Origin of the sequence: Hamadaea sp. NPDC050747 (assembly GCF_040654195.1) — a bacterium.
Classification (GTDB): Bacteria; Actinomycetota; Actinomycetes; order Mycobacteriales; family Micromonosporaceae; genus Hamadaea.
The window spans coordinates 52227-106485 of the sequence record NZ_JBFAHM010000017.1; the positions used below are offsets into that span (position 1 = coordinate 52227).

Below are 54259 nucleotides of genomic sequence, written 5' to 3' on the forward strand. Positions count from 1 at the left end.
TCCGCCCAGATCCGTCGATTCTCGAGGGTCCCGTCCGCCCCGATGTCGAAGCCCAGAAGACAGTTGCGGAACGAGTCGGCGACGATGAGCGTCGAGTTGTCCGCCGTTACCGCCATTCCGTTGGGAAACAGGACGTCGTCGGCGACCTCGCGTAGGCCGCCGTCCGGGGTCACCAGCGACACCCCGCCCGGCCGGACCTCCTCGCCGGCCATCGGATCGAAGCCCGCCCGGTTCACGTAGACGTTGCCCCGCCCATCGGCGACCACGTCGTTCCAGCCCGGACGGCCGAGGTCGGCGTACCTCGTCAGGCCCCCGTCCCCGGCCTGGACGAGCAGCCGCCCCTCGGCCGACGAGACGATCACCATCCGGCCGTCGGGCAGCCACGCTGTGCACAGGGGCAGCGACGGCACGCGCGCGACCACCTCGCTCTGGCCCGCCAGGTCAGTCGCGAGGATCTCACCGGCGGACCAGTCCGAGAAGTACAGCCGGCCGCCGTGCCATCGCGGGGACTCCACCAGCCCCCGGCCACCCAGCACCACCCGAGCCTCACTCATCGCCGACCACCTCACTCATCCGTCTCACCTGCTTATACGAACGAGCCCCCGCCGAATCGACAACCGCCCCCACAGATACGGTCGCGATCATGGAAAACACCCCTCGGGCCGCCCCCTGGCCGCTGGCCAGCCTTCTGCTGGTCGCCGCCGGGACCTTCCTCTCGGTCACCACCGAGATGCTGCCCATGGGCCTGCTCAGTTCCATCAGCCACGACCTGCGCGTGAGCGAGCCGTCGGTCGGGCTGCTCGTCACCGGGTACGCCCTCATGGTGGCCCTGTTCGCGGCCCCGCTCGGCCGGGCGACCGCCCGCCTCCCGCGGCGTGCGCTGTTCGTCGGCACCCTCGTCGCGTACGCCGGAAGCAGCGTCTTGATGGCGGTGAGCACGGCCTACCCGATCGCGGCCGTCGCACGCCTGCTCGGCGGGCTGACCCACGGGGTGTTCTGGGCGATGGTCGCCGGATACGTGGCGCGCCTGGTTCCGCCGGAGCGGCTCGGCCGGGCGGTGACCATCGTGTTCAGCGGCGGAACCGTGGCCGTCCTGGTCGGAGTCCCGCTGGGGACCGGGCTCGGAGTGGCGATCGGCTGGCGGGCGTCGTTCCTGGCGCTCTCCGGGGCGACCGCGCTCGTCGCACTGGTCGCGTCGCGTCTGCTGCCGCCGATGCCGGGCGAGACCTCCGCAACCGAGACCAGTCTGGTACGCGTACTGCGAACGCCGTCCGTGACCGTCGTCGCGGTCACCACGGCGCTGACCATGCTCGGCTACTTCGCCTTCTACACCTACATCTCGCCGTTCCTGCAGGCATCTGGGGTCGCCGAGAAGACGCTCGGCCCGGCGTTGTTCGGCTACGGCGTCGCCGGGGCGGTCGGCTTGTTCCTGGCCGGGATGCTGGTCGATCGGCGACCGCGGCTGGCGATGCTGTCCGGCGGCGGCATCCTCACCGCGGCGCTCGTCTTCCTCGCCGGCGCCCCTGACGGGCCCGTGCTCGCCGTCGCCGGGGTCATGGTGGCCGGGCTCGCCCTGAACGGGCTGGCCGTACTGGTGCAGGCCGCCATCCTGCGCGCAGCCCCGCCGCAGGCGGGGGACACCGCGTCGGCGCTCAACGCCTCGGCGTTCAACCTCGGCATCGGCGGTGGGGCGCTGCTCGGCGGGCAGGTCCTGGCCGGCTGGGGAACCGGTGCGCTGCCGGCGGTCGCAGCCGTGCTGACGGGGGCCGGACTGCTTGGCGTCCTTTATGGACGGCGCGACGGCTTCCCGGCCGTCATCGAGACGGTACGCCCGCCGGCCCCACGGTCGCCGGAGGATCGTCCCGCCGAGTACGGCGCTGGGCGTACCGGTTGATCTGACGCGGAGCGGCCGTCAGTGCCCGTTGTGAGCGCGCATCGCGGACGCCGCGGCGGTCTGGCCCTGGTCCGTCAGTCCGTCGATGACGCCGCCGACGTCGGCGGCCGAGCGGTTCTGGCTGAGCTTGGCCTTGGCCTCGACCCGTTGGATCACCAGCTCGACCCCGACGATGGCGCGTGCCTGACCGGCGACGAAGGCCGCCGGAGCGTCGTCCACCGACCACGGGTGCGCCCGGCCGGCCTCATGGTGGTCGGTCAGCCGCCGGACGAGCCCGGTCACCCACTCGGCATCATCGTGGACGATCAACTCGCCGTAGACGTGGGCGGTCACGTAGTTCCACGTCGGCACGACCCGGCCGTGCTCGGCCTTGGTGGCATACCAGGAAGGGGAGACGTACGCGTCCGGGCCGCGCACGATCACCAGCGCCTCCCCGAGGACGGGCCGCTTCCACTGGTCGTTCGTCCGCGCGACGTGGCCGAGCAGCGCGCCGTGCTCGCCGACGGCCGGGTCGAACAGGAACGGGAGCATCGTCGCTATGAGTCCGTCCGGCGTCGCCGTGATCAGATCGGCCGCGCCAGGGTGACGAAGCAGCTCGCCGACGGTTGCGTCGTCTGCGGCGAAATGGCTGGGAATGTACATGGATGTCGTCCTCGCTCGAACGCCTGCGGCCTCCACCAGCCTGTCATACGGTGAGGGCTGACCTGACACCCGACGAGGGAGTGCCTGATCATGGACTTGCACCACGACAACGGCACGATGGCGCAGGGCGTCTCGGCCGCACTGGAGTGTCACCGGATCTGCGAGGAGACCATCAACTACTGCCTCCAGCAGGGCGGGCGGCACGCGGAGGCGGCCCACATCCGGCTGCTGACCGACTGCGCCGACATCTGCCGCATGGCGGCCGACTTCATGGCCCGGTCGTCGGAGTTCCATCCGGCCATCTGCACCCTGTGCGCCGACGTCTGCCGCCAGTGCGCCGCCGCCTGCGAGGCGTTCGGCGACGACGTGCAGATGCAGCGCTGCGCCGACGCCTGCCGGGAGTGCGAGCGCTCCTGCCGCCAGATGGCGGCCGCGCACGCCTGAGGTGGCGGCCCGGGCCGGATCCGGGAATGCTTGCGGGCATGACCTTCGCCATCGGCGGCACGCTGCCGGTAGACCGGCTCGGCTTCGGCGCCATGCAGATCACAGGCCCGGGGATCTGGGGCCCGCCGCGCGACCACGACGAGGCGATCCGCGTCCTGCGCCGGGCGGTCGAGCTGGGCGTGACCTTCATCGACACCGCGGACTCCTACGGACCGGGCGTCTCCGAGGAACTGATCCGGGAGGCACTGCACCCGTACCCGGAGAATCTGGTGATCGCCACGAAGGCCGGGCTGGCGCGGACGGGACCGGACCAGTGGCATCCGCTCGGGCATCCGGCGTACCTGCGGCAGCAGGCCGAGCTGTCGCTGCGGCGGCTCGGACTGGAGCGGATCGACCTGTTCCAGCTGCACCGCATCGACCCGGCGGTGCCGCTCGCCGATCAGCTCGGCGCGCTGACCGAACTGCAGAAGGACGGCAAGATCGGCCATATCGGACTGTCGCAGGTCTCGGTCGCTGAGCTGCGGCAGGCCCGGGCGCATACCGACATCGCCACCGTCCAGAACCTCTACAACCTGGCCAACCGCCGGGCGGAGACGGTGCTCGACTACTGCGAAGCGGAAGGACTCGGGTTCATCCCGTGGTTTCCGATCGCCACCGGTGAGCTGGCCCGGCCGGGCGGTCCGCTGGACGCCCTCGCGTCGGCGGCCGGGATCACGCCGGTCCAGTTCGCACTGGCCTGGCTGCTGCGCCGGTCGCCGGTGATGCTGCCCATTCCGGGCACCTCCTCGGTCGCGCACCTGGAGGAGAACCTGGGCGCGCGAGCCGTCGAGTTGACCGACGAACAGTTCAGCGCGGCCCTCGAGCTGTCGTGAGGTACTCCACCCAGGTCTGGCGGCCGACCGCCTGATCCGGGGCCGTGATCGCACCGGCCGCGATGGCGTGCGCGGCCGCGCCCGGCAGCGGAATCGGCACCAGCGCCCGCCGCTTGCCCTTCACCTGGAGGTAGTCGCGCACGAAGACGGCCATGTCGGCGACGACCGGCCCGGCGACCTCGGGGACCAGCCCGGCCGGATCGCCGCGGATCAGCTCGGCCATGCGGTCGGCCACGGTCTGCACGTCGACCGGCTGGAACTTGAGCCCGCGGAAGGTGGGCACGACGGGAGACTTCGACAGGGCGCCCGCCACGGTCTCGATCAGCTCGAAGAACTGGCTGGCCCGCAGAACCGTCCACGGCAGACCGGACTGCCGGACCACGCGCTCGGTCGCGAGCTTCATGGCGAAGTAGCCGAACAGCGTCCGGTCGATCCGGCTGCGCATGGGCACACGATCGGCGCCCACGACGGAGACCGACACGATGTGCGGCGCACCGGCCTTCTTGGCCGCCGCGACCAGCGTACGGGTCAGCGCTTCGTCGTCCTTCGGGCCGCCGGCGCAGTGGGCGATCACGTCCACTCCGGTCACCGCTTCGGCGATGCCGCGCCCCGTGGCGAGGTCGCCGACGACACGCTGGACGCCGGGTTCCCCCGGCGCGCCGGGTTTGGCGGGATGGCGGGACAGGATCCGGACCTCGTCGCCACTGCGGCGTACGCGGTCGGCGACCTGCCGGCCCAAGGTGCCGGTGCCGCCCGTGATCAAGACGAGGGCCATGACGGCGAGCCTACTCGCGTACGCGGGCCGCGAAACGTCATTCGTCCAGCGACAGCATGACCTTGCGCAGCAGCGCGTTGAGCTGGACCAGCTCCTTTTCGGTCAGCGCGGACAGCAGCCGGTTCTCCCGTTCCAGGCCTTCGGTGAGGTGCCGCTGCCAGACCGTACGCCCCGCCGCCGTGGGCCGGATCAGCACGCGGCGGCGGTCGTTCGGCTCGCTCTCCCGGGTGATGAGCCCGGCGCTCGCCAGCCGGTCCAGCCGGCTCGTCATCGCGGCCCGGGTGACCGCGGTCGCCTCGGCCAGCTGGCCTGGCGTCGCCTCATTCGGGTACGGCTGCACCATCAGCGCGTGCAGCGTCTTGTAGTCCTCGATGGTGAACTCGGAGTCGGCGAACGCGGCCACGTCGTCGCGGCGCATCCGGCGCAGGATGTGTCCCATCCGGATCACCGCCGCCTCGACCTCGGGGGAGAAGGCCGGGTCGTCGCGGAGATAGTCGGCCCAGCGTGCGACGTGATGATCGGCGGCGTCCCGATCCGGTGTGCTCATCTCCCCATGATGTCAGCTTCCGACGACGTCTGATAATTAGTTGTCAAATAGTTCGACGCTGAACTACCGTGCGGGCATGAGACGAATGAGCCGCGACTTCCGCATGCTGGCCCTGGGACAGGGACTGTCCTGGCTGGGCAACGGTTTCCAGACCGTCGCCCTCGCGGTGGCGATCCTGCTCGCCGGCGGCGGAGCCGGCGACCTCGGCCTGGTCATGGCCGCGTCGGTCGTCGCGATGCTGGCCGGCACCCTCTTCGGCGGCGTCTGGGCCGACCGGATGCAGCCCCAGCGGGTCATGGTGCTCTCCGACATCGTCCGCGCCGCCGCCGCGACCGGCATCGCGCTCGTCTTCGGCACCGGCCACTATGCGCTGCCGCTGATCATGGTGCTCGCCGCGGCCTCCGCCGGAGCCGGGGCGTTCTTCGGCCCCGCATTCACCTCCCTCAAGCCGATGCTCGTCCCCGCCGACCAGCGGCAGGCCGCCAACGCGACCCTCAGCCTGCTCCAGACCTCGTGCGCGGTCCTCGGCCCGGCACTCGGCGGTCTCGTGGTCGCCCGGTTCGGCGCCACCACCGGCTTCACCGTCAACGCGATCAGCTTCGTCGTCTCCACAGTGACCGCGCTGCTCATCCGCGTCCGCGTCACCCGCCCGCCCCGCGAGGGGATGCTGCGCGAACTCGGCGCGGGCTGGCTGGAGATCCGGCGACGCGACTGGCTGCTGGTGGGAGTACTGGCGGCCACGGTCTATCACATCGCCAACGGCGTGGTCCTCGTCCTCGTGCAGGTCCTGGCGATCGAACGGCTCGGCGGCGCGAGCGCGGCCGGTCTCGTGGCGGCGGCCGAAGGACTCGGCGGCGTGGTCGGCGCGGCCGTCGGCATGCGCTTCAAACCCCGGCGGCTCCTGCGCGCGGGCTGGCTGACCCTGCTGCTGATGCCGGTCTGGGTCCTCGTCTACGTCTGGCCCGGCGTCCTCACCGCCGTCGCGGCCGGAGCCGTCGTCGGATACGCCGGACTGGCCTTCTTCTCCGTCGCCTGGGACACCGCGCTGCAGGATCACATCCCGCACGACCGGCTGGCCCGGGTCGCCTCGTGGGACATGCTGACCTCGTTCCTCGCCATGCCGATCGGCAACGCCCTCGCCGGACCGCTGGCCTCAACCTTCGGCTACGACCCCGTGCTGACGGTCTGCGCGCTCGTCCTGCTCGGAGCCGGGATCGCGCCCTTGGCGGTCGCCGGTACGCGCCGCCTCGTCCGCTCCACTGTGGAGATCGCGCCGACGCCCCGGCCGTCGCCCGAGTCCGCCGAGGCCGGTATTCCCTCGTGACCCTGCGATCCTGCTGATCTTGAACAGAAAGCGGTGCGGGGGCGACGTCTTCCGTTCAAGATCACCTGCGACGGCCGCCCCGCCCCGGCTACAGTCGGCTGATGGATCATGAAGACCCTCACGTGCACGGCTCGTCGTTCGGCGCGGCCGCGACCGCGTACGCCGAGCACCGCCCCGACTACGCGCAGACCGCCCTGCGCTGGGCGCTCGACCTCGCACCCGGTTCGCGCGTGCTCGACCTCGGCGCCGGCACCGGCAAGCTGACCGCCTCCCTGGTCGCGCTCGGCCTCGACGTCGTCGCGGTCGAACCTGATCCGGCCATGCTCGCCGAGCTGCGCCGCGGACTGCCCACTGTGCAGGCACTGTCCGGCAGCGCCGAGTCGATCCCGCTGCCGGACGCGTCCGTCGACGCGGTGGTGGCCGGCAACGCCATGCACTGGTTCGACATGGCCGTCGCCGGCCCCGAGATCGCCCGCGTCCTAACGCCCGGCGGCACCCTGGCCGGCCTCTGGAATGTGATCGACGACCGAGTGGACTGGGCCGCCGGGCTCGACCAGGTCAGCGGGCCGGCGGCGATGGGCCCCCGCGACACGTTCAGCCGCTGGCGGGCGGCGACGGCACACCTGTACCTGACCCGTGACGGCGCACCGGCCGGGTTCGGCTCCCCGGAACAGGCCGAGTTCCCGCACGGGCAGCGGCGTACGGCCGACTCCCTGGTCGCGACCCTCGGGACGCGAGCCGGCATGCTTGTCATGCCCGAGCCGGACCGGGCCGCCGCGCTGGACCGCATCCGTGCCTTCCTGGGGAGCCGGCCCGAGACCGCCGACGGCGAGTTCACCCTGCCGATGCTGACCGGCGTGCTCCGCGTACGCCGAACCTAGGCCGACACCAGGTCGGAGCGCTGCGGCTGGACCAGCTGGGTCGCCGCGATCAGCCCGACGATCGTGCCGCTGAGCAGCCGCAACAGGGAAACCAGCCCGAGCACGCCCATCGGCCCGCCGTCAGCGGCCAGCGGCGAGTCCACCACCAGGTTGAGCGTCAACCAGAGACCCCAGGCGAAGGCGGCGCCGGAACCGAGCCAGGTCAACGTGAGGGCGGTCCACGTCGGGCCGCCCTTCATCCGATGCAGTCCGACCGCGCCGGCCATCGACAGCAGCCCGAAGATCGCCATCAGGAACCGGCCGCTGAAGCTGGTCGATCCGGCGGGCAGTCCCGCGTTGCCGCCCAGTCCCCAGTAGAGGCAGATCAGCCCGAGAGCGGCCTGCAGGCCGATCATCGTCTTGGTGAGCAGCCCCAACTCGGCCGGCAGGGGTCCGCCCGGCAGTCGCGGCCAGCGTTCGCGGGCGTACAGGACGAAGGCGGTCAACAGGCCGACGCCCTGGCTGACGAACCCCACGTAGACGACGGCGTACACCCACGGTTCGACGATGCCGCCGCCCTCGGCGAACACGTTCAGCCCGCGTAACGCGCTGATCGCCGCAGCGGCTGGAAGCGCGAGGACGATGGCTCCGAGGAACCCGACGCCCACCCACATCGGGAACAGGACCAGGGGAGCCGGCAACCGGCGCCCCCAAGGGCGGGTGAACGCCAGCGCGAGCACGACCGCCGTCACGTCCATCAGCACGGTGAAGGCGTTCATCGCGAAGAAGGTCGCGTCGTCTGGAGTGGACTCGTTCGCGCCGACGGTGCCACCGGACAGCCATATCACCTTCAGGACCAGGTAGGGCAACGCGGCGGCGACGGCTGCGAATGCCGCGATGTTCTTGGCTCTTGTCATGCCCTCAGCGTCGTCTTGGGCCGTCCGCCAAGACTCCCCAGTACGCGGGAATCGCCTCCCCCGCCCGAGGGATCTTCAGGCTCCTGGGACGACCAGCCCGCTCTCGTACGCGGCGATGACGAGCTGCGCCCGATCCCGGGCGCCGAGTTTGGTGAGCAGATGCCCGACGTGTGTCTTCACGGTCGCCGCCCCGACGTGCAGCCGATCGGAGATCTCCGCATTGGACAGCCCGCGCGCGATCAGCTCCAGCACGTCGCGTTCCCGATCGGTGACGCCGGGCAGATCCGCACGGGGCACCGGTTCGGGGCGGCGGGCGAATTCGGCGATGAGCCGCCGGGTGACGCCCGGGGCGAGCAGTCCGTCTCCGGCGGCGACGACCCGGATCGCGGTCAGCAGGTCCGCCGGTGGCGTGTCTTTCAGCAGGAATCCGCTGGCGCCCGCGCGCAGCGCCGTGAACACGTACTGGTCGAGGTCGAACATCGTCAGCATCAGCACTCTGACGGTGCTGCCGGGGTCGGCGCAGATCTGGCGGGTGGCTTCAATGCCGTCCGTTCCCGGCATCCGCACGTCCATCAGGACGACGTCCGGGTGCTGGCTGCGGGCGAGGCGCACGGCCTGCTCGCCGGTGGCCGCCTCGCCGGTCGCCACCATGCCCGGCTCGGCGTCGATGAGCACCCGCAGGCTGCCGCGCAGCAGGGTCTGGTCGTCGGCGAGCAGCACCCGCAACGGCTCGGTCATTGGGCCGCCTCGTAGCGCAGGGTGGCGCGCACGGCGAACCCGCCATCGGGTTCGGGGCCGGCGACGAGGCTGCCGCCGTACATGCCGACCCGTTCACGCATGCCGATCAGGCCGTGGCCGCCGGCGTTCGGCGAGGCCGGGTTCGTGCCGTCGTCCACGACGCTCAGGCGTACCTCGCGGCCGTCGGCTTCGACCACGATCACGCAGCGGGCGCGCGGACCGGCGTGCTTGGCGACGTTCGTCAGCGCCTCCTGCACGATCCGGTGCACGGCCAGGCCCACCCCGTCCGGCAGGTCCGCGAGCCCGCTCGCGGTCAGCTCGGCTCCGGCTCGGCGTGCCAGCTCACCGAGCGCCGCCGGGCCGGGGGCGGGCGCGAGGTCCGCGGTCTGTTCGTCAGATCTGAGTACGCCGAGCATGCGACGCATGTCGTCCAAGGCGTTGCGGCTGGTCTGCTCGATGACGCGCAACGCCTCGTGGGCCTCCTCGGGGCGCGTACGCACGACGTGGTTGGCGACTGCGGCCTTCACCGCGATCAGGCCCATGCTGTGGGTCACGACGTCGTGCAGTTCCCGGGCGATGCGCAGCCGCTCCTCGTCGACCGCCTGCCGGGCGATCTGCTGCGCCGTGCGTACGGCGTCGGCGCGTCGCTGGTGGGCGGCCCGGCCGAGTTCGGCCGCGGCGAGCAGGGCCAGGAAGCCCAGTGTCAGCAGCCCGGCGTTGCCCCGCCACCAGTCGCCGCCGGATTCGCCGGTCGCGCCGACGGCGGCCGCGGCGAACAGCAGCCCGATCGACCATCCCGGGAGCCACCGTTCCCACCAGGTCCGGGGCGTACGCGCGGCGGTCACGGCGTACAACGCGTACGCGGCCGGCAGCAGCGGATCCCACAGGTGGTTTCGCACCACGGCGACGACGCTGACGGCCAGCGTCACCAGATACACCGGCAACGGCCACAACCGGCGTACGACGAGCGGGAGGAGAGCCGCCCCGGCCAGGGCGAACTGCTCCCACGCAGCGCCGGTCGCCGGGTGTGCCGCCGACGGGCCGACCGGTCCGGTCGCCAGCAGCACGGCCACATACGCCAGCACGGCGACGCCGTCTACGGCGATCAGCCGGGCGTGGCGGGCCTGCTGCCGGGGATGCACCGGTCGACAATAGCCACGTCCGGCGACGACGCGCCTCCACCCACGGGGGGAGCGGCGGCGGCCGCCGCTCCGACCCCGGTCCGATGCGGCCAAGCCGTCCGGCGGCCCACGATGGCAGCCATGATCGAGGTCTCTCACCTGACCAAACGCTATGGGCGCACGACCGCCGTCGACGATCTGACCTTCACGGTCCGGCCCGGTGTCGTGACCGGCTTCCTCGGCCCCAACGGCGCGGGGAAGTCGACGACGATGCGGCTCATGCTGGGCCTGGACCGGCCGACCGCGGGCGAGGTACGCGTCGCCGGGCAGCGGTACGAGCGCCTGAACCAGCCGCTGCGCACGGTCGGGTCGCTGCTCGACGGCCGGTCCGTCCATCCGGGACGATCCGCGCTCAGTCATCTGCGATATCTGGCTCGCAGCAACGGGATCGGGCGTTCTCGCGTACAAGAGGTGATCGACCTGACCGGACTGACCACGGCGGCCCGGCGGCGCGCGGGCAAGTTCTCCCTGGGCATGGGGCAGCGGCTCGGGCTCGCCGCGGCGCTGCTCGGCGACCCGGCGGTGCTGATCCTGGACGAGCCGGTCAACGGCCTCGACCCCGAGGGCGTGCGGTGGATCCGTGACCTGCTGCGCGGGCTGGCCGCGCAGGGCCGGACCGTGTTCGTCTCCAGCCACCTGATGAGCGAGGCCGCGCAGACCGCCGACCATCTCGTCGTCATCGGCCGCGGCCGGTTGCTGGCCGACGTCGCCACCGCCGACTTCGTGGCCGGGGCCGAGTCGCTGGAGGACGCGTTCCTGAAGCTCACCGCGGACGCGGTGGAGTACCGGGGGCAGCGATGAACCTGCTGGCCGCCGAATGGATCAAAGTACGCAGTGTCCGCTCCACAATGTGGGCGTTGCTGGCGACGGCCGGGCTCGCCGTCGGGCTGAGCGCGTTCATCGCCTCGAACTTCCGGGCGAACATCGAACGGGTGCAGAACTTCGACCCGATCGTGACCGCGCTCTACGGGCTCACGCTCGCGCAGTTGGCGCTGGTCGTCTTCGGGGTGCTCGCGGTCGGCTCGGAGTACTCGTCGGGCTCGATCCGGCCGAGTCTGGCGGCGGTGCCCCGGCGCGGCCGGTTCTACGCCGCCAAGGCGGCCGTCGTCGGACTGGTCGCGCTCGGAGTGTCGGCGCCGTCGGTGCCGGCCGCGTTCCTGGTGGGGCAGCGTGTGCTCGGCCCGTACGCCGTCGCCGACGGTGATCCCGACACCGTGCCGGCTCTGCTGGGCGCGGTGGCGTACCTGCCGTTGATCTGCCTGTTCGCCGCAGGAGTCGCGACGATGCTACGCAGTTCCGCGATCGCGCTGGGCGTGCTCATCCCGGTGCTCTTCCTCGGCTCCCAAGGCCTGGGCAACGTGCCGGGGCTGCGGCCGGTGCTGCAATACCTGCCCGATCAGGCCGGGATGGAGCTGATGCGGATCGCCGGGGGACCGGAGAGCGGCTTCGGCCCCGCCTACGGCCCTGGCGTCGCACTGCTCCTTCTGCTGGGCTGGACCGCGTCGGCGCTGCTCGGCGGCTATCTCGTCCTGCGCCGCCGGGACGCTTAGGGCGCTCGCGTTATCCGGGATAGCGTCCCCTTCCACCACCGGCGAGGGGACGTTATCCCGGATAACGCGCCGAGCGGCGAGCAGCGCGCCGAGGGGGAGGGGCAGGCGAGAGGTCAGCGGACGGAGTGGGCGGGGAGTGTCACGCACACCTGCAGCCCGCCACCCGGCCGGGGCGTCGCGCTCACGTCGCCCTTGTGCGCCTGGGCGACCGCGCGGACGATCGACAGCCCGAGACCGCTGCCTCGAGCCGAGCCGACCCGGTCGATGAGCCGCCGGAACGGCTCGAACAGCGTCGGCACTTCGTGCGGGGCGATGACCGGGCCGGTGTTGACCACCATCACCTGGACCTCGTGGACGAACGACCGGGTGCGGATCTCGACCTGGCCACCGGGCACGTTGTAGCGCACGGCGTTGTCCACGAGATTGCGGATGACTTGTTCCAGCAGGATGGGGTCGCCGATCGTCCGCGCCGGGCGCAGGTCGGACACGATGATCGCGTCCTGTGTGTCGGTGGCGGCGATGGCCGACTGCGCGAGATCGGCCAGGTCGGCCGGGCGCGGCTGGGTGATGGCGTGCCCGGCGCTGGCCAGTGTCAGCAACGACTCGATCAGCCGCTCGTGCCGCAGGTTGATCTCCAGCAGGTTCTCGCCCAGCCCGTGGATCTCCGGCGGGGCGGTCCGCTTGCGCATGGCGACCTCGACGAGCGTACGGCTCATCGCGATGGGGGTCTTCAGCTCGTGGGCGGCGTTGGCGATGAACCGCTCCTGGCCCGAGAACGCATCGTCGATCCGGTCGAGCATGCTGTCGAACGAGTCGGCCAGCGTCTTGACCTCACCGGGCGGATGCCGCAGGGCGATCCGGCGATGCAGCGTACGCCCCGCGATCCGTTGCGCGGCCGCCGTGATGGTGTTGAGCGGCCGCAGCACCCGGCCCGCGAGGAACCAGCCGGTCGCCGTCGCCACCAGCCAGACCCCGAGGACGGTCGCGCCGCCCTTCTTGATCAGGTTGGTCTGCATGCTGTCGATGATGATCCGCTTGGTGGCCTGGTCGGCCTCCAGCTGGTCGTAGAGGGCTTCCTTGTCGAGCTGGTCCTCGCCCATGCGCGGCGTGCGGAAGCTGCCGTCGTACTTGCTCTCGATCGCGCCGTTCAGCGCGTAGCTCATGCTGTTGCGGACCAGGATCACCGAGCCGAACAGCACCGCCGCCCCGCCGAACAGGAAGATCAAGCTGAAGGCGAGGGTCAGCCGCAGCCGCAGACTGCCCCGGGACAACGAGTTCATCGGACCCGGTACCCGACGCCGGTGACCGTCTCGATCAGCTGCGGCTCGCCGAGCTTGCGGCGCAGCGAACTCAGCGTGACCCGGACGATCGTGGTGAACGGGTCGGCGTTCTCGTCCCACACCTTCTCGAGGAGGGTCTCGGCCGAGACCGTCCCGCCGTCGGCCCGGAGCAGCTCCTCCAGCAGCGCGAACTCCTTGCGGGAGAGGCTGACGTAGCGGCCGTCGCGATACGTCTCCCGGTGGTGCGGGTCCAGCCGGATCCCGGACCGCTCCAGCACCGGCGGCAGCGCCGGCCGGGTGCGCCGCCCCAGCGCCCGGATCCGGGCGACCAGCTCGTCGAAGTCGAACGGCTTCGGCAGATAGTCGTCCGCGCCCAGGGACAGGCCGTTGATCCGCTCGGCGACCGTGCCCGAGGCGGTCAGCATCAGCACCCGGACCGCCCCGTCGCCCGCCGCCACCTGACGGCACACCTCGTCGCCGTGCACCACCGGCAGATCCCGATCGAGCAGCAGGACGTCATAGTCGTTGATCGAGAGCCGCTCCAGCGCCGCCGCGCCGTCATGCACGACATCGACCGCGAACGCCTCGTCCCGCAGCCCGTCGGCGATCGCCGCGGCCATCATCGGCTCGTCCTCGGCCACCAGTACTCGCACCCGCGCAAGTATGCCAGCGGCGTGTTAGCCCAGCGTGAGGACTTTTGCTCGCGGCCGATTCACACCCGGCCTGGTGAACTCACCCCATGATCGAACAGACGGCCCGGCTCGTGGTCGACCTCACGGCCGTGCGGGCCAACGTCCGCGCGGTCTCAGCTGGTACGCGAGCCGCGGTGATGGCGGTCGTGAAGGCGGACGGGTTCGGCCACGGCGCGGTTCCGGTGGCCCGGGCGGCGCTGGACGCCGGGGCGACCTGGCTCGGGGTGACCTCCGCCGCCGAGGCGTTGCGGCTGCGCCAGGCGGGGGTCGACGCCCCAGTCCTCAGTTGGCTGCACCCGATCGAGACCGATTTCGAGCCGTTGATCCGCCGGGAAGTGGATCTGGGCGTTTCCACGGTGGCCCATCTGCGCCGGATCGCCGTCGCCGCGGAGGCCGCGGGTCGGTCGGCGCGCGTACACCTGAAAGCCGACACGGGCCTGACACGCAACGGCGCGTCCGCGGACGACTGGCCGGACCTGGTGGCGTGGGCCGCGAAACTCGCGGCCGAGGGGTGGCTGACCGTGACCGGCGTGTGGTCGCACCTGGCCGCGGCCGACGTGCCCGGCGACCGGACGACCGACCTGCAGCTCGCGGCGTTCCGCGACGCCGTCGCCGCCGTGCACGCCGCGGGCCTGCGCCCGGAGCTGCGCCATGTGGCGAACTCGGCGGCCACCCTGACCCGCCCCGACACCCACTTCGATCTGTGCCGCGTCGGGCTGGCCCTCTACGGGATCGAGCCCGTCAGCGGCCGGCGGCACGGCCTGCGCCCGGCCATGACGCTCACCACGAGTGTGATCAACGTCAAACGGGCACCCGCCGGAACCGGCGTCTCCTACCGGCACGAATACACCGTCCGGCGGCCGAGCACGCTGGCGCTGCTGCCCGTCGGGTACGCCGACGGCCTGCCCCGCACGGCCGAGGGCCGGGCGCACGTGTGGCTGGCCGGGCAGCGCTGCCCGATCGTCGGCCGCATCACGATGGACCAATGCGTCGTCGACGCCGGGGGGCTGCCGGTGGCGATCGGCGATCCGGTGACCGTCTTCGGGCCCGGCGACGCCGGAGAGCCGACCGCCGCCGACTGGGCGACCTGGGCCGGAACGAATCCGCACGAGATCTTGACCGGCGCGGGCGCGCGGGCCGAACGTCAGTGGGTGATCGCATGAGCAGCCGCAGGCTGGTCATTGGTAGGCGCAGTTTCGCTCATGCGGTCGCCGGCCGCAGGACGGTGATCGCATGAGCAGCCTGAAGGTAGGGGTGTTGTCCGGTGGGCGCAGCGGCGAGCACGAGGTCTCCCGGAACTCCGCCCGCAGCATCATCGCCCACCTGGACCAGGAGCGATACACGGTGACCGATGTGGTCATCGGGCGCGACGGCGTCTGGTCCGTCGACGGGACGCCGACCTCGTTCGGTCAGGCGCTGGGCGTACTGGCGGAGCAGACGGTCGTGCTGCCCGCGATGCACGGCCCCTACGGCGAGGACGGGACCGTCCAGGCCATGCTGGAGCATCTCGGGGTCACGTACGTGGGCAACGGGGTGCTCGCCAGCGCGGCCGGGATGGACAAGGAGTTCACCAAGAAACTGCTCGCCGCGGACGGCTTGCGGGTCGCGCCCGGCGTCGTGCTGCGGCGTGGTTCGGTGCTGCCCGAGTTCCGGCTGCCGGTGTTCGTCAAACCCGCCCGCGCGGGCTCCAGCCTCGGCGTCTCCCGGGTCACCCGGGCCGAGGACCTGGCCGCCGCCGTCGACCTGGCCTTCGCCAGCGACGACAAGGTTCTCGTCGAACCCGAGATCGCCGGGCGGGAGATCGACGTCGCGGTGCTGGAGTTCCCCGACGGCCGGATCGAGGCGGGACCGCCGCTGGAGATCCGGGTGACCGGCGACGGGTTCTTCGACTACTCGGCCAAGTACGCCGCCGGCGCGACCTTCGACATCCCCGCCCGGCTCGACCCCGCGACCACGGCGCTGCTGCAGGACACGGCGATCCGGGCGTTCCGCGCGTTGGACTGCCGGGGTCTGCTGCGGGTCGACTTCTTCCTCCCGCCGTCCGGCGAGCCCGTCCTCAACGAGGTCAACACGTTCCCGGGCTTCACCGCCGCCTCCCAATTCCCGCAGATCTGGGCGGCCGCGGGCATCCCGTTTCCGCAGTTGCTCGACATCATCATCGGTACCGCATTGGGGGCGTCCCGTGATTCTCTTGTCTGACCGCCGGATCGCCGAGCTGCCCGTCGCCGACAACGGCGAACCGCTGGTCGACGTGCGTACGGTGGACGGTCTGCGGGTCGACGGCCGCCTGGCCGACGCCGATGGGGCCTACGCCCACCTGCGCGAAGGCGTCGTCGACCGCCTTCTCAGCGCGCAACGCCGGCTGCCGGACGGCCTGCGGTTGCTGATCGTCGAGGGCTACCGGCCGCTGTCGCTGCAGGCGTCCTACTTCGCCGAGTACCGTGACCGGCTGCGGTCGGCGTACCCGGCGTGGGACGGCGAGCGCCTGCACGTCGAGGCGAGCAAGTACATCTCGCCGCCCGAGGTCGCCCCGCACAGCACCGGCGGCACCGTCGACCTGACCCTGTGCACCGAGGACGGAGCCGAACTGGACCTCGGTACGCCGATCAACGCCACGCCGCTGGAGAGCGCCGACCGGTGCTTCACCGCCGCGCCCGACATCCCGGAGGCGGCCCGGCGAGCGCGATCGGCGCTCGGCGCGGCGTTGACCAGCGCCGGGATGATCAACTATCCGACCGAGTGGTGGCACTGGTCGTTCGGCGACCGGTATTGGGCGCTCCAGGCGGGCGCAAGCCGCACCTGTTACGGCCCGACCGAACTCTGATCGGGCCGCCGTCCGCCCGGCCGCCCTGGGGTCAGCCGTGTTCCAGCAGCGCGCCGAGTCGCTGGAACATGTCCGGGACCTGCTTGCCGAGCTGGGCCCGGACCAGGTGCTCGGCCAGCTTGGGCACCCCGTCGAGGTCCAGCCGGAACACCACCCGGCTGCCCTGCGTCCCGTCCGGGTGGACGGTGTACGCCTGGCTCACGGCCGGTTTGGCGCCGGGCTCGGTCCGCAGCGTGATCTGCTCGCCGGGCTCGTACTCGGTGACGGTCAGGGCGACCTCGGTGCGGCGGCCCATGACCTTGCGGGTCTGGACCAGCCGGGTGCCGACCGCGACGGGCGCGGTGTCCACCTGGGACACCTCGAGAACGTCGGGCTGCCAGGCCGGGTAGCCGGTGAGGTCGGTGAGGGCGGCGACCACCGCCGCCGGGGTGCTGGGGTAGGTGGTCTCGTGCTCGACGACGATCATGTGCAGGCTCCTACTTGGTCGCGTACAACATCTGAGCGGTGAGGGGATTGAGTTCGACGGCGCCGTCGTCGCCGATGACGACCGTGCCCCCGAGGTTCGCCAGCCGCCCGCCGACGACGGCGTTGGGCTCGAACGCGAAGGTCATGCCCGGGGCGAGCGGCAGCTCGCCGCCCATGGTGGGGACGTCGAAGAGCCGGCCGTAGGCGCGGGCCTCGGGCACGCGGCGCAGCCCCGAGCCGAATCCGCACACCGGGCCCATCGGGTTGAGCGAGTGGATCAGCGGGTGCACGTTCCAGGCGTCCGCCTCGCGCAGGGGGACCTGCATCGCCTCGACGACGTCGCCGAAGGTGTTGCCGGGCCGGGCGACCGCGAGGCCGGCCTCGTAGCTTGCCCGCGCGACCTCGGCGGCGGCCCGCACGTCCGGGTGCGGTTCGCCGATCGCGATCGCCACCTGGTGCTGGGTCTCCTTCATGCCGAACCGGCAGAACACCTCGGCCATGATCACGTCGCCGGCGGCGAGGACGCGGGGTGGCTGCGGCCGGTAGGACCAGACCGGCGGGCCCCAGGAGACGAAACCGGGACCGGTCGACAGCAGCATCCCCGGAGCGGCCACGCCCAGCCGGTACGCCGCGGCCATGCCCGCCGCGTAGACCTCGGCCTCGCTGACGCCGGGACCGGCCGCGGCCCGCATCGCCTCGGCCATCGCGTCGCCGGCCGCCGCGGAGTAGCGGATCACCGCGAGTTCTTCGTCGGACTGGCACACCGTGGCGAACAGATAGCCGAGGCCGACCGGCACGAACGTGGCCTCCGGCAGCTCGGACAGCACCTCCGTCCACATGCGGTACGGCAGGATCGGGTTGATGTGGAACGGGGGATAGGGGTCGAGCCCGAGGACACCGACGGTGCCCGACTCCAACCGGTGTTCGCGGAGCACCTCCACGATTCCGGCGGCGTTCTTCGCGACCCGGATGTCGCGCGGGGCGATCCAGAGGTCGTCGCCGCGCCGGGTGGCCTCGATGTGATCGGTGATCGGCAGGTTCGACCAGGTGAGCTGGATCGGGTCGGCGTCCCGGCAGAAGACGACGACGGAGCCGGGCCGGTCGTTGGTGAAGTACGCGTCCGGGGCGAACGGTGCGAGGTCGGCGCACTCGTGCTCGCCGTACGCCACGAGCGCGTCGAGACCTTCGGCGGCCATGATGTCGCGGGCCAGACTCCAGCGGCGATCCCGCTCGGCGAGACTGTAGCGCGGTACGTGCGGTGCGGAACTGATCATGCGCCCACGCTACGAAGACCAGCCTCACCAGGGCGTCTGTCGCCCTACCGGGTTCTGCGCGGCTATCGGCGAGCCCGCTTAGGTCATCGGCCCGGTCTGGTTCAGTACTCGGTCTGGTTCGGTACCCCGGTCGCGTTCAGTGTTCGGTCTCGTTCAGAACATTCGCAAGGTCGGCGCGCGAGGCGATACCCAGCTTCGGGTACGCCTTGTACAGGTGGTAGCCGACCGTACGCGGACTGAGGAAGAGCCGCGCGGCGATGTCGCGATTGGACAGCCCGGCCGCGGCCAGCCGGACGACCTGCCGTTCCTGCGGGGTCAACGTCGCCAGCGGCTCGGCCGCGGCCGGCGCATGTTCGGCGTACCCGGCGGCGCGCAGCTCGTCGTCCACCCGGCGCTGCCAGCCGGAGGCCGCCAGCCGCCCGAAAGCCTCCCGGGCGGCGGTCAGCTGCGCCGCCGCCTCGGCCCGTCGCTGCCGACGCCGCAGCCATTCGCCGAACAACAGCCGCGTACGCCCATGTTCGAAGGGATGATCTTCCGCCGCGTGCAGGGTCAACGCCTGGTGGTAGAGCGGTTCGGCGTCCTCGGCGAGCAGCGCCGAGCAGCGGGCGGCGACCGCGAGCGCCCAGGGTCGCCCGGTCGCCTCGGCCCAGGCGGTGAACCGGGCGGTCGCATCGGCGGCGTCGGCGTTCCGGCCGAGCCGGGTCGCCACTTCGACCCGGTCGGGCAGCGTATGCAGTTGAACGCTGACGCTGTGGCGGGCCGAGCCCGCGGCGGCGTCGTTCAGCCGATCCAGGGCGGTGTCGTACCGGCCGTCCTGTAGGTCGAGCAACGTCAAGGCGTGGGCGGCCCAGCCGATCCCGGCCGTCCAACCGCGCTGACCGGCGACGACCAGCGCCTGCCGGGCAGCCGCCTGCGCCGGTTCCTGCTCCCCGCGTACGGCGTGCGCCCAGGCGGTCAGGCCGGTCAGGTGACTCAACCGGTGCCGCTGTCCGGTGTCCGCCGCCGTGCGGACCGCCTCCTCCCGGGCGGCGAGCGCCTCTTCAGGCTCGCCCAGCAGCAGCTGGGTGACGGCGAGCAGACCCAGGGGCTGAGGGAGGAGGGTTGCGCGGCCCTCCTGATAGCAGTCGGCGATGATCCCGACGGCCAGATCCCGGACCCGTCGATGGTCACCGATCAGGAGGCCGGCGTGGGCTGCGGCCAGCCGCTGAGGCACCGGCAGCCGCGGATCCTCCGCCGCGTCGACGTACGCGGTCAGCTCGGCGACAGCCTCGGCCGGCCGCCCGGCGGCCGCCTTGGCGAGGCCGGCGACCAGTCCGGTCAGCGGCCCGGTCGCCGCGCCGAGAAGGCGATCGAGGACGTCGTGCTGTTCGGTGTCGTTCGCGCCGCTCCAGGCGTACACGGCGGCGCGGGCGACCACGGAGGCCCGGAATCCCGCCATTCCGGCGGCGGCCGGGACAGCCTCGTCGACCAGGATGCGTGCCGCCGCGACCGGGACGCCGCGTTCGAACTCCAGCAGTGCCCGGACTCCGGCGAGCCGCCGAGTCGACGCCGGGTCGTCCTCGCGGCGCCCGGCTCGCCGGGCCAGCTGCTCGGCTCGTTCGAGCTGGCCCGCTTCCAAGGCGGTGGTCGCGGCGAAAGCCAGACGGCGGTACCGATCGGCGGGCGAGCCGGACAGTGCGGCGGCCCGTTCCGCGGTGGACGAGGCGATCGACAGCGCGGCCCGCGCGTCGGCCCGCTCACCGACCTCGTCCAGCGCCTGGGCCAGCTCGTCGTCCACACCCGTGGTGGCTGCGGCCCGGTGCAGCAGACCCCGGTCGCCGCCGGCCGCCTCGGCGAGTGCCCGATGGGCGTCAACCCGCTCCTTGATGTCCGCGTCCACCTGCGCGGCGACCCGGATCAGGGGATGCCACAGGATGATCCACGAACCATCGGAGCGGAGCAGACGTGCCCGCTCCAGGATCGCGAAGTCGTCGAGAGTTCCGCCGGCGGACTCGGCGGCGGCCAGGATCGCGTCCCGGTCACCGTCTCCTGCCAGAGCCGTCACCAGCAGGCACCGTCGTGCCGTCGGCGGCAGGAGCGCGATCCGGTCCCGGAAGCCGCGCAACACCCGGCTCGGCAGCGTGCCCGGCTCCACGAACGCGGGGGTCAACGGGGCGAACCCGCCGGCACGCTGCTCCGGCGTCAACGACCGCGGCAACTCCAGCAGCGCCAGCGGGTTGCCCTCCGCCTCCCGCAGCATTTGATCTCGTACGCCCATCGCCAGGTCGGCGCTGTGCTCGGCGAGCAGCCGCTCGGCGGCGTCGGCCGGAAGTCCGGTGACGTGGAGTTCGGGCAACCCGGGTGTCTCGGCGAAACCTCCGTCGTCGCGGGCGGCGAACACCACCGCCACCGATTCCGCGTGTAGACGGCGTACGGCGAACAGCAGTGCGTCGGCCGACTCCCGGTCGAGCCACTGCGCGTCGTCCACGAGGCAGAGCAGCGGCCGGTCGCCGGACAGGTCGGCCAGCAGGGTCAGTACGCCGAGGCCGACCTGGAATCGGTTGACGTCGTCGCCGGAGAGCCCGAGCGCGCCGCGTACCGCCGCCCGTTGCGCCTCCGGAAGGGCGCCGACCCGGTCGACCACCGGACGCAGCAGCAGATGCAACGCGGCGTACGGCAGCTCCGCCTCGGTCTCGACGCCGGTGACCCGCAGAACGGCCGCTTCGTCGCCGGTGGACGCGCCGACGGGCGGCGAAAGGTGATCGGCCAGGTCGTCGAGCAATGCCGTCTTGCCGATGCCCGGCGCTCCGCGTATCACCAGGGCCGCCGCCCGACCCGCGCGAGCCTCTTCCAGCAGCGCGCGCAGTCGGGCACGCTCCTCTTCGCGTCCGTGCACCGGGCCAGCCTAGCCGTCGATGATCATCGCCGTTCCGGTCGTCACGGCGGTGGCCGCCGGGCGTCGGCTGCCGCCGCGATCGCCCACGCGTCGGCGACCGGGCCGAGGTGGCCGAGCTTGTCCGGGTTGATCACGGACCGGATCGTCTGGATACGCCCGTCGAGGATGTCGAGCGACAGGATGTTGAGCACCTTGCCGTCGCCGTCGCGCAGGATGGCGCCCGGCTGGCCGTTCACCTCGTGCGGCTCCACGCGGCCGCCGATCTCGGCGAACCTCGGCACGACGAAGGCCAGCAACGCGGCCACGTTGGCCGCGCCGAAGGCGCCGGTGCCGAACTGCGGCGCCTTGCCACCGCCGTCGCCGACCATGTGCACGTCGGCGGCGAGCAGCTCCATGAGCCCGGCCACGTCGCCTTCCCGGAAGGCGTCGAAGAACCGGCCGGCCAGCTCGTCGCGCTCCCGGCGATCGGTCGCGAACCGGGGCCGCCCGGCCTCCATGTGGCGGCGGGCGCGCACGGCGAGCTGGCGGCAGGCCGCCTCGGGCCGCCCGACCGCCGACGAGACCTCGGCGAAGCCGAACCCGAACACCTCCCGCAGGACGAACACCGCCCGTTCGAGCGGGCTCAGCCGCTCCAGGAGCAGCAACGCGGCCATCGACACCGAATCGGCCAGCTCCGCCGACCGCTCCGGATCCTCGTACGGGTCGTCGACCAGCGGCTCGGGGAACCACGGCCCGACATACTGCTCCCGGCGTACGCGGGCCGACCGCAGCACGTCGATGGAGACGCGGGTGACGACGGCCGACAGGAACGCCTTGGCCGACTTCGGCTGCGTAGCCGAGCCCTCGTAGCGCAGCCACGTCTCCTGCACGGCGTCCTCCGCCTCGCTGACGCTCCCGAGAATCCGGTACGCGATCGCGAACAGCAGCGGCCGCAGCTCCTCGAACTCGGCGGCCCGGCTCACCTCGGGGTTCATGCCAGCTCCGCCCGGAAGCCCTGCCGCCACGACGGATAGCGCAACGTCCAGCCCAGTTCGCGCTTGGCCTTGGCGTTGCTGAAGCCGCGCCCCTCGGTCATCATGATCACCGCCTGATCCCCGGCCAGCAGGCGCGCCAACCACCGCGGTACGCGCATCGGCCGCTTCGCCCCGGCGCACTCGGCCAGGAACGGCAGCCATTCGTTGGCGGGCGCGGGTTCGTCGTCGACGATGTTGAAGACACCGCGGGCCTTCTGTTCGACCGCCAGCACCGTGGCGCTCGCCGCGTCGTCGAGGTGCACCCAGGAGCTGTAGCCGTTGGCCGCGCCCACCAGCGGATACTGGCGTTTGCGGACCAGCTCGACCTGATCGTCGATCGCGCCCGGGCCGTAGAACGCGCCATAGCGCAGCACCGCGCCGCCCACTTGGACGACGGACTCCTCGACGTGCCGCATTGCGAGCAGGCCCGCGTGGGCCGCCGTACCGGGGAGCAGGTCCAGCGGATCCTCCTCGGTCTTCACCCAGCCGCCCTGCCGGATGCCGTTCCAGCTCGCGTACGCCTGTGCCACGAAGTGCGGCACCCCGGTCGTCTCCGCCGCCGCCAGCAGATGATCGGTTCCCTCGGTACGCAGCCGGTTCGTCTGCGCGAACCAGCGATCCGGGTGCTTGATGTCCGGCTTCCCGGCGTGCGTCATGGAGATCGCCGTCATCTGATGCACGATCACGTCCGGCCGGGCCGCCGCGACCGCGCCGCCGACCGCGGATGCGTCGAGCCCGTCCATCACGACGCCCTCCGCGCCGAGCTGGGTCAGCAGGCCCAGCTTCGCCGCCGTCGTCGTTGTGGCGGTCACCTGATGGCCTCGGGCGACCAGCTGCGGCACCAGCCGCCGGCCCAGCACCCCGCTGCCACCGGCCACGAACACTCGCATGTCACTTGCCTTTCGTCGAAGGGGCTTACCCCCACCAGACGACGCAGGCGGCAGTTCTGTGACGTGCTCGGAGGCCGGGTGTGAGATTCAGCTCCGCGCCTTGCCCGGCGGCGACTCGTGGATGTGCAGGCGGCTCGGCTTCTCCCCGCGGGCGGCCAGCCGGCCCGCGGCCACCGCGTCCGCCCGGGTCTCGTGCCGCGACACCATCTCGCCGTCCCGGCGGACCTGCCAGCATTCGCCGTCGGGGAGCACACGGTATTCGATATGGCTCATCGGCTGCCCATCCGTTCGCTGTCGTCTGTCCAGTGTGCTGCGACAGAGGTGTGCCCGAGGGGTGCCTGGCCGGGATTTCCCCATTTCGGGGTCGCCCAATCACGGGTCAGCTGGAAAGGGCGCGCAGGTAGGAGAACTGTGCGCCACAGGGCCGGTAGCCGAGCCACTCGTTGATCGCGAGCATCGGACCGTTCTCCTCGTCGTTGGTGGTGAACGCGTCGGTGATGCCGCGCTCGGCCGCCCGGCGCAGCGCCACCGACTTGGCGTACTTGGCCAGGCCGCGGCCGCGGAACGCCCGCCGTGTCCCGGTCCCGCCCGACCACATGCGCCGATCGAGGTCAGTCTCCACCAGCGTGTACGCGGCCGGCTGCCCGTCGGCGTACACCAGGACGCTCGCCGCCTTGTCGGTGTCGGGCGCGTCCCAGATCGTCGACCGCCACTCGGCGAAGTCCATCGCGTCGGCGGGCGTGTCGCCGGGCTCGTCCAGCACCGCCTCCGAGTCGACCGCGAAGACCTCCTCGGGCGTGGTCTCGGCGAACGACACGGCCCGCACGTGCTCCCCGGTGGCCGGTGTCGGTGGCAGCGGCCCTTCGAGGTTGAGGTGCGAGTAACGCAGTTCGTGCCGCTGTGCGAAGCCCCGCGTCCCGAGGAACCGAACAGTCGCCTCGTCGCCGTCGCCCCAGCCCTCGACGCGGGTGCCGCCGACCTCCCCGAGATGGGCCATGAGCCGGTCGAACAGCTCGCCGCCGAGGCCGCGTCCTCGGTAGTCCGGTCGCACGAGGAGGCCGAGCTGGCTCGCCCCCGGCAGCGAACTGGAGATCGACAACCCGGCCCGGCCGACCCCCGCGACGCGGCCGTCCTCCTCGGCGACCAGGCGCAGCGCGTGCGCCCGAGCCGGTTCCGTCGCCCAGTGATGGCGGAAGGCCGCTTCGTGGACGACGGCGTACGCGTACAGGTCACGCTGGATGGCGACGAAGGCCGGTTCGTCGCCCGGCCCGGCCGGTCGAATGGTGAATGCCATGCCCTTGGTGTATCAGCGGCCGCAACCGCATTTCGCGGCTACACTCGCCCGATGGCCGTCCTCGACTGGCTGCTCGACTCCGATCCCGCCCTGCGCTGGCAGGTCCAGCGCGACCTCACCGACGCGCCGCCGGAGATCCTCGCGGCCGAGCGCCGGCGGATCGCCGACGAGGGCTGGGGCGCACGGCTGCTCGCCCTGCAAGGCGACGACGGCAACTGGGACGGCGGCGCGTGCTTCCCGGCCGGGTGGTGGGCCGCCGACCATCGCGAGGACGAGGCACAACCCTGGACACCCACGCTGCCCACGCTGCAACTGCTGGTGTACTTCGGCATCGATCCGGCCGACGACCGCGTACGCCGGGCCGTCGAGCAGGTGCGCGAGAAGAGCCGCTGGGACTACGACGACCGGCCGTTCTTCGCCGGTGAGGTCGACTGCTGCATCAACGGCCGGACCGTCGCCATCGGCGTCTACTTCGGACAACCCGTCGACGGCATCGTGGATCGGCTGCTGGCGGACCAGCTCGACGACGGCGGCTGGAACTGTTACGCGGAGGAGACGGGCTCGGTCCGGTCCTCGTTCCCCTCGACGATCAACGTCCTCGAGGGCCTGCTGGCGTACGAGCGGGCGAACGGCGGTCCAGCCGAGGTCCGCGAAGCACGCCGCCGGGGCGAGGAGTATTTGCTGGAGCGCGCCCTGCTCAGGCGCAGGAGCACCGGCGAGATCGTCGAGCCGAGCTGGCTGCAGTTCTCCTTCCCGCTGCGCTGGCAGTACGACGCGCTGCGTGCCCTGGAGTACTTCAGCACCGTGGGCGGCCCGCCCGATCCCCGGCTGGCCGAGGCGATCCACCTCGTGCGGTCCAAGCAACAGCCGGACGGGACCTGGCTGCTGGAGCACACGCTGCCCGGCAAGGTCTTCTTCGACCTGGAGGACGGCGACGGCCGCCCGAGCCGATGGAACACGCTCCGGGCGACGCGGGTGCTCGCCTGGCACGACCAGGTGTGATGGGTGTCGTCGAACGATCCTTCCGGATCAGCGGAGCGACCGGGCCGGTTCCCGGCGTCGCGTGGCTGCCGCCCGACCCCGCCGGCCTCGTCCTGCTGGGCCACGGCGGCAGCGGCCACAAACGCAGCCCTCGCATCGTCGAGCTGGCGACCTGGTTCGCCGCCAACGGCCTCGCCGCGGCCGCGATCGACGGGCCGTATCACGGTGAACGGGTGCCCATGCCGGTCCCCGCGCCCGCGTACCAGGCCCGGATGGTCGCCGAGGGGATCGACGGCGTGCTTGACCGGATGACGGCGGACTGGCTGGCCGCAGCGCGGCTGGTCGGCCTCGACCGGATCGGCTACGTCGGCCTGTCCCTCGGCACGCGCTTCGGACTGCCGCTGGCAGCCGCCCTCGGCGACCGGCTCCGCTGCGCGGTCTTCGGGAAATTCGGGCTGCGGCACCATCCGGGCATGCCGGCCGGACTAGCGACGCCCGAGCGCACGATCCGGGAAGCGCGCTCGATCACCGCGCCCGTCCTCTTCCACTCCCAGAAGGACGACGAACTCTTCCCACGCGCCGGGCAACTGGCCCTGTTCGACGCGTTCGCCGCACCCGGCAAACAGCTCATCGCGTACGCCGGCGGGCACGGCGTGACCCCGCCCGGGGCGGTGGAGCACTGGCGGACCTTCGTCCACCGCCACCTGGGCGAGGGCGGGTAGTGCGCTACAGCACCGAGCGCAGCGTGGCGGCGAACCCGTCGGGGTCGCCCTTCATCCACGGGTTGTCGCCGAGGAAGCCACCGTGGTGGCTCGGGAAGGTGACCGGAGCGCTGCCGAGCCGTGCTGCGACCGCCTCGCCGCCCCGGTGGGCCATCTCGCCCACCGACTCCGCCCCGACGCCGACCACGATCCGGGTCGCCGACGCCTTCAACGTGTCGAAGTCGTGCTCGTAGTGCGTGCAGCTCAGCAGGTTCTGCCCGAGCAGCGCGTCGTCGCGGCGGCCGTCGTCCTCGGCCGGCAGCCCGAACGCGGCCGGGTCCGGGATCGGCATCGTGGCGAACTCCGCCGGGTACTCGCCACGGTGGCTGGTCAGCGTGATGAACATCGCCATCGCCGGGCCGAAGCCGCGCTCGGCGTACACCTCGTGCATCCGCTCGGCGGAGGCCAGGGCCACCTCCCGGTCGGGCAGGTTCTGCATCGTGGGCGGCTCGTGCGCGACGAGCGTGCGCACCAGGCCGGGGTGCTGCGCGACCAGGGCCAGGGCGTTGATCGCGCCGCCGCTGCTGGCGAAGATGTCGACCGGCGCGCCGACCGCCTCGATCACCCGGCGGATGTCGTCGGCGTGCTGGTCGGGCGTCGACGGCGACGCGGGCTCGGCCTTCGGGCTGCGCCCGGTGCCGCGCGGGTCGTAGGTGACGACCGTGCGGTCGGGGAACCGGGCCGCCAGCTCGGCGAACCCGCCCGCGTCCATCGGTGAGCCGATCATCAGCAGCGCGGGCTCGGTCGTGCCGTCGGCCGGGCGGACGTCGTAGGTGATGACTGCGCCGGGCGCGTCGACGGTGCTGGTCTGAGCGGTGCTGTTCGAGATGGCGGTCATCGGTGACTCCTTCGGGAAACTGAGGTCTACACCCCTATGACGACCCGGGCCGCCGGAACTCATCGCTCACCAGACGGAAATCTCGTCGAGCACGGAACCGGCGAAGCCGAACCGGTCGTTGCGTACGCACGCCAGCCGGGCGGTGATCGGCGGCGAGATCCGGGTGACCTGGACGTCGTCGCTCGCCGCCTCCCGGGCAGTATGCCCCACGCTGCGGAAACGCTTGCCGTCGGTGGACAGTTCGACGATCGTGCCGTCACTCAGGAACGGCGTGCGATAGACCACGAGCGATACGCTGCGCGCCGTCGCCAGGTCGACGCAGATCCGGTGCCGGGTCGGCTGCGGGCAGGCCGACGCTGCGTCCGGGCACGGAGTCCGGACTTCCGCGTTCGTGGTCAGATCGCCGTCGGTCAGCGCGCAGGGGCTGACCGCCCGCACCAGCGCCTTGCCGGCGTCGCCCACCAGGCAACCCGCTCCCCGTGACGGCGGCACACTCCCGGCCGGCAACGCGACGCTGCCCGCTCGGTAGAGGAAGTTCTTCGCCGAGGCGACGACGATCACGGCCGTCGGCTGATCCTCGTACGGCCGCAGGTCGAGCACCGCCCGAGTGCTGCGGGTCGTCACCCCGGTCGGCTGAGGCTGACCACGCTCGGCCAGCGTCCAGAGGGCGTACTCCGCGCCGCCGGGCAGCTCCGGCCAGGAGACCGTGACCCGGTCGCCCGAACCGTCGACCCGGACCGGCGGCTCCCAGTAGCGCAGATCGGGTACGCGTTGCTGCGTACCGGGGTCGTGCTCGAGCGAGACCGCGACCTCGGCTCCGGCGAGCTGCCCGTCCTCGGCGGCGTGCCGAGCCGTGACGGTGATGTGCTTGACCGGCTTGATCTTCTCGGCCGGAAAGGCGAACCGCCCGCCGTCGCCGACCTTCGCCGGCACCGGGCTGGGGCAGAAACCGGGCACGAGGCAGAACAAGCCGAGCGAGAACATCGCGAAGCCGGTCCGAACAGTGTCCTCATCAGACACCTGGTACGCCTGAACCGTCGAGCGCGTCGCCGCCCGCCCGTCCTGCCGCAGCACCCGCCCGTAGAGCACGCCCGACGGCACCGGTTCGGGAGCCGGTCCGGTCGGCTCCGGAGCCGACGGCATGTCCTGGTACGCACAACCGGCCAGCAGCAGCACGGTGAGGAAGACGAGCAGTCGCCGAGACATCCGTCGATTATGCGGTCCCCGGTACGCCCAGCCGCGCGCCCACTCCGCCGACGGGCAACGGGAGCAGCCCGTCCCCATTACACTCACGCGCCATGCGCTCAGTCCCAAGATCCGTCAACCGGCTCGCGATCCTGCTGACGATCGCCGGGCTGGTCGGCGCCGCCGAGGTGACCATCGGCCTGCTGCAGGTGTTCCGGCTTAACGCGAACGAGCTGGCCGCGTACGCCGCCGCGCCCGCCGCCAGCGACGCGGTCCACCAAGCGGTGGCCAATCTGGAGAGTTCGGCGATGATTTCGCTGTGGACCGGACTCGCCGCCGCGCTGTTCCTCGCCGGGGGAGCACTGGTGGGCAAGGCGCTGCCCTACACCCGGGTCGTCCTGTGGATTCTGTGGGTCGAGGCGTTGGTCGGGAACATGCTGCTGTTCGGCGACACCTCGGTCGGTCTGACCGCGTTCACCGACCCCGATCCGGCCCGTGCGGCGCTGGTCAACGATCTCCTGCTTGCTCCGGGCCGGTCGCTGGTGCTCTACAGCGCCGAGGTGATCATGCTCGGACTGCTGGTCGGGATCGCAATGTTGCTGCGGCGGGAGGAGACGGTGGAGTTCCTCAAGATCCGGACCGAGGCCGCCGCCGATCCCGCCTGGGACGCGATCATGGCGACCCGGCGTCAACGGGAGAACGCCGGTTGACCTGAGCACTCCCGAGATTCGTCACTTCAGCAGGCCCGGAAGTCTTCCCTTCCAGCCGTCCAGGACCGGATCCGGGTCCGCCCCGAGCACGTCGGTCAGCACGGCGGCGTACACGTCACGGAAGTCGGTGTGGAACTTCAGGTCCCCGTCGTCGAGGTCGGTCAGGCTCGGCTGGTCGCCGACGAGCCGCCCGCCCGCCACGGAGGCCCCGGCGATGAGGATGTTCGACGCCGTGCCGTGGTCGGTTCCGTCGGAGGCGTTCGCGCGTACCCGCCGGCCGAACTCGGAGTAGACCAGCACCACGACCTTGCGGCCCTTCTCGGTGCGCCCCATGCGTTCCAGGAACGTCGCGACGGCGGTGTCGACCGTCTTGAGCTGGGTCTCCTGCCCGGTCTTCTCGCCGGCGTGGAAGTCGAAGCCGCCCATCGACACTGAGAACACCCGAGTCATGACGCCCGCCTCGACACAAGTCGCGACGAGGTCGAGCTGCGCCCGCAGGGTCGACTGCGCCCCGCCGGTGCCCGTCGCGGGTTCGTGGTCGCCCTCGTCGTCGTCCTCGGCGAGCGCGGTCGTGACGAGGTGGTCCACGCTGAGAAGGTCGCCGAAGCAGGCCGCGGCGCGCGCCTGGAGGACCGGTTCGCCCGCCGACGTGCCGCCGAGGGCGCGCAGATCGGCGTCGGTGATGCTCTTCGGCACGGCGACGCTGCCGAGCGGCACCGCGGCGCCCGCGCAGGTGGCCCCCGCGAGGACCGGCGGCAGCACCGGTTCCAGCGAGATCGCCGTGCGCGGGTCACGCCCCGCCCGGTCCAGCCAGCGGCCGAGCCACCCGGTGCTGCCGGGGCGTACCGGGTCCGCCGTCTGCCAGATGTCCATCGACCGGAAATGGCTGCGGTCCGGCTTCGGATAACCGACGCCGCGGACGATCGCCAGCTCCCCGCGGTCGTACGCCGCCTTGAGGCCGGTCATCGCCGGGTTCAGTCCGGTGTGCGCGTCGAGGCGAAGCACCTCGGAGGGCTCGTACGCCAGGTCGGCGCGCGCGTCGCGGTAGGCGTCGTCGGCGTACGGGATGACGGTGGCCAAGCCGTCGTTGCCGCCGTACAGCGTTACGAGCACCAGGGTGCGGTCGGCGGCGGTCCCGGCCGGAGAATCGGCGGTCGCGAGGATGTCGGCGACCGTGTACGCACCGGCCCCGGCGGCCAGCGCGGTGCCGCCGACGACGCCGGACGCGAGCAGGAACTTGCGGCGAGTGACGGTGTCCATCCGATCCTCCTCAGCTGACCGCGTACTCGGGACTGATCAGTGCCAGCGTGACCAGGCGCTGCGGCTTCTTGGCGACCTCGGTCAGAGCTTTGCGCGTGCGGGGAGTCCATTCGTCGACGGCCAGCATCCGGCCGAGCGTGTCGACGGTCGTCGCGGCCGAACCGGACCGGAGGGAATCCGCCGTGGGCTCCGGCAGCGCGGCGGCGATCGCGGCCGCGCCTCGCATCCGCGCCTGCAGCGAGGAGGTGGTCAGCCAAGCGGCCCCGGTGGGCCAGCCGCCGACACTGGGTGGCCGCAAGGGGAGCTGGCCCATGGCCCGGGCGGCGTTCAGCACCGAGGTCAGCGTCTTCTCAGCCGGAGGCACGCCGAGTTGCCGCAACGCGCCGACCGCCCATTCCACCGGCGACTTGACGAGCTGACCGGCACTGGCGGCGAACGCGTCGTCGGTGAGCAGCGCGGTCAGCAGTGCGCTCACATCGCGGCCACTCCCATAAGCGGCCACGAGACTGTCCCGTGTGGACGTACGCAGCGGTTCGCCGGAGCCGAAGCGCAGCCAGAACCGGCCGGCCAGAAACATCGGGTGAGCGCGCTGCTCCATCAGTATGCCGACGAACGAGTCGGCGTCGTGGACCCCGCTCCGGCCGAGAATCGTCGTCCGGCCGGTGGCGTGGCGCCGGGGCATGAAGACGGCCGTTCCCCGGGCCCGGTCGAGGGTCCAGCCGGTCAACGCCTTGGCCCCCGCCTTGACGTCGTCCTCGGTGTACGCGCCGACGCCGAGCGTGAACAGCTCCATCAGTTCACGGGCGAGGTTCTCGTTGGGCGCCTTCGCCGTGTTGCGCTGCCCGTCGAGCCAGTAGACGAGCGCCGCGTCCCGCACCATCTGCCGGGCGAGCACCGCGAAGTCGCCGGAGCCGAACATCCGGAACTTCTCCAGCTGCGCCCGCATCAGCCGGGCCGACACGACCTTCTGCGCGCTCGTGGCCCAATGTCCGTGCCAGAAGAAGACCAGTTTCTCGGCCAGCCCGTGATCGGCGGTGATCATCCGGGTCACCCAGGCTCGGGTCAGCTCGCCGAGCAACGCTCGCGCCCGCTGCTGGGCGGCCGCCCGCTGTTCCCGCGTGCGCTTGCCGGGGATCGGCCCGAGCAGCGGATCCTCGGCGTACGCCGGCAGCGGTGCGGCCGATTCGGCGACCGTCGGCCGGACCAGCTCCCGGACCACGTCGCCGTAGTCGCGGGCAGCCGCGGCGTCCACCTCGGCCGCGGTGGGGCCGAAGGTCGCCCGGCGCAACAGGTGCGCGGCCAGCTTCCGATCTGCCATGGCCCGAACCGTACCCACGATCGGCCCGTCCCGCAGCGGCGCAACGTTCGGAGAACGTAAGGGCCTACAGCCTCTCGACGACGCGGAAGCGCACCAGGACGGCCATCGTGTCGTCGGTCACCGTGAACTCCGGGTCGCCCAGCCAGCCCCGATAGTCCGCGCCGTGCCAGAAGTCCTCGTGGCCCGCCCGCCATTCGGCCACCGAGGTGTACCCCTCGCCTTCGTCTCGCGCGAAATCGAGGTCGACGTCGCCGATCCGCGCGACCCGCACCTCGGTCAGCTCGATCACCGCGACCGGCTGCTCGTCGGAGTCGACCACAGCCTCCCGAGCGCCCACCACCGGCAGCGGGTCGCCGTCGATCTCGTAGTCCTGCAACAGCCCGGAGGTCGACGTCTTGGTCCCGTCGAGCACCGCGGCCACCAGCAGGTCCCGCAGCGGGCCGGGGAAGCCGAGCTGGAAGGTCGGAAGATCGCTCATCGGGCGAGGCTAGCAATCCTCACTGCTCGGGCGCGCTCGCTTTTCGGCGGTCCACCTGCTCGACCGCGGGCGTGCCCGGCAGCGGGCGTACGCTGTCGGCGACCAGCGCGGCCAGCCCCAGCATCACGGCGACGACCGTCAACGCCCGCAGCACCGTCAGATGCTCGCCGAGGAACCCGATGAGCGGCGGGCCGGCGAGGAACGCGCAGTAGCCGATCGACGCGATGACGCTGACCCGGGCGGCCGCCCGCTGAGGGTCGTCGCCACCGGCGCTCATCCCGACAGGGAAGCCGAGGGCCACCCCCACGCCCCAGAGCAGCGTCCCGGCGAACGCGTACGCCGGAGTCGGGCCGAACACGAACAGCAGCACCCCGCCGACCCCGATCACGCACAGCACCCGCACGACCGGTACGCGCCCGAAGCGGTCCAGCAGCCCGGGGCCGAACCAGCGGCCGATCGTCATCGCGGTCAGGAACGCGGCGAACGCCAGCGTGCCCAAGGCGGGGGAGACGTGGTGGCCGTCGATCGCGGCGACGCTGATCCAGTCGTTGCCGGTGCCCTCGGCGAACGCGAAGGCCAGCGTGAACACCCCGACGAGCAGCGTACGCGGTTCCCGCCAGGCGGTCAGCGGGCTCGTCCGCAAGGCGCCGTCGCCGGGCTCCGCCGGAGTCTCCGCCCGGTCGTCGAGGAAGCGTTGGGCGTACCAAGGGATGCTGACGGCGATGACCACCGCGACGCCTAGCAGATGCGCGGTGACCGGCACCTTCAGCGCGATCATGAGCGTGCCCAGCAGCGCGCCGGCCACGGTGCCGAGGCTGAACCCCGCGTGGAAGCGCGACATGATCGAGCGGCCGAGCCGCCGCTCCACGACCGTGCCCTGCACGTTCATCGCGACGTCCCACGCGCCGTTGGCGAAGCCGAGCATGGCGAGGCCGATGACCACCGGAAACACCCCGGCGAGCGCACCGAGCGCGACCACCGTCAGCGCCACTGCGAGCAGCGACGCCATCGCGGCCACCGTCTTCGCCGAGCCGAACCGCGTCACGACCGGGCCGGACAGCGGCAGGGCGAGCAACGAGCCCGCCGCGATGGCCAGCAGTACCAGGCCGAGCGTCGCCGGTTCGAGGTCGAGCTGATCACGGACCTGCGGAATGCGCGCCGCCCAGCTGGCGAAGGCGAAGCCCGAACCGATGAAGGCGGCGTAGGTGGCCGTCGTCGCGGCGCGGGTGCTCGTCATGATCTCGAAAGTACCCGAGGTCGCCCGGGCAGCTCAGCGGCCGGGTCACCACTGGGGGCGCAGGGCGGGCAGCGTGTCGCCGGCCAGCTCGCGGATCAGCCGCGCGAGCCCGGTCCGCAAGCCGGACAGCTCCGCCGCGCCGAGGCTGCCCTCGAGTTCGGCCTCCAGCCCGTGCAGGACCCGTCCCGCCGCCCGGAGATGGGCCTCCGCCTGCTCGGTCAGGACGACGAGTTTGCGCCGTCCGCCCGCCGGATGTGGCTCCCGGCGCACGTAGCCGCGCGCCTCCAGATCATCGACGAGCTGCCCGGCGGCCTGTTTAGTGACCCCGAGCCGCTCGGCCAGCTCGGTCCCGGTCGCGCCGGGGCCTTTGAGCGCCTGGAACACCGCGCCGTGGACCGGGCGCAGATCGCTGTGCCCGGCGGCGTCGAGCCGGCGGACGAACTCGCCCAGCACGAGCTGGAAGCCCAGCCCCATCAGGTAGGTCAGCTCGGCGTCGGCGAGCGGATCGGTCCTCACCCCTCCATGTTGACACAGCCGAGTCAAGTTGCTTTACTCAGAAGCGCGAGTAAAGCAACTTGACTCAAAGAATCGGGGAGACACCGTGAGAATCGTCAGCGCGACCGAAGACCGCGTCATCACCACCGCGGCCGCCGTCACCACCGCCCTCGCGGCACCGAGCCAGGGAAGCACCGAACTCTGCAACTGGCGCGTACGCATGGAGCCCGGCACGACCGGGCCGCTGCACTCCATCGACCGCGAACAGCTGTGGACGGTCCTGGCCGGATCGCTCAGCATCACCTCCGACGGCGCCACCAGCCGAGCAGGCGAAGGGGAGACCGTGATCCTGCCCGCCGGCGTCGACCGGCAGGTCACCTCCGGCGACGAAGTCACCGACGTCCTCGTGTGCATGGGCGTGGGCGGGATGGCGACAGTGCCCGGCAACCCCGCACCCGTACCGCTGCCCTGGGCACGCTGACGCCCGCGTGCGCTTGCGTGTCGCGCCCGCGTGCGCTTGCGTGTCGCGCCCGCGTGCGCTTGCGTGTCGCGCCCGCGTGCGCTTGCGTGTCGCGCCCGCGTGCGCTTGCGCGGTGTCCGCGTGCGCTAGCGCGTTATCCGGGATAGTGCGGCCTCGAACACCGTGCGAGACCGCGTTATCCCGGATAACGCGCGGAGGCGTGCGCCCGCGTCAGGGCCAGAGAACCAGAGCGGGATCGCACGCGATCGTGATGAGCTGCTCGAGCGTGACGGGCGGGGTCGGCCGGCTGACCGGCCACCGCCCTTCGGCGTCGGGGGTGTTGTGCGTACGCGCCACCACCGCTGTCTGTCCGGTGTAGACGTAGAGGACGTACCCGATCATGCCGCCACTGCCGGTGGTTTGATAGACCTCGATCACCTCGCCGTGCGGCCCCGTACGCAGACTGCACAGCGTACCGGTCGAGCACCGGTCGGCCTCCGGCCGCAGGTCGACGTGGCCTGCCTCGATCACGATGGAGCCGCGGCCGAGCCGATCGGTCGTTGCCGCTCCCGCCAGCACCCCGGCGACTCCATTGAACGTTGTCGAGGCACCTGCGGTCAACGGCGGCGGACCCGTCCAGTACGCGTCCCGCAACGGCGCGAACGTGGTGTCCGGCAAAGCCGCCACGACGCTCCGGCGTACGGCGCACGTGAAGAGGTCGAGCTGGTCGGCGTGCAGCGGCTCCGGATTGTTCGGATCCGCAGCCGGAATGCTCTCGGTGGGCAGATCGGTCGGATACTGCCCGTCGTCGGCAGGCACACTCGGCCCCACATACGGTACGTCGTCGCCGCGCGGGAAGTCCGAACCTGCCGGCAGTGGCGTCGGGGCGTTCGTCGGCACTGTCGTGTCGCACAAGCTCGCCGCCGGTCCACTGCCGGACGGGTCGAAGTAGAAGGCCGCGCCGAACAGCACGACACCTGCGCCCATCGCGGCGGTGGCCATCCGCAACATCTCCGCGCGCCGCTTGCGACGCCCGGCCGCGATCGCCTGCCGGGCGGTGATGCCCAGCGGCGGCTCCTCTCGCCCGATCTGCTCGCGCAACGCGTCGGTGAACCAGTCCTCGGTCATCTCACGCCTCCTTGACCAGCCACGACCGCAACATCGCCAGGCCGCGCGACGATTGGCTCTTCACCGAGCCCTCGCTCATCCCGACCAGCTCGGCGACCTCGGCGATCGGCAGATCCTCCAGGTGCCGCAACACGATCACCGCGCGCTGCCGGGGCGGCAACTGCGCGAGCAGCGCCAGCACGTCCGTCTCCGGCCCGGCCGACGGCTCAGCCCCGGGGTGGTCAGGCACGTCGGCCACGATCCGCTCGCGCTTGCTCACTCTTCTATTGCTCAGATACGCGTTGAGCAGCGTCCGTCGCGTGTAAGCATCGAGAGTGGTCGCCTGAATCCGTCGCCAATGCCGGTACAGCTGCACAAACGTGTGCTGGACCAAGTCCTCGGCGAGGTGCCAGTCCCCGCACAGCGCGTACGCGACACGGCGCAGCTGCGCCGCGCGAGCGGAGAAGTACTCCGCGAACTCGGCGTCCTTGTCCTGCCCGGCATCCGTCACACATCAAGTACGCACAACTCCCGCCAAAGGTTGAATCGGCGGCCTCGTCCTGGCGTGATCGTGGCACTTTCTCGTGACCTTGACCCCCTGGAAGGTGTCGTACCTTCGTTCTAATGTTGGTCTGTGAACGGGGTGTTGGCGCAGGTGGAGGCGGATGTCGCCGAGCTGCCTGCCGGTCCCCTGTGGACGCTGTCGGACGGCGAGATCACCGACGAGGTCCGGCGCACGTTCGCGTTGATCCAGCGCCTGTCGGGTCGGTTGGCGGCGTTGATCGCTACCGTCGAAGGTCGTGAGGTTCCGTATAACGCGGGTGCGACGGGGACGGTGAACTGGCTGACGTTTCTGTTGGCGATGCGGGATAAGGACGCTCGTGCGTGGGTGTCTCTGGCGGCGATGCTGCCCGCTGTTCCCGTGGTGGAGTCGGCGTTGTCTTCGGGGCAGGTCAACGTGGAGCAGGCGCGGGTGATCGCCAAGACCGTCCACGATCTGCCGTCAGCTGTGGGTGAGGTCGGCAAGGCGAAGGCCGCCGACGCGCTGACTCGGCTGGCTGTCGACGATCGCCTGCGCCCGGAGGTGTTGGAGAAGCACCGGTCGCAGATCCTGGAGATGGTCGCACCGGAGATCGCCGAGGAACGCCTGCGCCGCGATCTCGAACGGGCCGAACGATCGGCGCATGATCGGCGTGACTTCACCCTCATCCCGTACGGCGACGGCGAATACCGCGTGCGCGGCGTGCTCGACGCGGAGATGGCCGCGATCGTCCGCACAGCTCTGGATCCGCTGTCCGCACCCCGCAGGCCTGCCCCGACCGCAGCGGCCACATCCGTGTCCGGCGAGTGCGCCGGTCCAGGTTGCGCGTGCGCCGGTGCTGGCGCGCCGAGCGGGAACCTCGGCACGAACGGGAACGGCGGCGCGAACGGGAACGGCGGCGCGAACGGGAACCGCGGCGCGAACGGGAACCGCGGCGCGAACGGGAACCGCGGGGCAGGAGGGGAAGGCAGCGCGAGCCGCGACGGCGGCGCAGGCTGGGAAGGTAGCGCCGGGTGTGACGACCGCGCGAGCGGAGACGGCCACGCGGGCTGGGAAGGTAGCGCGGGCTGGGAAGGTAGCGCGGGCAGAAACGGTGCTGCGGGCTCAGCTGGCCGGGCGCTGCCCGGCGAGGCAGATTTACGTTCGGCTGGTGCCCGGCGGGCTGATGCGTTGATCGAGCTGTGCCAGCGCATCCTCAACGCCGCAGAGCTACCCGACAACGGTGGCGAGAAGCCGCACCTCACGGTCACCCTGCCGTGGGACGCCCTTCAAGCCAAAGTCGGCGCCGGCCTCCTGGACACCGGCGACCTATTGACGCCGGAGACGGTGCGGCGGCTGGCCTGCGACGCCATGATCATCCCCGCTGTGCTCGGTGGCGACGGCCAAGTCCTCGACGTCGGCCGCGCCCGCAGACTGATCGACGGGCCACTCCGGCGGGCACTCGTGTTGCGAGACAAGGGATGCGCGTTCCCAGGATGTGATCGGCCACCCCAGTGGTGTCACGGTCATCACCTCAAGGCCTGGGCAGACGGCGGCGACACCTGCCTGGCCAACTCCGTCCTGCTCTGCGGATTTCACCATCGCGAAATCCACCACGGGCACTGGGAAGTCCGCATCCGACCCGACGGCTTCCCCGAATTCCTCCCACCCACCTTCATCGACCCACAACGAAGGCCCGTCCGGAACACCCTCCACCGAAGATGCTGACCTCAGGGAGGTCGCATGATCACGAGCCAGGGCAGAACCCTGGACGGGGGATCAGGCGGGTTCCCGAGCGTCGAGGGTGCTGACACCGCAATCCGTCACAAGGCTGGCTTCAGGCTGGCTGCCATTGCTTGATGAGCGCGGTGCCGGCGCGTGCTCGGCGGCCCAGGCGGCGTCGAGATTGCAGCGCGACGCGCGTAGGCGAAGCGGCCCCACCGGCACGGCGATCCGGTCGGCGTCCGGCTCATAGTCGGTGCAGCCCATCACCACGAGGCGGCCGGAGGCGCAGCGAAGACTGGCCCCGGCAACGTGATCGAACTCGTCGCTGTCGGAGACGGGCTCATGGTCGTGCACCTCCACCACCCCGTCGACGAAGACGTTGACAGCGGCGCCCACTGCGATGGCGTCGGTCTCGACCGCGAGGTTCGTGGTCGACGCGGCCTCGGGGCCGCCACGCGTCGGCGAGGCTGGTGGTGGAACCTTCGTCGAAAACGTGGATCTGGTGGTAGTCCGCGAAGAGGCCCGCGCTGTACGGCACCCGGCCAACCCTAGGTGGCGGGTGGGGTGATCGCGACCGGGTGCCGGGGTTCGTAGAGGCCGAGTTCGCCGCCGCCGGGCAGGCGCAACGCCGTACGCAGTCCCCAGCGCTGTTCGGTGATCGGCATGGTGAATTCGACGCCTTTGGCGGTCAGTTCCTCGACGGTGGCGGTCACGTCGTCGCACATGAGGAACAGTTCGTGTGCCGGGTCGCCGTCGGTCGGGTGTACCGCGACCTCGGCCGGTGGCAGCCGGAAGATGAGCCAGCCGTTGCCCGCGTCGACGTGGGGGTAGCCCAGCATGTCGCGGAGGAATGCCCGGTCGGCGTCGGCGTCGCGGCTGTAGATGATCACGTGCGCGCCTTGGATCATTCCTCGACGATAGGACGGCGGCGCGGCTCAGGGGCGCAGACGCGCGATCGTCTCCGGGGTGAGGTGGCGGCCGAGCGTTTCCAGCGCTGCGAGTACTTCGGCCAGTTCGGCGGGGGAGTGGTCGCCCAGGGCGGCTGCGACCGCGTCGTCGACGCCGGCCGTGGCGACCTTCCGGCGGCGTGGCGTCAGCTCGGGATTGCGGCTCAGCAGCTGCCGTCGGCGGTCGGCCGGATCCGGTTCGGCGACGACGGATCCGACTTCACGCAGCCGGGCCACCGCGCCGGAGACCGCGCTTTGCGGCAGGCCGGTACGCCGAGCGACCTCCACGACGCTGGTGCCGGGATGGGCGAACACGTCGCTCATGACGATCACGACGGCGCGCTCGCCACCGGCTGGGCCGCTGTCGGGGGCGGGCAGGGCCTGTTCGCCGATCTTCATCAGCGTACGCCCGAGCAGGATCAGTTCGACGGGGCTCACGTGACCCAGGGTACATCACTCTTGATGCATCAAAAATGATGGACTATGGTCTCGATCATGAGAGACGGCAGCAAGAACGGTTATGTGACGACGGACGGCGCCCGCATCTACTACCAGGTCGTCGGCTCGGGACCGACGCTGTTCGTCGCGCAGAGCGGCGAAGGCGACGCCGACCGGACGGTCGATCTGGCCGATGCCCTGGCCGACCGGTTCACGGTGGTGACTTACGACCGGCGCGGGCTTTCGCGAAGCATCCCGGACGAGCCGGATGCTCCGGTCTCGCTACGCCGGCATGCCGACGACGCGGCAGCCGTGCTGCGCGAAGTCGCCGGGGGACCGGTGCTGATGCTCGGGCTCAGCCTCGGGGCCGCCGTTGGGCTGCACCTGCTGTCGGCGTACCCGGGGATCGTAGGAAAGCTGATCGCCCACGAGCCGATCGCGCTGCGCTTCCTGGACCCGGTGGAGCAGCGGGTGGCGCGCGAGAAGCTGGCGGGAGTGACGGCCGCGCACCGGGAGAGCGGCTGGCGGGCCGCCGCCGCGCAGGTCGCCGCAGTGCTCGGCATCAACCCGCAGGAGCAGGACACCGAACCGGATGTGACGTCTTTCCCGTTCACCGCGCAGCGGGCCGCGAACTTCGAGTTCTTCTTGCGCAACGACCTCGACGCGGCCTTGACCGACCCGCTGAGCCTGGCCGACGTGGCGAGGGGTGCGGCGGTGATCCCCGCAGTCGGGCAGACCAGCCCGCGCGACGGGTTCGACTACCTGTCGGCGCTGGCGCTCGCCGAACATCTGGACGTCGTCCCGGTACGCTTCCCCGGCGGTCACAACGGCAACCTGACCCATCCGCGCGCGTTCGGCGAGAAGGTCGCTGAGCTGCTGAGGGTGACCGCCGGGGACCGGCTCAGGTGAGCCGGCCGATCGCGTCGATCAGCAGCCAGACGCCGAAGATCACGAACAGCACGGCCGCACCGTACTTGATCGCCTTCTCCGGCAGCGCCTTGCCGAGCCACCGCCCGACCAGAATGGCGAGCGCGTCGGCGGCGACCATGCCGATCGTCGAGCCGATCCAGGTGCCGAACCAGCCGTGCTGGGTGGCGAGGGTGATCGTGGCCAGCATCGTCTTGTCGCCGAGTTCGGCGAGGAAGAACGCCCCGCCGACGGCCCACAACGCCGATCGGCCGGTACGCCCGGCCTTCGCCTTCTCGTCGTCGGTCAGGCTGTCGCCGCGCAGCGTCCACGCGCCGAAGACGAGGAACGCGATGCCGGCCGCCAGGCCGATCCACCCGGTCGGCAACGCCGCCCCGAGTCCGTAGCCGACCGCGACCGAGATCAGGTGCACCACCGCCGTGGCGATGCTGATGCCGGCCAGCACGGTCGTCGCGCGATAACGGGTCGCGAACGTCATGGCCATGAGCTGCGACTTGTCGCCGAGTTCGGCCACGAAGATCACGCCGAAACTGATCGCGAGCGCGACCAGGAAACCTTCCACTGTGCGTCCTCCCGGGATGTACGCCGGGAGGAGAACGCGTGCGACGACCTCGACCCGGCATTGCTGCCTGAGCCGAAGGTCTCGCCCACCCGAGCCGGCCACGACCGGTCACGGGCCGGAGGGCCGGGTCCTGCGGGGACCAGTGTGTCGACCACTCCGTGCGGGGCTACTCCCCTTCGCTGCGGCCGAGGTTACCGGGCGGCCCGGGGGAGCGGGCGACGACGTGATCAAGACCACGGGCAACGTTTCGGCGACCGGAGTCCGTCTCCCTCACGACGGCGGAATTCGGGGAGGCGGCCAGATGGCGAAGTCGAGACGCGTACGCAAGACTCGGTCACCGATCTGGGCCCGGCTGGTCCTGGCCTTCGGGCTCCTGGTCAGCCTGGCCGGCTTCGGTGGTCTCGTCACCGTCGACAAGTTCTTCGGCGACCTGACCAGTGGCATCAAGACCGGCACCACGGAGGAGTCACCCGGCCCGGTCGAGAAGGTCAGCAACGACAAGGCTCTGCAAGGCCCGATCACGTTGCTGCTGCTGGGCATCGACCATCGCCAGGGCTGGGGTCCGGATGACGCGCGCTCGGACACGATCATCATCCTGCACATCTCGGCCGACCACGAACAGGCGTATCTGATCTCGCTGCCCCGCGACCTCGCACTGCCCATCCCGGCGTGGTCGAAGTCCGGCTTCAAGGGACGCGTCGCGAAGATCAACGCGGCGTACCAGTTCGGGTCGGAACGCGGAGCGGGCTGGGAGGGCGGGGCCGGCCTGATGCAGAAGACGATCAAGCAGCTGGCCGGGATCACCTTCGACGGCGTCATCGTCATCGACTTCGACGGCTTCAAGAACGTCATCACCGCCATGGGCGGCGTACGCCTGTGCGTCGAGAAGAACACCTGGTCGAGCCACTACATCAAGAATGCCAAGGGGCAGCCCGAGTACTACAGCTACGACGGCAAGCACCAGCTGCCCAACAGCTGGATCCACAAGAAGGGCTGCCGGGAGATGGCGGCCTGGGAGGCGCTGGACTTCTCCCGGCAGCGCTACGGACTGGACAACAGCGATTACGACCGGCAGAAGCACCAGCAGCAGCTGCTGAAGTCGATGGCGAAGAAGGCGACGAGTGCGGGAGTGCTCAGCAATCCGGGGAAGCTGTCGGAGGTCTTCAAGGCGGCCGGGTCCTCGCTGAAGATGGACACGAAGGGCGTACCGGTGGACACCTTCGTCTTCTCGCTGAAGTCACTGGCCGCCGCCGATCTCATCACCTTGAAGACCAACGGCGGCACCTACGCTTCCTGCGGCTACGACCTCGGCGGGGAGAGCTGTGAGGGCATCACCCAGGGCACCAAGGACATGCTCGCCGCCGTCAAGAACGACACCCTGGGCGACTTCATCACCGACAATCCGGAGTTCCTCAGCCAATCCGGCTGAGAAGCCCGTCGGCCGGGTGAATCGTCAGAACAGCGGAATGCCGGCGATCTTGCACAGCTCCTGCATCGCCTTGTACGCCTTGGCGAAGTCCGCGCCCGACCGAGCGCCGAGCACGCTCTTCAACGCGTCCGTGCAGCTGTTGAGCTGCTGGACCTTGTTGGTGTCGGACCCCTCCGAGGTGTTCGCCGCCTGGGCCTTGGCCGCCTCGGCCTCCGCCTTGGCCGCGGCGACCTCGGCCTGCATCTCCTGGACCTTGCGCTGCCCGTCGGCCACCTGAACGGCCAGCTGGTCCTCGCGCTCCCGGTGCGCCTTGTCGGCGGAGACGAAGTAGCCGGTGACCGCGGTCAGCAGCACCAGCAGGACGACGACCACGCCGGTGAGGATCTTCACGGCCGGGCGGCGCGCCGGGGTCTGGTAGGGGATCGCCGTCACGGGGTATTCCTGCACCGTGGTGGGCACGGCGGCCTGGCCGTGCACCGGCACGGTCGGATCGTCGGAGTTCGGCATCAGAGTCTCCCCAGTGGATCTAGCGTGCGGTCGCCCCCAGTGTGGCCCCCGCTGTCCACTCCAGCCAGCCAGTGTCGCCAGGCTGTCACGCGATCGTCTTCGATCGGTGACCCGGCACGCGGGGAAAATCGCTTGGCTCGCGTGGGGATCATCCGTGATGCTCAGGGCATGACGTACTGACGCGCACCCTCCCGGTTTCTCGAATCCCTCCGGAGATCCGTCTCCTCTTGAGAAGTGAGCGTCTTCTTTGTCTCAGCCCTCTGCGGCCGTCACCGACTCCGGTACGGCCACCGTCACCGTGTTCGCCGCCCCGACCAGTTGGGTGGAGTCCGACGCCGTCGCGCAGTGTCATCAGGTCGCGGCGCTGCCCGGCATGATCCACGTCGCGGGCATGCCTGACCTGCACCCCGGCAAGGGCGCGCCGATCGGCGCGGCCATGTCCTCCTCCGTGCTCTATCCGCTGCTCGTCGGCTCCGACATCGGCTGCGGTATCGCGGTCTTCCCGATCCGGCTCAAGCGGGTCGTGCCCGAGAAGCTCGCGGCGCGATTCCCCGATCTCGACGTGCCCCTGCATCCCGAGGCGGACGCCGACGACCCGGCGTGGTCGGTCGTGGACGGCGATCCCGCCGACAGCATTCCGGCCGGTCACCTGGACAGCCTCGGCACCGTCGGCCGCGGCAACCACTTCGTCGAGCTGGCCCGGATCGGCCCGGTGCTGGCGACCGGCCACGCCGAGCGCCTCGGGCTGGCCGAAGGCGACCTGGTGCTGATCGTCCACAGTGGTTCGCGCGGGTTCGGTGAGCGGATCCTTCGCGAGCACACCGAGGTCCACGGCGCCGGTCCGGCCGCCGATCCTGCGGCCTACCTGGCCGCGCACGACCAAGCCGTACGCTGGGGATCGCTCAACCGCCGGCTCATGGCCGCCCGGGTGGCGTACGCCCTGGGCGCGGAGCCACAGGAGCCCGTAGTCGACGAATGCCACAACCTCGTCGAGGTACGCCACGACGTCTACCTGCATCGCAAGGGAGCCGCCCGCGGCGACGGCCGGGACGTGCTGGTCGCCGGCACCCGGGGTACGCCGTCCTACCTGGTCGCGACGCATGCCGGGGCGGAGGCCAACTACTCCGTCGCGCACGGGGCCGGGCGCAAGATGTCCCGCGCCGACGCGCTGCGACGCGGCCGCGCCAAGCACACCGTCGAGGAGTTGCGGCGTACGCCGGTCGGCTCGGTGGTCGTCTGCGGTGACCGGCAGCTGCTGTTCGAGGAGGCGCCGACGGCGTACAAGCGGATCGAGCAGGTGATCGGCGACCTCGTCGAGCATGAGCTCGCCACCCCGATCGCGACGACGATTCCCCTCGTCACGTACAAGACCGCCGATGCCGGTTCCGCCGACCCGGCTGCCCGGCGCGACCGGCGGAAGCGGGGACGGCGGTGAGCGTACACCTGCTGTTGTCGGCCGGACGTGGGCCGCGGGAATGTGCGTGGGCGGTGGCGATGCTGGCCCGCCGGCTCGAAGCCGACGCCGCACGGCGTGGCGTGACCACCCGCCGGGTCTCCAGCGTGCCTGGCGAGCGGCCCGGCACATTGCTGTCCGTCCTCGTGGCGATCGACGGCGACCGCGACGCCGACGCCGAGGCGTTCGCGGCGAGCTGGACCGGGACGCTGTGCTGGCAGGCGCCGAGTCCCTACCGGACGGTGGGCCGCAAGAACTGGTACGTCACCGCGCAGCCCTGCCAGGTCGACGCGGCCCGGATCGGGTTCGCCGAGTCCGACGTCGACGTCGTCGCCTGCCGCACCGGCGGGCCGGGCGGTCAGCACCGCAATAAGGCCAGCACCGCAGTACGCGCGACGCACCGTCCCACCGGGACGGTCGTGGTGGTGGACACCGAGCGGCACTTCGCGCTGAACCGGCGCATCGCGTTGCAGCTGCTCCGAACCCGGATCGAGGATCGCGACGCGGCCGCCGATCGGGACCTCGTCACGGATCGCTGGAAGATCCACGACGAGCTGGTACGCGGCAACCCGACCAGAGTGGAACGGCCCTAGCTCCTCCAGTATGGACGGCTGGCGGTTTTGCGTCATTGCGCAAAGCCGCCAGCCGGAAACGTATCCAGGGGAAACCCGCCGCTGTCAGGATCCCTAGCCAGGATCTGCGCACGCGGAAGGAAACCCCCTCATGCATGTCCATTCCAGACGGGCGCGCGTCGCCCGCGTAGCCGCTGCCGTCACCCTGACCCTGTCCGTCCTGGCCGTGCCGGAACGCACCGGGGCCGCCGAAAGCCACCCACTCGTCGGCTCGGCCACCTCGACCGGGACCGCTGGGCGGGAGATCACCCTGGTCACCGGCGATCGGGCCCTGCTGACCACCGACGCCCAGGGCCACCCGTCGGCGACGCTGCTGCCGGGACCGGCCACCGAGCAGGACGGCTACGTGACGCGGCAGTTCCGCGGCGACCTCTACGTCATCCCGTCCCAGGCCTTGCCGCTGATCAGCCAAGGGCGGCTCGACGAGGAACTGTTCAACCTGACCGCCCTGGCCCGCCAAGGCTACGACGACGCGACCAGGGGCGACCTTCCGCTGCTCGCCACCTACGAAGGGCAGGTCGCCCGGAGCCGCACCGCCCCGGCGGCGCTCGACGGCACGAGCGTGACCGCCACCCTGCCGGTCGCCGACGCCGTCGCGCTGACCGCCGACAAGACGAAGACCGCCGAGCTGTGGCGAGACCTGACCGACGGTGACGGCCCGGAGATCGGCAAACTGTGGCTGGACGGCAAGGTCACCGCCGACATGGCCGAGAGCAACGCCCAGATTCACTCCGCGCAGGCCTGGTCGGCCGGGTTCGACGGGACGGGCGTGACCGTCGCCGTGCTGGACACCGGATATGACGCGAGCCACCCGGACCTGGCCGGGCAGGTCGTCGGCTCGAAGAACTTCACCACCGACAGCGGCGGAGCCGTCGACCGGCACGGCCACGGCACCCACGTCGCCTCCACCATCGCCGGGACCGGCGCGGCCTCGGGCGGCGCGGAGAAGGGCGTCGCCCCGGGCGCCAAGCTGCTCGTCGGCAAGGTGCTCAACTACTCCGGCAGCGGCCAGGACTCCTGGATCATCGCCGGCATGCAGTGGGCGGTGGACTCCGGCGCCGACGTCGTCAGCATGAGCCTCGGCGGCAGCGTCGGCACCGACTGCACCGACCCGATCGGCGTCGCCGCGCAGCACCTGGCCCAGCAGTCGAAGTCGCTGTTCGTCGTCGCCGCCGGCAACACCGGCAAGCTGCAGAGCATCAGCGCGCCGGCCTGCGCCGCCGACGTGCTCACCGTCGGCGCGGCCGACTCGGCCGGCAAGACCGCCTGGTTCTCCAGCCGCGGCCCGGTCACCGGGCAGCACACCGTCAAGCCCGAGATCGCCGCCCCCGGCGTCGACATCGTCGCGGCGGCGTTCGGCACCGGCGGCTACACCGCCATGTCGGGCACCTCGATGGCCACCCCGCACGTCGCGGGCGTCGCCGCCCTGCTCCAGCAGCGTCACCCCGACTGGACCGCCCAGCAGCGCAAGACCGCGCTCGTCTCGGCGGCCACGCCCTCCACCGACTCCCAGGTGTACGCACAAGGCACCGGCGTCGTGGACGCGTACCGATCGGTGACCGCGACCGTGTTCGGGCCGGGGACGGCGTACGCCGGATCGTTCAGCTGGCCGCACCGCGAGCAGCAGCCGGCCACCACGACGGTGACTCTGACGAACACCGGCGGCGAGACGGCCACCTTCGACCTGTCGATCGTCGGCGCGACCGGCGAAGACGGCACGCCGCTGACGAACCGGACGTTCACCCCGGGCCTGTCGAAGATCACGGTGCCCGCGCACGGGACGGCGGACGTCCCCGTCGTCTTCGATCCGGCGAAGAACCAGACCGCCGCCGCGTACGGCGACATCGGAGCCCGGCTGGTCGCGACCGCCGCCGACGGCAGCACCGTCACGACGGCGATCGGGGCGTACCTGGAACCGCACATCGTCAGCGTTCGCCTGCATGTCGTGGACCGGCGCGGGCTCGCCCCCGCCTCCCCGTCCTTCGTGGACGTCGTCGACGCCGACCGGCTCACCGCCCAGCGCTTCACCGTGTTCGACACCGATCCAGTGCTGCGACTGCGTGAAGGCGACTACTCGATCACCGGTGTGATCGCGAGCCGGGACGAAGGCACCATCGGAACGGCCGGCCTCGTCAAGTCGCTGACCTTCGTTGGCGACCCGGACCTGCGAATCAACAACGACGACGTCGACCGGACGCTGACCCTCGACGCCCGCGACGCGATCAAGCAGCGCGTCCAGGGCGAGCGGCCGCTGGAGGCCCAGTCGACCGCGATGGAGTACGTCCGGGACTGGGACGGCGTCTACCTGGCCGCCGGTGTCGTCGGCGGGACCTCGATCGACGACGTCTACGTGCAGCGGACCGACGCGGTCACCGACGGGGCGTTCACCCTCGGCACGTTCTACCGCATGTACGCGCCGGAGCTGAGCCTGCGCTCCACCACCGGGATGGCACTCGCACCGGAGTACGTCCAGCCGCCCACCTTCGGGCCGCTGCTGCCGGTGAAGTTCGACGGCTCCGGCCAGGCCGACCTGGTCCCGGCGGGCAAGGGCACGGCCGCCGAACTGGCGTCGGCCGGCGTTGGCGGGAAACTGGCGTTCGTCGTCGGTGCGGCCACCTTGGCGACGGTGATGAACGCCGCCGCCGCAGCGGGCGCGAAGGGCGTCGTCTTCGGGCAGACCGCGGCCGGCCGATGGACCGGGATCTCCAGCGCCGCCACGACCATTCCGGGCGTCACGCTGAGCGGTGCGGACACCGCCGCGGTGCAGGCCGCGCTGTCGGCCGGATCGGTGACGCTGGCCTGGGACGCGGTCGCGGCCAGCCCCTACGTCTACAACCTGGCCTTCACCGACACCAAGCAGACACAGCCGGACGCCCCGAAGCAGGTCCACGACAGGGACCTGGGCCGCGTCGACGAGCGGTTCTTCGCGCAGCGTACCGATCGGCCGCTGCTGGACTTCGCGATCGCGGCGTGGGACGGCTTCCCGGTCACGATCGCGTCGGCGTACCTGAAGATCGGCGCACCGCTGACGCGGACGGCGTACTTCACGGCGGGCCGGCAGTGGCAGTCGCTGGTCGGCGGATCGGGGTTCTACTCCGAGACGATGGTGGACAAGCCGCGCGTCTACACCGCCGGTTCGGTGCGCTCGGCCGACTGGTACCGCGGTCCGGTCCGTTCCACCGGCACGCGCCGGGCGGACTACTCGCCCGAGCACATCGGTGAACGGCAGGAGGGCCTCATCGGCATGGCGATGCTGCCCTGGGGCGACAGCGACCCCGACCACTTCAGTCAGGGCGGCTCCTTCGGTGACATCGGCAACGCCGAGCTGCTGCGCGACGGGGTCAGCCTGGGCACCTCCGCCTGGCCGTCAGGCCTCTGGGAGGTGCCGGACGGCGACGGCGCGTACGAGTTGCGCGTCATGACGGCCCGGTTCAGCACCAACCAGGCGTGGTATCCGGGCTGGAACATGTACCGCAGCACGCAGACGGCGTTCCGGTTCCGCTCGGCACGCCCGTCCGACAGCGGCCTGTACGCGTTGCCGCTGCTGGTGCCGACCTACGACATTCCGGCCGACCAGCGCAGCCTGACCCCGGCGGCCGCCGGATTCCAGCTGGGCTTCGGCGCCACCGGCCAGCGCGACTACGACGCGGGCGCGCTCGTCGCCGCCCGGGCCTGGGTCTCGTTCGACGACGGAACCACCTGGGTCGAAGTGCCGGTGACCCGATCGAGCACCGGATTCACCGCGACCTTCGACCAGTCGGCCGCGGCGGGCAAGTACGTGTCGCTGCGCGTCGATCTGACCGACGAGCACGGCACCGGAGTCCAGCAGACCATCGTGCGGGCATACGGCGTGCAGTAATCACTCCATAATGGACGCCGGGGTGCTCGCGCCCCGGCGTCCATGCGTTTCCCGCCTGGCCGGTTCAGATGAGGTCCCAGCTCAGCGGGGTGCCCTGGGCGGCGTCGCGGGTGAAGGTGCGGCCGAGGACCTTGTCGATCTCGATCGGGGGCAGGCCGTTGGCGGGCCGGATCGAGCGGACGTTGGCCGGGGTGACCGGGTCGCCCGCCTTGACGTCCTCCACGATGTAGAGCGAGCGGCGGAAGCGCAGGCCTTCCTTCTCCGACTCGGTCGGGCCGATGTGTGTGGAACCGAGGGCGAGCCAGGCGCGTTCGGATTCGTCGACCAGGGCGCGCATCTCGGCCGGGGTCATGGAGAACGCCGAGTCGACGCCGCCGTCCTCGCGGGCCAGGGTGATGTGCTTTTCGATCACGGTCGCGCCGAACGCCACCGACGCGATCGGTACGCCGATCCCGAGCGTGTGATCGGACAGGCCGACCTGGACGTCGAAGGTCTCGGCCAGGATCGGGATGCGGCGCAGGTTGGAGTCCTGCGGCGGCGACGGATACGACGCGGTGCAGGCCAGCAGCACGATCTGAGTCGCGCCCGCGCCACGGGCGGTGTCCAGCGCGTGCGCGATGTCGGCCACGCTGGCCATGCCGGTGGAGATGATCAACGGTTTGCCGGTCTGCGCGGCCAGCCGGATCAGCGGCAGGTCGACCAGCTCCGACGAGGCGATCTTGTACGCCGGCGCGCCCAGCGACTCCAGCAAGTCGATCGCGGTCGGGTCGAACGGGGCGGAGAACACGGTCAACCCGTGCGACGCGGCCCGGTCGAAGATCGGCTTGTGCCACTCGAACGGCGTATGCGCCTTCTGAAACAGCTGGTAGAGCGACTCGCCGCCCCACAGATCGTGCCCGGCCGAGATCCGGAACTCCGGGGTGTCGACGTCGATGGTGATCGTGTCCGGCGTGTATGTCTGCAGCTTCAACGCGTGCGCGCCGGACTCGGCGACCGCGTCGACGATCTGCAACGCCCGGTCCAGGGAACCGTTGTGGTTGCCCGACATCTCGGCGATGATGAACGGCCGATGCCCCGGCCCGATCAGATGATCAGCGATCCTGATGTGCTCCCTCATGGTCCCGAGTCTGCGGTGGGAAGCCCGCCCCGGTCCAAGACACGGCGCTGCGGCAGTGACAGGATCTGGTTATGAATCCAGGTCAGCCTGTTCGGCCCGGGTCGGCCGCCGACGACATCGATCTGCGGCTGCTGCGCTACTTCCTCGTCCTCGCCGAGGAGCTGCACTTCACCCGGGCTGCTCAGCGGCTGTTCGTCTCGCAGCCCGCGCTGAGCAATCAGATCCGGCGGCTCGAGCGGTACGCCGGAAGCCGCCTGTTCGACCGTACGACCCGGGGCGTCGAGCTGACCGACGCGGGCCGCTCCTTCCACCCGTACGCCGAACGCGCGGTCGCGGCGATCCGGGCGGGCATCGCTGCGCTGGGGGAGGACCTCGTCATCCGCGTCGACGTCCTGGACGCCGAGTTGGCTACCCCGCGTGCCGTGCTCAGCCGGCTGCGCCGGTCTCATCCGGACGCTCGGGTGGTCGTCGGCGCAGAGGGGAGCGTCAGTCAACGCCGCCGGATCCTCGCCGGTGACCTGGACGCCGGGTTCTGCGGTCTGGGCGCGGTCTTCCCCGAAACCGCAGCGATCTCGGAGCTGGCGTACGAGGTGGTGCGCCGGGAGCCGGTCGACCTCGTCCTGCCCGCCGGGCACCGGCTGGCCCGCCGCCGCCGGATTCCGTTCGGCGACCTGGCGGGGGAGAGCTTCTACCTGCCGGCGGAAGGGCTGGCTCCGGAGTGGAACGCCTTCGTCGTGGACGCCTGTCGCCGGGCGGGCTTCGAACCCGTCCGGTACGCCGTCAGCACCCCGACCGCGACGACGGCGCTGGACCTCGTCGCCGAGGGCGTCTGTGTGACCCTGAGCCTGCGGTCGACCCCGCATCCGCCCGGCACGGTGCGGCGGCGGCTCGATCCCGAGCTGACCGGCGACGCGGCGTACGCCTGGGTGCTGGTGTGGCATCCCGACCGGGCGGACGCCGAACCGGTGCGGTCGTTACGGCAGGCGGTCGCGGTGACCCGCAGCGACGAAGGGTGGGACTGACACCGCGCGGCGTTGCGGAAACTCATCGACGTGCCCTGACCCGCCTTGTCGTAGCTCGCGGTTAGGGTGCCCGGATGACGACCAAGGTGAGCTTTCGCACGGTCAACCTCGACTGCTCCGACGCCCAGGACATGGCTCGGTTCTACGGCGGCCTGCTCGGCTGGCGGCCCACCGCGGTCGAGCCCGACTGGGTGCTGATGCGCGATCCCGGCGGCGCCACCGGCCTGTCGTTCCAGCGGACCCCGGACTTCGTGCCGCCGACCTGGCCGGAGGAGCCCGGCCGGCAGCAGAAGATGATCCACCTCGATCTGAAGGTGGAGCCGGCCGAAGGGCAGGACGAGCAGGCGGCGCTGGCCGAGGCGGTCGCACTGGCCCTGTCGCTCGGCGGGACCCTGCCCGAGCCCCAAGGTCGCGACGACCTGCGGGTCGTGCTCGACCCGTCGGGGCACCCGCTCTGCCTGTTCCTGGTCTGAACCCGAGGAGTAGAGATGACCGACTTCGCGCCGCAGACCGCGGGCGGCAAAGTGCTCTGGCACTTCACGATGTCCCTGGACGGCTTCGTGGCCGGGCCGAACCATGAGATGGACTGGCTGGCGGGCGCCACCGTCCGACCGGGACTGATCGACGAGTACGTGCAGAGCACGGGCGCGATCCTCGCCGGCCGCGACGGCTGGGAGGTCATCAACGGCGCGCGACCCTACGGCGGGGGCTGGGACGGGCCGCTCTTCGTGCTCACCCATCATCCGGAGGACGCGACCCCGGCCGCCGGGGTCACCTTCCTCAGCTGCGACGTCGCCGAAGCCGTCCGGATCGGACTCGAGGCCGCCAAGGGCAAGAACCTGGAGGTGTTCTCGCCGACGATCGGCCGGCAGCTGCTGGAGCTGGGCCTCATCGACGAGATCGACCTGCACGTCGCACCCGTTCTGCTCGGCGAAGGCAAGCGGCTCTACGACAATCCGGGCGGGCCGACGATCCCGCTGGGACGCGTCGGCGACGGCGACCCCCGCGAGGTCGTCAACCTGCGCTACCGGCCGCTGGAGGGATGACCGGCCCGCCGGTGCCATCCGGCCAGCCGCCGGGCCGGCTTCTCACGCTCTGAGCAGGCCGTAGACAGTGTCTATCGCCGTGCGGTAGACAGCGTCTACGGCAAGCGATCATGGAGGGTGACGCCGATGCGTGGTTCCCGAGTCGTCTCAGCGGGGCATTTCCAGCCGGCGAAGGTTGTGACCAACGACGATCTCGCGCAGCTGGTCGACACCAACGACGAGTGGATCCGCAGCCGCGTCGGCATCGCCGAACGCCGCATCGCCGGTCAGGAGGAGCCGCTCGACCTGCTGTCCGCGGAGGCCGCCGCCGACGCGTTGCGGCAGGGCGGCGTCGACCCGGCCGACGTGGACCTGGTCATCGTGGCGACCTGCACGGCGCTCGACCGCAGCCCGAACATCGCCGCCCGGGTGGCCCGCCGCCTCGGGCTCGGCTCTCCGGCGGTCATGGACGTCAACGTCGCCTGCTCCGGGTTCGGCCACGCGCTGGCCGCCGCCGACGCGCTCATCCGCGTCGGCTCGGCGTCGACCGCCGTGGTGATCGGCGCGGAGCGCCTGTCCGACTTCACCGACTGGACCGACCGGACGACGTGCGTACTGGTCGGCGACGGCGCGGGTGCGGTCGTGCTCACGGCCAGCGAGGAGCCCGGGGTCAGCCCGGTCGTGTGGGGATCGTTCCCGGAGATGGGCGACGCCGTCGTCATCGAAGGCGAGCAGAAGTTCACCCAGGCCGGGCAGAAGGTCTACCGCTGGGCCACCACGACGCTGCCCGGCATCGCCCGCGAGATCTGCGCCGCGGCCGAGATCAGCCCGGAGGACCTGGGCGGCATCGTGCTCCACCAGGCCAACCTGCGGATCATCGAACCGGTCGCCCAGAAGATCGGCGCACCCAAGGCGATCGTCGCCCGAGACGTCACCGAGTCCGGCAACACCTCCGCCGCGAGCATCCCGATCGCACTGTCCAAACTGCTGCGACGCGGCGATCTGACCCCCGGCGCACCGGTGCTACTGCTCGGCTTCGGCGGCGGGCTCGCGTACGCGGGCCAGGTCATCCGCTGCCCCTGAGCAGAATGAACACGGCGGGACTAGGAGACCAGACGCGTCTGCCAGGCCCACGCCGCGATCTCGACGCGATTGCGTACGCCGAGTTTGGTCTGAATGCCCGAGACGTGACTCTTCACCGTGCTCAGTGAGATGAACAGCTCGGCGGCGATCTCCTGATTGGTCAGGCCCCGGGCGATCGCCCGGACGACGTCCAGCTCGCGGTCGGACAGCTTGCGCCACGGCTTGACCGGGTCGACCGGCGTCGACGCGGTGAGGTGCCGCAGCAGGCGTACGGTGATCGACGGTGAGATGAGGGAGTCGCCGGCGTGGGCCGCCCGCACCGCCTCGGCCAGCAGCGCCGGGCCGGAGTCCTTCAACAGGAAGCCGGCCGCGCCGTCACGCAGCGCCCCGTAGACGTATTCGTCGAGGTCGAACGTGGTCACCACGACGACCCGCAGCGGCGCGGCGACGCCGGGCCCGGCCAGCGCCCGGGTCACGGCGAGCCCGTCCAGGCGGGGCATCCGGATGTCGACCAGGCACACGTCCGGCCGTAGCCGCCGGGCCTGCTCGATCGCGTCGACCCCGTCGGCCGCCTCGCCGACGACGCGGATGTCGGGCTGGTCGGACAAGATCAGCCGAAGCCCGCTGCGAACCATCGCCTGGTCGTCGGCGATCAGGACGCTGATGGTCACGCCGCACCCCGGCTCGGCCCCGGCAGGACGGCGCGGACGATCCAGCCGCCGACCGGACCTGGACCGGCGTCGAGAGTGCCGCCGAGGGCCTCGACTCGTTCCCGCATCCCGAGCAGGCCGTGACCGTCCCCAGTGGACGGTGGACCGGGCGGGCCGTCATCGGAGACCAGCACCGTGACGAGTCCGTCGGCGGCCGACACGGCGACGGAGACCCGGCGGGCGGCCGGAGCGTGGCGAGCCACGTTCGTCAGCGACTCCTGGACGATGCGATAGACGGTGGCGGCCAACTCGGGCGGCCCGGCCGCACCGATCTCCAGCCCTGGCGGCGTACGCAGGTCGACGGCCGGGCCGGGGAACCGGCGAACCAGCTCGGCCAGGCTCTCGGGCTGCGACGTGATCGGCGCAGCGTCACCGGAGTCCCGCAGGACGCCCACCACCCGCCGGGTGGCCGTCAGCGCGTCGCCGGCCGCCGACTCGATCTCGGCCAGCGCGCCGGCGACCTCCGCCGGTCGCGTACGCGCGACGATCTGCGCCGCCTGGGCCTGCACGACGATGCCGGTCAGGTGATGCGCGGCGACGTCGTGCAGTTCCCGGGCCAGCGCCACGCGCTCGTCCCGGCGTACCTGGTCGAGGGCGAACCGGCGGCGCAGATCGACCAGGCGCAGACTCAATCCGGCCGCCACCGCGCCGAGCCACCCGAGCACGGCGAGCCACGTTATCGCGTCGGACGAGGCCGCCGGGGCGAGCAGATCACTGCCGACCACGATGACCGCGTACGCGATGGTCAGCGCGATCGCCCACACCGCGGACCGTCGCCGGATCGCCGAGCCCACCAGCACCGACAGCGCCAGGATCATCGCCGGGCCGGGCTCGCGGGGCAGTTCGGCGGCGGCCGCGATCGGCACCGCGACCGCGGCGAGGCCGAGCGCGCCCACCGCGGCGGCCAGGCCGGGCAACCGATCCCGCGCCAGTGCGAAAGCTCCGGCCGCGGCGCCTGTCGCCAGCCCGAACAGCGCGGACCGGCCGCCCCACGTGACGGCGACGGCGAGCGCCACCACCGCCAGGATGAGGGTCAACGCTGCGGCCAAGGCCACGTTCGCCGCGGAGACGACGCGTCGTTCGAACTGCTCCCAGGTAGTCACGCGCCTACGCTACCGACGC

At 71.4% G+C, this 54259-nt stretch carries 57 protein-coding genes (1 of these 57 running past the window's edge); 24 read left to right on the forward strand and 33 right to left on the reverse strand.

Translation table 11 applies throughout. The features are described 5' to 3' along the window. On the reverse strand, positions 1-554 hold the 5' portion of the coding sequence (locus tag AB0H43_RS33800; protein ID WP_360006168.1) for an SMP-30/gluconolactonase/LRE family protein. The gene continues 289 nt to the left of window position 1, outside the view; only the first 554 of its 843 coding nucleotides appear in the window; the start codon lies at positions 552-554; the stop codon falls past the left edge of the window. Positions 555-643: 89 nt separating this feature from the next. Between AB0H43_RS33800 and AB0H43_RS33805 the strand changes: the two genes are divergently transcribed. Further along, the gene (locus AB0H43_RS33805; RefSeq protein ID WP_360006170.1) at positions 644-1894 is read left to right on the forward strand and encodes an MFS transporter; all 1251 of its coding nucleotides are present in this window, start codon (positions 644-646) and stop codon (positions 1892-1894) included. Between the two features lie 18 nt (positions 1895-1912). Here the strand turns inward: AB0H43_RS33805 and AB0H43_RS33810 are convergent, their stop codons facing one another. Beyond that, positions 1913-2536 (reverse strand): FMN-binding negative transcriptional regulator, encoded by a 624-nt coding sequence (locus AB0H43_RS33810; protein ID WP_360006172.1) that lies wholly within the window; start codon positions 2534-2536, stop codon positions 1913-1915. A gap of 90 nt (positions 2537-2626) precedes the next feature. On the opposite strand from AB0H43_RS33810, the gene AB0H43_RS33815 reads away from it, so the two are divergent. Together AB0H43_RS33815 and AB0H43_RS33820 are read left to right on the forward strand one after the other, a co-directional pair. Then, the gene (locus AB0H43_RS33815; RefSeq protein WP_360006174.1) at positions 2627-2980 is read left to right on the forward strand and encodes a four-helix bundle copper-binding protein; all 354 of its coding nucleotides are present in this window, start codon (positions 2627-2629) and stop codon (positions 2978-2980) included. Between the two features lie 26 nt (positions 2981-3006). Then, positions 3007-3852 carry an aldo/keto reductase gene (locus tag AB0H43_RS33820; protein ID WP_360006176.1) on the forward strand — a complete coding sequence of 282 codons (846 nt, stop codon included), beginning with the start codon at positions 3007-3009 and terminating at the stop codon, positions 3850-3852. Here the strand turns inward: AB0H43_RS33820 and AB0H43_RS33825 are convergent. Together AB0H43_RS33825 and AB0H43_RS33830 are read right to left on the reverse strand one after the other, a co-directional pair. Continuing rightward, entirely contained in the window at positions 3827-4627 is an 801-nt protein-coding gene (locus tag AB0H43_RS33825) for an NAD(P)H-binding protein (protein WP_360006178.1), read from the reverse strand. The genes AB0H43_RS33820 and AB0H43_RS33825 overlap by 26 nt on opposite strands. Before the next feature lie 37 nt (positions 4628-4664). Further along, complete coding sequence (locus AB0H43_RS33830) at positions 4665-5174, reverse strand: MarR family transcriptional regulator (protein ID WP_360006180.1); 510 nt, start codon at positions 5172-5174, stop codon at positions 4665-4667. Positions 5175-5250: 76 nt separating this feature from the next. Here AB0H43_RS33830 and AB0H43_RS33835 point away from each other — a divergent pair, with 76 nt between their 5' ends. Both AB0H43_RS33835 and AB0H43_RS33840 read left to right on the forward strand, forming a co-directional pair. Then, entirely contained in the window at positions 5251-6498 is a 1248-nt protein-coding gene (locus AB0H43_RS33835; protein WP_360006182.1) for an MFS transporter, read from the forward strand. A 101-nt stretch (positions 6499-6599) separates the two neighbouring features. Continuing rightward, positions 6600-7379 (forward strand): class I SAM-dependent methyltransferase, encoded by a 780-nt coding sequence (locus AB0H43_RS33840; RefSeq protein WP_360006184.1) that lies wholly within the window; start codon positions 6600-6602, stop codon positions 7377-7379. On the opposite strand, the gene AB0H43_RS33845 is transcribed toward AB0H43_RS33840, so the two are convergent. The 3 genes from AB0H43_RS33845 to AB0H43_RS33855 form a co-directional block, all read right to left on the reverse strand. Next, positions 7376-8275, reverse strand: coding sequence for a hypothetical protein (locus AB0H43_RS33845; RefSeq protein WP_360006186.1), 900 nt, complete (start codon positions 8273-8275; stop codon positions 7376-7378). The two genes, AB0H43_RS33840 and AB0H43_RS33845, sit on opposite strands and share 4 nt — an antisense overlap. A 75-nt stretch (positions 8276-8350) precedes the next feature. Continuing rightward, positions 8351-9013 (reverse strand): response regulator transcription factor, encoded by a 663-nt coding sequence (locus AB0H43_RS33850; protein WP_360006188.1) that lies wholly within the window; start codon positions 9011-9013, stop codon positions 8351-8353. After that, the gene (locus AB0H43_RS33855) at positions 9010-10155 is read right to left on the reverse strand and encodes a histidine kinase (protein ID WP_360006189.1); all 1146 of its coding nucleotides are present in this window, start codon (positions 10153-10155) and stop codon (positions 9010-9012) included. The genes AB0H43_RS33850 and AB0H43_RS33855 overlap by 4 nt, the downstream gene beginning before the upstream one ends. A gap of 120 nt (positions 10156-10275) precedes the next feature. On the opposite strand from AB0H43_RS33855, the gene AB0H43_RS33860 reads away from it, so the two are divergent. Together AB0H43_RS33860 and AB0H43_RS33865 are read left to right on the forward strand one after the other, a co-directional pair. After that, positions 10276-10995 (forward strand): ATP-binding cassette domain-containing protein, encoded by a 720-nt coding sequence (locus AB0H43_RS33860; RefSeq protein WP_360006191.1) that lies wholly within the window; start codon positions 10276-10278, stop codon positions 10993-10995. Continuing rightward, the gene (locus AB0H43_RS33865) at positions 10992-11744 is read left to right on the forward strand and encodes an ABC transporter permease (protein ID WP_360006193.1); all 753 of its coding nucleotides are present in this window, start codon (positions 10992-10994) and stop codon (positions 11742-11744) included. Before AB0H43_RS33860 ends, AB0H43_RS33865 begins: the two co-directional genes overlap by 4 nt. A gap of 113 nt (positions 11745-11857) precedes the next feature. Here AB0H43_RS33865 and AB0H43_RS33870 read toward each other — a convergent pair whose 3' ends face one another. Together AB0H43_RS33870 and AB0H43_RS33875 are read right to left on the reverse strand one after the other, a co-directional pair. Next, on the reverse strand, positions 11858-13024 hold the full coding sequence (locus tag AB0H43_RS33870) for an ATP-binding protein (RefSeq protein WP_360006195.1): 1167 nt from the start codon (positions 13022-13024) through the stop codon (positions 11858-11860). Beyond that, positions 13021-13677, reverse strand: a complete 657-nt coding sequence (locus AB0H43_RS33875; protein WP_360006196.1) for a response regulator transcription factor — start codon at positions 13675-13677, stop codon at positions 13021-13023. The genes AB0H43_RS33870 and AB0H43_RS33875 overlap by 4 nt, the downstream gene beginning before the upstream one ends. Before the next feature lie 86 nt (positions 13678-13763). Between AB0H43_RS33875 and alr the strand changes: the two genes are divergently transcribed. From alr to AB0H43_RS33890, 3 genes are all read left to right on the forward strand, one after another. After that, on the forward strand, positions 13764-14879 hold the full coding sequence (alr, locus tag AB0H43_RS33880; protein ID WP_360006198.1) for an alanine racemase: 1116 nt from the start codon (positions 13764-13766) through the stop codon (positions 14877-14879). A 70-nt stretch (positions 14880-14949) separates the two neighbouring features. Continuing rightward, positions 14950-15915 (forward strand): D-alanine--D-alanine ligase family protein, encoded by a 966-nt coding sequence (locus AB0H43_RS33885; RefSeq protein ID WP_360006200.1) that lies wholly within the window; start codon positions 14950-14952, stop codon positions 15913-15915. Then, positions 15899-16540 (forward strand): M15 family metallopeptidase, encoded by a 642-nt coding sequence (locus tag AB0H43_RS33890; RefSeq protein ID WP_360006202.1) that lies wholly within the window; start codon positions 15899-15901, stop codon positions 16538-16540. The genes AB0H43_RS33885 and AB0H43_RS33890 overlap by 17 nt, the downstream gene beginning before the upstream one ends. Before the next feature lie 31 nt (positions 16541-16571). Here the strand turns inward: AB0H43_RS33890 and AB0H43_RS33895 are convergent, their stop codons facing one another. The 7 genes from AB0H43_RS33895 to AB0H43_RS33925 all read right to left on the reverse strand — a co-directional run bounded on the left by AB0H43_RS33895 (position 16572) and on the right by AB0H43_RS33925 (position 24351). Further along, positions 16572-17006, reverse strand: coding sequence for an SRPBCC family protein (locus AB0H43_RS33895; RefSeq protein ID WP_360006204.1), 435 nt, complete (start codon positions 17004-17006; stop codon positions 16572-16574). A gap of 10 nt (positions 17007-17016) precedes the next feature. Next, the gene (locus AB0H43_RS33900; RefSeq protein WP_360006206.1) at positions 17017-18279 is read right to left on the reverse strand and encodes a M24 family metallopeptidase; all 1263 of its coding nucleotides are present in this window, start codon (positions 18277-18279) and stop codon (positions 17017-17019) included. Positions 18280-18415: 136 nt separating this feature from the next. Continuing rightward, positions 18416-21154 carry an AAA family ATPase gene (locus AB0H43_RS33905; RefSeq protein ID WP_360006208.1) on the reverse strand — a complete coding sequence of 913 codons (2739 nt, stop codon included), beginning with the start codon at positions 21152-21154 and terminating at the stop codon, positions 18416-18418. A 41-nt stretch (positions 21155-21195) separates the two neighbouring features. Beyond that, complete coding sequence (locus AB0H43_RS33910) at positions 21196-22128, reverse strand: RNA polymerase sigma-70 factor (RefSeq protein WP_360006210.1); 933 nt, start codon at positions 22126-22128, stop codon at positions 21196-21198. Then, a complete protein-coding gene (locus tag AB0H43_RS33915; RefSeq protein ID WP_360006212.1) occupies positions 22125-23057 on the reverse strand; it encodes an NAD(P)-dependent oxidoreductase in 933 nt (310 codons plus the stop codon). The genes AB0H43_RS33910 and AB0H43_RS33915 overlap by 4 nt, the downstream gene beginning before the upstream one ends. Positions 23058-23144: 87 nt before the next feature. Then, positions 23145-23330 carry a DUF2188 domain-containing protein gene (locus tag AB0H43_RS33920; RefSeq protein ID WP_360006213.1) on the reverse strand — a complete coding sequence of 62 codons (186 nt, stop codon included), beginning with the start codon at positions 23328-23330 and terminating at the stop codon, positions 23145-23147. Positions 23331-23436: 106 nt separating this feature from the next. Further along, the gene (locus AB0H43_RS33925; protein WP_360006215.1) at positions 23437-24351 is read right to left on the reverse strand and encodes a GNAT family N-acetyltransferase; all 915 of its coding nucleotides are present in this window, start codon (positions 24349-24351) and stop codon (positions 23437-23439) included. A 51-nt stretch (positions 24352-24402) separates the two neighbouring features. Here AB0H43_RS33925 and AB0H43_RS33930 point away from each other — a divergent pair, with 51 nt between their 5' ends. After that, on the forward strand, positions 24403-25353 hold the full coding sequence (locus AB0H43_RS33930) for a hypothetical protein (protein WP_360006217.1): 951 nt from the start codon (positions 24403-24405) through the stop codon (positions 25351-25353). Beyond that, positions 25353-26054 carry a dienelactone hydrolase family protein gene (locus AB0H43_RS33935; RefSeq protein ID WP_360006219.1) on the forward strand — a complete coding sequence of 234 codons (702 nt, stop codon included), beginning with the start codon at positions 25353-25355 and terminating at the stop codon, positions 26052-26054. Before AB0H43_RS33930 ends, AB0H43_RS33935 begins: the two co-directional genes overlap by 1 nt. Positions 26055-26058: 4 nt before the next feature. On the opposite strand, the gene AB0H43_RS33940 is transcribed toward AB0H43_RS33935, so the two are convergent. Further along, entirely contained in the window at positions 26059-26931 is an 873-nt protein-coding gene (locus AB0H43_RS33940) for an alpha/beta hydrolase (RefSeq protein ID WP_360006220.1), read from the reverse strand. Positions 26932-26997: 66 nt separating this feature from the next. Continuing rightward, complete coding sequence (locus tag AB0H43_RS33945) at positions 26998-28137, reverse strand: hypothetical protein (RefSeq protein WP_360006222.1); 1140 nt, start codon at positions 28135-28137, stop codon at positions 26998-27000. 92 nt (positions 28138-28229) lie between these two features. On the opposite strand from AB0H43_RS33945, the gene AB0H43_RS33950 reads away from it, so the two are divergent. Further along, positions 28230-28826, forward strand: a complete 597-nt coding sequence (locus tag AB0H43_RS33950) for a hypothetical protein (protein WP_360006224.1) — start codon at positions 28230-28232, stop codon at positions 28824-28826. Positions 28827-28847: 21 nt separating this feature from the next. On the opposite strand, the gene AB0H43_RS33955 is transcribed toward AB0H43_RS33950, so the two are convergent. From AB0H43_RS33955 to AB0H43_RS33975, 5 genes are all read right to left on the reverse strand, one after another. After that, positions 28848-30086, reverse strand: coding sequence for a DUF1501 domain-containing protein (locus AB0H43_RS33955; RefSeq protein WP_360006226.1), 1239 nt, complete (start codon positions 30084-30086; stop codon positions 28848-28850). A 10-nt stretch (positions 30087-30096) separates the two neighbouring features. Then, positions 30097-31404, reverse strand: a complete 1308-nt coding sequence (locus AB0H43_RS33960; RefSeq protein WP_360006228.1) for a DUF1800 domain-containing protein — start codon at positions 31402-31404, stop codon at positions 30097-30099. A gap of 64 nt (positions 31405-31468) precedes the next feature. Beyond that, positions 31469-31882: an ASCH domain-containing protein gene (locus AB0H43_RS33965; protein ID WP_360006230.1), complete on the reverse strand. Its 414-nt coding sequence runs from the start codon at positions 31880-31882 to the stop codon at positions 31469-31471. Positions 31883-31901: 19 nt separating this feature from the next. Next, the gene (locus AB0H43_RS33970) at positions 31902-33119 is read right to left on the reverse strand and encodes an MFS transporter (RefSeq protein WP_360006232.1); all 1218 of its coding nucleotides are present in this window, start codon (positions 33117-33119) and stop codon (positions 31902-31904) included. A gap of 45 nt (positions 33120-33164) precedes the next feature. Beyond that, entirely contained in the window at positions 33165-33635 is a 471-nt protein-coding gene (locus AB0H43_RS33975) for a MarR family transcriptional regulator (protein WP_360006234.1), read from the reverse strand. Positions 33636-33720: 85 nt separating this feature from the next. Here AB0H43_RS33975 and AB0H43_RS33980 point away from each other — a divergent pair, with 85 nt between their 5' ends. Then, positions 33721-34095, forward strand: a complete 375-nt coding sequence (locus AB0H43_RS33980; protein WP_360006236.1) for a cupin domain-containing protein — start codon at positions 33721-33723, stop codon at positions 34093-34095. Positions 34096-34305: 210 nt separating this feature from the next. Here the strand turns inward: AB0H43_RS33980 and AB0H43_RS33985 are convergent, their stop codons facing one another. Together AB0H43_RS33985 and AB0H43_RS33990 are read right to left on the reverse strand one after the other, a co-directional pair. Next, on the reverse strand, positions 34306-35202 hold the full coding sequence (locus AB0H43_RS33985) for a hypothetical protein (RefSeq protein ID WP_360006238.1): 897 nt from the start codon (positions 35200-35202) through the stop codon (positions 34306-34308). Between the two features lies 1 nt (position 35203). Further along, on the reverse strand, positions 35204-35692 hold the full coding sequence (locus AB0H43_RS33990) for a SigE family RNA polymerase sigma factor (protein WP_360006240.1): 489 nt from the start codon (positions 35690-35692) through the stop codon (positions 35204-35206). 123 nt (positions 35693-35815) lie between these two features. On the opposite strand from AB0H43_RS33990, the gene AB0H43_RS33995 reads away from it, so the two are divergent. Further along, positions 35816-37429 (forward strand): DUF222 domain-containing protein, encoded by a 1614-nt coding sequence (locus AB0H43_RS33995; protein WP_360006242.1) that lies wholly within the window; start codon positions 35816-35818, stop codon positions 37427-37429. Between the two features lie 51 nt (positions 37430-37480). On the opposite strand, the gene AB0H43_RS34000 is transcribed toward AB0H43_RS33995, so the two are convergent. The 3 genes from AB0H43_RS34000 to AB0H43_RS34010 all read right to left on the reverse strand — a co-directional run bounded on the left by AB0H43_RS34000 (position 37481) and on the right by AB0H43_RS34010 (position 38811). Next, the gene (locus AB0H43_RS34000; protein WP_360006244.1) at positions 37481-37822 is read right to left on the reverse strand and encodes a hypothetical protein; all 342 of its coding nucleotides are present in this window, start codon (positions 37820-37822) and stop codon (positions 37481-37483) included. Positions 37823-37974: 152 nt separating this feature from the next. Continuing rightward, complete coding sequence (locus AB0H43_RS34005; protein WP_360006246.1) at positions 37975-38334, reverse strand: VOC family protein; 360 nt, start codon at positions 38332-38334, stop codon at positions 37975-37977. A gap of 27 nt (positions 38335-38361) precedes the next feature. Beyond that, positions 38362-38811 carry a helix-turn-helix domain-containing protein gene (locus tag AB0H43_RS34010; protein ID WP_360006248.1) on the reverse strand — a complete coding sequence of 150 codons (450 nt, stop codon included), beginning with the start codon at positions 38809-38811 and terminating at the stop codon, positions 38362-38364. Positions 38812-38868: 57 nt separating this feature from the next. Here AB0H43_RS34010 and AB0H43_RS34015 point away from each other — a divergent pair, with 57 nt between their 5' ends. Further along, positions 38869-39720 (forward strand): alpha/beta hydrolase, encoded by an 852-nt coding sequence (locus tag AB0H43_RS34015; protein ID WP_360006250.1) that lies wholly within the window; start codon positions 38869-38871, stop codon positions 39718-39720. Here AB0H43_RS34015 and AB0H43_RS34020 read toward each other — a convergent pair. Continuing rightward, complete coding sequence (locus tag AB0H43_RS34020) at positions 39713-40300, reverse strand: TMEM165/GDT1 family protein (RefSeq protein WP_360006252.1); 588 nt, start codon at positions 40298-40300, stop codon at positions 39713-39715. The two genes, AB0H43_RS34015 and AB0H43_RS34020, sit on opposite strands and share 8 nt — an antisense overlap. 301 nt (positions 40301-40601) lie before the next feature. On the opposite strand from AB0H43_RS34020, the gene AB0H43_RS34025 reads away from it, so the two are divergent. Then, a complete protein-coding gene (locus AB0H43_RS34025) occupies positions 40602-41729 on the forward strand; it encodes an LCP family protein (protein ID WP_360006254.1) in 1128 nt (375 codons plus the stop codon). Positions 41730-41753: 24 nt separating this feature from the next. Here the strand turns inward: AB0H43_RS34025 and AB0H43_RS34030 are convergent, their stop codons facing one another. After that, a complete protein-coding gene (locus tag AB0H43_RS34030) occupies positions 41754-42236 on the reverse strand; it encodes a hypothetical protein (protein WP_360006256.1) in 483 nt (160 codons plus the stop codon). A 247-nt stretch (positions 42237-42483) separates the two neighbouring features. Here AB0H43_RS34030 and AB0H43_RS34035 point away from each other — a divergent pair, with 247 nt between their 5' ends. The 3 genes from AB0H43_RS34035 to AB0H43_RS34045 all read left to right on the forward strand — a co-directional run bounded on the left by AB0H43_RS34035 (position 42484) and on the right by AB0H43_RS34045 (position 48180). Next, complete coding sequence (locus AB0H43_RS34035) at positions 42484-43671, forward strand: RNA ligase RtcB family protein (RefSeq protein ID WP_360006258.1); 1188 nt, start codon at positions 42484-42486, stop codon at positions 43669-43671. Continuing rightward, positions 43668-44282 carry a peptide chain release factor H gene (gene prfH / locus AB0H43_RS34040; protein ID WP_360006260.1) on the forward strand — a complete coding sequence of 205 codons (615 nt, stop codon included), beginning with the start codon at positions 43668-43670 and terminating at the stop codon, positions 44280-44282. The genes AB0H43_RS34035 and prfH overlap by 4 nt, the downstream gene beginning before the upstream one ends. 130 nt (positions 44283-44412) lie before the next feature. Continuing rightward, positions 44413-48180 carry a S8 family serine peptidase gene (locus AB0H43_RS34045; protein WP_360006262.1) on the forward strand — a complete coding sequence of 1256 codons (3768 nt, stop codon included), beginning with the start codon at positions 44413-44415 and terminating at the stop codon, positions 48178-48180. A 64-nt stretch (positions 48181-48244) separates the two neighbouring features. On the opposite strand, the gene pseI is transcribed toward AB0H43_RS34045, so the two are convergent. Continuing rightward, a complete protein-coding gene (gene pseI / locus AB0H43_RS34050; protein ID WP_360006264.1) occupies positions 48245-49297 on the reverse strand; it encodes a pseudaminic acid synthase in 1053 nt (350 codons plus the stop codon). A gap of 71 nt (positions 49298-49368) precedes the next feature. Here pseI and AB0H43_RS34055 point away from each other — a divergent pair, with 71 nt between their 5' ends. The 4 genes from AB0H43_RS34055 (at position 49369) to AB0H43_RS34070 (ending at position 52427) form a co-directional block, all read left to right on the forward strand. Further along, complete coding sequence (locus tag AB0H43_RS34055) at positions 49369-50319, forward strand: LysR substrate-binding domain-containing protein (RefSeq protein ID WP_360006266.1); 951 nt, start codon at positions 49369-49371, stop codon at positions 50317-50319. A 74-nt stretch (positions 50320-50393) separates the two neighbouring features. Further along, positions 50394-50792: a VOC family protein gene (locus AB0H43_RS34060; protein ID WP_360006267.1), complete on the forward strand. Its 399-nt coding sequence runs from the start codon at positions 50394-50396 to the stop codon at positions 50790-50792. 15 nt (positions 50793-50807) lie between these two features. Beyond that, positions 50808-51365 (forward strand): dihydrofolate reductase family protein, encoded by a 558-nt coding sequence (locus tag AB0H43_RS34065; RefSeq protein ID WP_360006269.1) that lies wholly within the window; start codon positions 50808-50810, stop codon positions 51363-51365. 126 nt (positions 51366-51491) lie between these two features. Next, on the forward strand, positions 51492-52427 hold the full coding sequence (locus tag AB0H43_RS34070; RefSeq protein WP_360006271.1) for a beta-ketoacyl-ACP synthase III: 936 nt from the start codon (positions 51492-51494) through the stop codon (positions 52425-52427). A gap of 20 nt (positions 52428-52447) precedes the next feature. Here AB0H43_RS34070 and AB0H43_RS34075 read toward each other — a convergent pair whose 3' ends face one another. Continuing rightward, a complete protein-coding gene (locus AB0H43_RS34075) occupies positions 52448-53098 on the reverse strand; it encodes a response regulator transcription factor (protein ID WP_360006273.1) in 651 nt (216 codons plus the stop codon). Continuing rightward, positions 53095-54240 (reverse strand): histidine kinase, encoded by a 1146-nt coding sequence (locus AB0H43_RS34080; protein WP_360006275.1) that lies wholly within the window; start codon positions 54238-54240, stop codon positions 53095-53097. The genes AB0H43_RS34075 and AB0H43_RS34080 overlap by 4 nt, the downstream gene beginning before the upstream one ends. Between the last annotated feature and the right edge of the window lie 19 nt (positions 54241-54259).

What these genes read in the sequence shown, in the direction of transcription:
- AB0H43_RS33805 (WP_360006170.1), top strand. Translation starts at nt 644, where the DNA reads ATGGAAAACACCCCTCGGGCCGCCCCCTGGCCGCTGGCCAGCCTTCTG.
- AB0H43_RS33810 (WP_360006172.1), bottom strand. Translation starts at nt 2,536, where the DNA reads ATGTACATTCCCAGCCATTTCGCCGCAGACGACGCAACCGTCGGCGAG.
- AB0H43_RS33815 (WP_360006174.1), top strand. Translation starts at nt 2,627, where the DNA reads ATGGACTTGCACCACGACAACGGCACGATGGCGCAGGGCGTCTCGGCC.
- AB0H43_RS33820 (WP_360006176.1), top strand. Translation starts at nt 3,007, where the DNA reads ATGCTTGCGGGCATGACCTTCGCCATCGGCGGCACGCTGCCGGTAGAC.
- AB0H43_RS33825 (WP_360006178.1), bottom strand. Translation starts at nt 4,627, where the DNA reads ATGGCCCTCGTCTTGATCACGGGCGGCACCGGCACCTTGGGCCGGCAG.
- AB0H43_RS33830 (WP_360006180.1), bottom strand. Translation starts at nt 5,174, where the DNA reads ATGAGCACACCGGATCGGGACGCCGCCGATCATCACGTCGCACGCTGG.
- AB0H43_RS33835 (WP_360006182.1), top strand. Translation starts at nt 5,251, where the DNA reads ATGAGACGAATGAGCCGCGACTTCCGCATGCTGGCCCTGGGACAGGGA.
- AB0H43_RS33840 (WP_360006184.1), top strand. Translation starts at nt 6,600, where the DNA reads ATGGATCATGAAGACCCTCACGTGCACGGCTCGTCGTTCGGCGCGGCC.
- AB0H43_RS33845 (WP_360006186.1), bottom strand. Translation starts at nt 8,275, where the DNA reads ATGACAAGAGCCAAGAACATCGCGGCATTCGCAGCCGTCGCCGCCGCG.
- AB0H43_RS33850 (WP_360006188.1), bottom strand. Translation starts at nt 9,013, where the DNA reads ATGACCGAGCCGTTGCGGGTGCTGCTCGCCGACGACCAGACCCTGCTG.
- AB0H43_RS33860 (WP_360006191.1), top strand. Translation starts at nt 10,276, where the DNA reads ATGATCGAGGTCTCTCACCTGACCAAACGCTATGGGCGCACGACCGCC.
- AB0H43_RS33865 (WP_360006193.1), top strand. Translation starts at nt 10,992, where the DNA reads ATGAACCTGCTGGCCGCCGAATGGATCAAAGTACGCAGTGTCCGCTCC.
- AB0H43_RS33870 (WP_360006195.1), bottom strand. Translation starts at nt 13,024, where the DNA reads ATGAACTCGTTGTCCCGGGGCAGTCTGCGGCTGCGGCTGACCCTCGCC.
- alr (WP_360006198.1), top strand. Translation starts at nt 13,764, where the DNA reads ATGATCGAACAGACGGCCCGGCTCGTGGTCGACCTCACGGCCGTGCGG.
- AB0H43_RS33885 (WP_360006200.1), top strand. Translation starts at nt 14,950, where the DNA reads ATGAGCAGCCTGAAGGTAGGGGTGTTGTCCGGTGGGCGCAGCGGCGAG.
- AB0H43_RS33895 (WP_360006204.1), bottom strand. Translation starts at nt 17,006, where the DNA reads ATGATCGTCGTCGAGCACGAGACCACCTACCCCAGCACCCCGGCGGCG.
- AB0H43_RS33900 (WP_360006206.1), bottom strand. Translation starts at nt 18,279, where the DNA reads ATGATCAGTTCCGCACCGCACGTACCGCGCTACAGTCTCGCCGAGCGG.
- AB0H43_RS33910 (WP_360006210.1), bottom strand. Translation starts at nt 22,128, where the DNA reads ATGAACCCCGAGGTGAGCCGGGCCGCCGAGTTCGAGGAGCTGCGGCCG.
- AB0H43_RS33915 (WP_360006212.1), bottom strand. Translation starts at nt 23,057, where the DNA reads ATGCGAGTGTTCGTGGCCGGTGGCAGCGGGGTGCTGGGCCGGCGGCTG.
- AB0H43_RS33920 (WP_360006213.1), bottom strand. Translation starts at nt 23,330, where the DNA reads ATGAGCCATATCGAATACCGTGTGCTCCCCGACGGCGAATGCTGGCAG.
- AB0H43_RS33925 (WP_360006215.1), bottom strand. Translation starts at nt 24,351, where the DNA reads ATGGCATTCACCATTCGACCGGCCGGGCCGGGCGACGAACCGGCCTTC.
- AB0H43_RS33930 (WP_360006217.1), top strand. Translation starts at nt 24,403, where the DNA reads ATGGCCGTCCTCGACTGGCTGCTCGACTCCGATCCCGCCCTGCGCTGG.
- AB0H43_RS33935 (WP_360006219.1), top strand. Translation starts at nt 25,353, where the DNA reads ATGGGTGTCGTCGAACGATCCTTCCGGATCAGCGGAGCGACCGGGCCG.
- AB0H43_RS33940 (WP_360006220.1), bottom strand. Translation starts at nt 26,931, where the DNA reads ATGACCGCCATCTCGAACAGCACCGCTCAGACCAGCACCGTCGACGCG.
- AB0H43_RS33945 (WP_360006222.1), bottom strand. Translation starts at nt 28,137, where the DNA reads ATGTCTCGGCGACTGCTCGTCTTCCTCACCGTGCTGCTGCTGGCCGGT.
- AB0H43_RS33950 (WP_360006224.1), top strand. Translation starts at nt 28,230, where the DNA reads ATGCGCTCAGTCCCAAGATCCGTCAACCGGCTCGCGATCCTGCTGACG.
- AB0H43_RS33955 (WP_360006226.1), bottom strand. Translation starts at nt 30,086, where the DNA reads ATGGACACCGTCACTCGCCGCAAGTTCCTGCTCGCGTCCGGCGTCGTC.
- AB0H43_RS33960 (WP_360006228.1), bottom strand. Translation starts at nt 31,404, where the DNA reads ATGGCAGATCGGAAGCTGGCCGCGCACCTGTTGCGCCGGGCGACCTTC.
- AB0H43_RS33965 (WP_360006230.1), bottom strand. Translation starts at nt 31,882, where the DNA reads ATGAGCGATCTTCCGACCTTCCAGCTCGGCTTCCCCGGCCCGCTGCGG.
- AB0H43_RS33970 (WP_360006232.1), bottom strand. Translation starts at nt 33,119, where the DNA reads ATGACGAGCACCCGCGCCGCGACGACGGCCACCTACGCCGCCTTCATC.
- AB0H43_RS33985 (WP_360006238.1), bottom strand. Translation starts at nt 35,202, where the DNA reads ATGACCGAGGACTGGTTCACCGACGCGTTGCGCGAGCAGATCGGGCGA.
- AB0H43_RS34005 (WP_360006246.1), bottom strand. Translation starts at nt 38,334, where the DNA reads ATGATCCAAGGCGCGCACGTGATCATCTACAGCCGCGACGCCGACGCC.
- AB0H43_RS34015 (WP_360006250.1), top strand. Translation starts at nt 38,869, where the DNA reads ATGAGAGACGGCAGCAAGAACGGTTATGTGACGACGGACGGCGCCCGC.
- AB0H43_RS34025 (WP_360006254.1), top strand. Translation starts at nt 40,602, where the DNA reads ATGGCGAAGTCGAGACGCGTACGCAAGACTCGGTCACCGATCTGGGCC.
- AB0H43_RS34030 (WP_360006256.1), bottom strand. Translation starts at nt 42,236, where the DNA reads ATGCCGAACTCCGACGATCCGACCGTGCCGGTGCACGGCCAGGCCGCC.
- AB0H43_RS34045 (WP_360006262.1), top strand. Translation starts at nt 44,413, where the DNA reads ATGCATGTCCATTCCAGACGGGCGCGCGTCGCCCGCGTAGCCGCTGCC.
- pseI (WP_360006264.1), bottom strand. Translation starts at nt 49,297, where the DNA reads ATGAGGGAGCACATCAGGATCGCTGATCATCTGATCGGGCCGGGGCAT.
- AB0H43_RS34055 (WP_360006266.1), top strand. Translation starts at nt 49,369, where the DNA reads ATGAATCCAGGTCAGCCTGTTCGGCCCGGGTCGGCCGCCGACGACATC.
- AB0H43_RS34060 (WP_360006267.1), top strand. Translation starts at nt 50,394, where the DNA reads ATGACGACCAAGGTGAGCTTTCGCACGGTCAACCTCGACTGCTCCGAC.
- AB0H43_RS34065 (WP_360006269.1), top strand. Translation starts at nt 50,808, where the DNA reads ATGACCGACTTCGCGCCGCAGACCGCGGGCGGCAAAGTGCTCTGGCAC.
- AB0H43_RS34070 (WP_360006271.1), top strand. Translation starts at nt 51,492, where the DNA reads ATGCGTGGTTCCCGAGTCGTCTCAGCGGGGCATTTCCAGCCGGCGAAG.